Genomic DNA, 56,277 nt, shown 5'->3' with positions numbered 1-56,277 from the left:
CTGCCGTGACCGACCACTTCTACGCCTGCAGTTCATTCAGCGACGTCAAGACCTTGTCCGGCTTCACCAACGCTTATGCCTTCGAGTTCAACGATCCGAACGCACCCGGTGCCGCACCCGACCCGTACTTCGCGTGGAACGCCTTCCACTCGGCCGAACTGGCCTACATCTTCCAGGGCGAAACGCCTTCGCCGGTGTTCACCACCGCGCAGCAAACCCTGGCCGACCAGATGGTGAAGTACTGGGCCAATTTCGCGGCCAAGGGCGATCCCAACGGACTGGGCCTGCCGCACTGGAGCCGCTTCAACAAGCTCGGCGCACCGGTTCAAGACCTGGCACCAGGTGCGGTGACGACCATGCGCTTTGGGCAGTTCGAGCGTGATCACCAATGCGGCGTGTGGGCCACCGTGCATGCCTTGAGGAAGCTGAACGCGCTATAAACCGGGTGATGAGCACTTCATCACCCCCGGCCCTGCCCACACTGCAGGGCCTGCCGCCAGTCATCACGGCCGACACCCGGCTCGTGGTATTGGGGAGTTTTCCCAGCGTGGCCTCATTGGCCCATCAGCAGTATTACGCGCACCCGCGCAACCAGTTCTGGCCCATCCTCTCCAGCCTGTGGGGGCTGACAGGTGCCGACGACCTGCGCCATCAGCCCTATGAACGCCGATTGGACACGGCATGCGCCCATAGCCTGGGCATCTGGGATGTCTACGCCCATTGCCAGCGGGAGGGCAGCCTGGACAGTGCCATCGCGCAGGCGCAACTCAATGAACTGCACCGCTTGCGTGAATGGGCACCGGGCTTGCAGGCCATCGCGCACAATGGCGGCGAATCGGCCAGGCACATGCGCATCACGCAAGCCTTGGGACTGCCAGTCGTCAAGCTGCCATCGACCAGCCCGGCCAACGCCTCCTGGTCATTCGAGCGCAAGCTGGCTGCTTGGCGCGAGGTGTTTGAAGCGTTCGGCCTCCTTCAGGATTCAGCCCCGTGACCTCACCCATCCCAAACGACCCCAGCAACCTGCACCATCTGGTCCAGCAGTTCCCGCAACCAGGTCGGCTGGAGAGCATCATCCTGCGGCCCGAGCGGCGCGCGCCCACGGTGCAGGTTGACAGCGTTCAGGTGCTGATGAACCGAGGTCTGGAGGGCGACCGCGCCTCGGCGCGCAAACCATCGGCCGCTGGCGGTGGTGGCAAACGCCAGATCACCTTGATCCAGGCCGAGCACCTGCCTGTGATCGCAGCCTTCATGGGCATGCACCAGGTCGATCCCACACTGCTCAGGCGCAACCTGGTGGTCTCGGGCCTGAACCTGCTGGCCGCCCGTGCGCTGTTCAAAAATGAGCCGATGGTGCTGTGCATCGGTGAAGAGGTGGTGCTGGAGATCACCGGTCCGTGCGAGCCCTGCTCGCGCATGGAAGCGCTGCTCGGCCCCGGTGGCTACAACGCGATGCGGGGGCATGGCGGCATGAACGCGCGCGTGATCGCTGAAGGGGTGATGCGTGTAGGGGATTTCATCATCTGCCGAGCCGAACATGGCAGGATCTGAATCCACCAGTTCAACCCCGGGGAGGGGACCATGCCTTACGCAGCACAGATCGTGAAGTACCTGGATGGTGACCTTGAGCCCACAGCCAAGCACATTGCCAACAAGCCCGGCAACACCACGGCGTCGTGGGGGCCCTACTCGGGCAGCAGCACGCAATCTCCGGGCGGCGCCCTGAGCGGCGTCGGGGCAGATTTTCGCCTGGTCATCGTGGGCCATGGCGACCCGCAATCCACCTCCATCGGCAACAACAACCTGAGCGCCAAGAAGCTGGCTGAAGTGGTCAGCATCTGGTTGGGCGGCACGAAAATCAAGCGGATCAGCTTGCACATGTGCCATGGCGGAGGCAACCGAGGCAGCGCCACTGGCGCCGACGTCGAGCAATTCACTGTGAGGCCCCAGAACTCGTTCGCCGCCAAATTCGCCAGCTATTGCGGGCAACTCACCCAGGATGTGACTGCGCGCACCGATTCCGTGGCGGGCACCTTCACCGAAAATGCAAACGGTGGCACCACCAGCTTCAAGCGGACCGTTGGCGGCAGACACAAGGCCCTGGGCGACAAGCTGGTGTTCACCACCAACCCGCAAAGCACGCTGAACGAACCGAAGGACGCGACCCGACAATTTGTGTGGGTCGATGTCGACTAGGTTTGACTCGCCAGCCTCAAGCTTTGGTGATCCGCAAGCCCGCGTCCACCAACAGCACCTCGCCCGTGGTCTTGGCCGCGCCCGCGCCCAACCACCAGGCGGCATCGGCCACGTCCTCGGGGCTGAGCACACTTTCCAGCGCGGCGCGGGCCTTGTAGCCCTGCACCGAGGCGGCATAGCGCTCTTCTCCCAGCCCGTTTTGCAGCCAGGGCGTTTCGACCAGGCCCGGCGCAACGCCATTGACCCTGATCTCAGGGCCCAAGGCCCGCGCCAGACCCACCGTCATCGCATTCAACGCCCCCTTGGACGCCATGTAGGCGATGGACGAGCCCACGCCCATCATCGAAGCCACCGACGAGATGTTCACAATGCCCGCGCCCGGGTTCTTCTTCAACAAAGGCGCCAGGGCCCGGATCATTTGGTAGGCGCCGACCACATTGACGCTGTAGATGCGGTGAAAGTCTTCCGCCTCCAGCCCGTCCAGGTCTTTCAACCCCACGAACTTGGTGGTGCCCGCGTTGTTGACCAGCACATCGGCGCGGCCAAAGCGGGCTTCAACCTCGGCGGCCAGGCGCACGCAATCTTCATTGAGCGCCACATCCGCCTTGACGACCAGCACCTCGGCACCCAGGGCGCGGCACTCTGCCGCCACGGCTTCAGCCGGTGCCGGATCGCGCGAAAAATTTACGACCACGTCCCAGCCATGTTGTGCGTACAAGCGCACGGTGGACGCGCCAATGCCGGACGACGAACCGGTCACGACACAGACTTTTTTGCTCAAGGTGATCTCTCCTGAAGGCCGCCAGGTGCGGCCAGGAAAGATCTTATGCCAGCCGATCAGCGGTCGGAAACCGCCCGACCAATGACCCGGACAGCCGGAGCCAAGCGCACTTGCAGCGCATGGACCAGTCCGTGCCAGCCACCGCGCCGCGCTTGCTGCGACAAGGCCCGGGCTTTCTCGCCCCAGGTGTGGGAGTTGGACACCTCGATGCCCGTCATGGCCCCAGTCCACTCGCAACTCTGGACGGTATGCCAATCGCGGCCCAATCGCACCACGCCGTCCTTGTCCATCAACACCACCATCGATCCCTCGATCAAGGGCGCCGTCAATCGGGCAAAAGCATGGGTGCGGATCAAGTCACGGGCCTGATCGTCCGACAGGCCTTTCAGCAAATCGCCCAGCAGGCGTGCCAACTCGGAGGTGTCGCTGAAAGCGGGATTTTGCGGCGCCAGGTGGGCAATGCTGCCGTTGTGCATCAGCATCAGGCCGGGCCTGACGGTGTAGGGGTGTGCCATGTCGTGGTTCACGTCGCCATACGTGGCTTTGCGCAGGTGAATGCAGGCCTCCACGTGGGTGGGCAAACGGCGGTTGTATTCCACCAACTCGTCAAACGCCAAACCACGCGCCCAAACCACCTCGTCGTTTTGCACGAAGAAACCACCCCAGCCATGGAAATTGCGTTCCCAGGCGTTCTTCAAAAAATCAGCGCAAATCGTGCGCCCGGCGGGCTTCTTGATGATGAGGCACATGGGTGTTCAAAGACAGGTCGGCCAAGCTTCTGCAACTATGGAACGAAATGGGCTGGCGGACACCGTAAAGTACGCGACTTTTCTCGCCTTAATCAGAACATTTTGACGCAACCACATGCCACGAACGCATCGCCAGCAGGGTTTGGCCAACTCTGGTACCTTCGCGTCCAACACGATTCAGGAGACCGAGCGTGACCAGCTTTGATGAACGCTTGCGTACGCTCTCGCCCGAGCGCTTGAAAGGCATCCGCCGAGGCATCGAAAAGGAAAGCCTGCGCGTGCACCCCGATGGGCACCTGGCCTTGACCCCCCACCCGGCCGCCCTGGGTTCGGCCCTCGCCAGCCCCAGCATCACCACCGACTTCAGTGAATCCCAGATCGAACTGGTCACGGGCGCCCACCGCAGTGTGTCGGCGGCCATCGCCGAGTTGACCCAAATCCACCAATTTGTGTACCGCTCACTGGCACAAAGCGGCGACGAACAGTTGTGGGTCAGCAGCATGCCCAGCATCCTGCCCACCGACCAAGGCATCCCCATCGGCCGGTACGGCACGTCGAACGTGGGCCAGGCCAAAAGTGTGTACCGCATTGGGCTGGCTAACCGCTATGGCCCGCGCATGCAGACCATCTCCGGCATCCACTACAACTGGTCGCTGCCGGGCATGTCCAACGAAGATTACTTCGCGCTGATCCGCAATTTCCGGCGCCAGTCGTTTTTGCTGCTGCTGCTGTTCGGGGCCTCGCCCGCCGTGTGCCCAAGCTTTGTGGCCGGCCAACAGCACGGCTTGGACACCCTGAGCGACCGCACGCTTTACCTGCCCTATGCAACCTCGCTGCGCATGGGCCGACTGGGCTACCAGAGCGATGCGCAATCGTCACTCTCGGTCAGCTACAACGGCCTGGAAGGCTATGGCACCTCGCTGCAGGATGCCCTCACGCGCAGCTACCCGCCCTATGAAGCCATTGGCATCCAAGGCCCGCAAGGCGACTACCGCCAACTCTCCACCACCTTGCTGCAGATCGAGAACGAGTTCTACGGCACCATTCGGCCCAAGCGCGTGATTTTCCCGGGCGAACGCCCACTGCACGCCTTGCGCGAACGCGGGGTGGAATACGTGGAGGTGCGCTGCATGGACCTCAACCCTTTTCTGTCCGTTGGCATCGACGACAACACGGCGCGCTTTCTGGACACCTTCCTGCTGCACTGCCTGCTGCTGGACAGCCCGCCGGACACGCCCGCCGAGATCGCCGAGCTGGCGCGCAACCAGCACCGCACCGCCTCACGCGGCCGCGAACCTGGCTTGATGCTGGAACGCCAAGGCCGCGAGGTGCTGCTGACCGACTGGGCCCGCGAGATCATCGGCCAATGTGAACCCATCGCGCAGGCGCTGGACGCGGCCCAGGGAGGCTCTGATCACCTGAAGGCCTGGCAAACCGCGCTGGATGGACTGAACCACCCCCACACCCTGCCTTCTGCCCGCGTGCTGGCCGCCTTGACGCAGCAGCATGACAAGGTCTACGTGGATTTTGTGCGCGCCCAATCAGCGCAGACCCAGCGGACTTTGCTCGACGCCCCCTGGGACGCAGAGCAGCAGGCGCATTTCGAACAGATGGCGCGCGAGTCGATTCAAGAGCAGGCACGCATCGAAGCGGCGGACACCATGCCCTTCGAAATCTACCGGCGCGAGTACCTGGCCACCAGGCGGCTCGGCACGGTGCGCAAAGACTGAGGCGCCTTCAATTGGACGAGCCGCCGCGTGCCGCCGCCGCGCGCAGCTTGTCCTTCTTGCTGGGGCGCTTGCCTTTGATGCCGCCGTTGAGGTCGGCCACCGGCAATGCCACCACATCAACCGGCTCAAAGCCAGGGATTTGCTCGCGGGGCAGCCGGAGTCCCTGGCGCTTTTCGATCAGCCTGAAATGCGCTTCGGCATCGGCCGTGACAAAACTGATGGCCACGCCACTTTGACCCGCCCGGCCCGTGCGGCCAATGCGGTGCGTGTAATCGACGGCCGAGCGCGGCAGGTCGTAATTCACCACGGCCGGCAAGCGTGCGACGTCAATGCCCCGGGCCGCCACGTCGGTGGCCACGACCACCTGCAGGCGCGAAGCCTTGAAGTCCGACAAGACCTGGGTGCGCGCGCCCTGGCTCAGCTCGCCATGGAAGGCCTGCGCTTGAATGCCCGCCAGCCCCAGCTTGTGGGACACGAGCTCGGTGGCGTACTTGGTGGCCACGAACACCAGCACCCGTGTCCACCCCTGCTCTTTGATCAGGTGACGCAGCAAGGGCGTGCGTTTGGCGGTGTCGACCTCGATTGCCCGCTGCAGGATGTCCGGCTTTTCTTCGGGTTCGGCCTCCACCTCAATGCGGACCGGGTCGCGCAGCAACTGATCCGCCAGGCTCTGCACCGCCGCAGGAAAAGTGGCTGAGAAAAACAGGTTCTGGCGCCGAGCGGGCAACTCGTCCAGCACGCTGGCCAACTCGTCGGCAAAGCCCAGGTCCAGCAGGCGGTCGGCCTCGTCCAGAACCAGGGTTTGGACATCGCCCAGCTTCAGCGCGTTGTGCTCGATCAAATCGAGCAAACGTCCAGGCGTGGCCACCACAATGTCGGCGCCACCGCGCAAGCCCATCATTTGCGGGTTGATGGACACGCCGCCGAACAGCACGGCCACCTTCAAAGGTTCGGGCAGGTACTGGGCCAGGTGGCGGAAGGTGTCGCCCACCTGGGCGGCCAATTCGCGGGTCGGCACCAGGATCAGGGCATGCGCCCGGCGAGGCCGGTCGCGGCGAGTGTCCGCCAGCCGCTGCAGGATGGGCAAGGCAAATGCCGCCGTCTTGCCAGAACCGGTTTGCGCGCAGCCCAGCACATCCACACCCCGCAGGGCGACGGGGATGGCCTCGGCCTGGATGGCCGTGGGCTCAAGATAAGCCCGTTCGCGGGTGGCGCGAACCAGGGCTGGGGACAAACCTAGAGACTCGAATGACATGGATGGCCGTGCTGATTGCTGGATAAGCCGAGGTTACCCGAGCAAAGCGGCCACCCAGCCACTGTTTCACTGAGGTGCGGGCTTGTGCATGCGCTGGTGATGCCGCTGGCCCTGTGACATGTCTTCTCCCTGAACCCCCAGTTTCTCGGGGTGGGGACAACCCCGAGATTCAAGGGTTACCACCCGAGGCACGTTCACCGTTCCGCGAGACATTCGTCACACAGATCGCCCAATCAATAACGAGCTAAGGAACAAGGCCATGACATCGATTTTCTCCATGCGCGCTGTGTGCGCGGCCGTTGCCGTCGCTGGCGCCGCCATCATCGCCGCCCCCGCTGTCCAAGCTGCCACCACCACGGGCTCCAAGACCAAATACCCGCTGGTGCTCGTGCATGGTTTCATCGGCTTTGACAACATCCTGGGCATTCAGTACTTCTACAACATCCCCAACAGCCTGCGCAAGGACGGCGCCACCGTTTACGTGGCCTCGGTGAACCCTTCGCAAACCACCGAATTCCGGGGTGAAGAGCTGGTGAGGCAGCTCCAGCAATGGGCCGCCGCCGATGGCGTCAAGAAGTTCAACCTGATTGGCCACAGCCATGGCGGCCCCACCGTTCGCTATGCAGCGGGCACGGTGCCTTCCATGGTGGCCAGTGTGACCACGGTCGCCGGCACCCACTTTGGCAGCAAGGTCGCTGACGACATCCTGGCCGGCACCACGCCTGACGGCACTTTTGACAAGGTCGCCACCGGCGGCCTGCAACTGATCGGCTGGCTGACCGGCAACGGCACCTACAAGCAGGCCGACCTGCTGACCGCCCTCGGTGCCCTGAGCGCGCCTGGTGCTGCAGCTTTCAACACCAAGTTCCCCGCAGGTGCCCCCACCAGCGATTGCGGTCAAGGTCCTGAAGTGGCCAGCGTCAATGGCAACAGCATCCGTTGGTACTCGATCTCCGGCACGGCCGTCAAGACGAATGGCTGGGACATCTCTGACGCCATCCTGGCCTACACCGGCGACTACTTCAAAGGCGAGCCCAACGACGGCCTGGTCAGCCAATGCTCCAGCCATTGGGGCAAGGTCATCAAGGACGACTACCACTGGAATCACCTGGATGAAGTCAACCAGGTCCTGGGCACCATCGGCAAGGGCGATCCTGATCCCGTGGCCTTCTACAAGCAGCAAGCCAGCCGCCTGAAGGCCCTGGCCCTGTAAATTTCCCGGATTCGCGCAGGGGCCAATTTCAGTCGAAGTTGGCCCTTTTTCAATTCAGCGGGAAGAAGCCATGCAAATGCGAAAAACTTGGATCGTCGGCGTGGCCGCGACTTTGGTGGTTGGTGGGGCCTGGCTGCTGTGGCAGCAAGGGGCGGTGACGCCACCAAACGGCTCCTCACCTTTGCACACTGAAAGTGAGAGCACTTGGCGAATCGCCGATGCCGGTCGCGCCTTGGGCCTGGTGGCCGCCAAATCCACGCCAACGGCACGCTCTCCTGATGAGGTGCGCAAGCGTCTTTTCAAGGACGGTTCGTTCGCGGGCACCGAGGCCGCCGGCAATTGGTGCATCGCTGACAAAAAGCTCAAACCTTGTGGCGAGCTGCGCAGCCGTTTCGAGTACTACGTGCTGGGCTTGGGTGAGGTCACCATCGAAGAGATCCGCGGCCTCATCCAGGATGAAGCCCAACGCGAGAACGGTGCGCAACTGGCTGGCGAGATCATGGCCATCTGGGACAAATACTGGCAAGTTCGCACCTATGAGTGGCGCAATAAGTTTGTCCAGAGCGACCGCGCCACCTGGATGCCGGTATTTGAAGAGCAGCGTTCCGTTCGGCGCCAGGTCCTGGGCGCGCCCTGGGCTGAGGCTTTCTTCAAGGACGATGAAAAACACTTCGAGAATTACTACGCGCAGTTGGAATCAGGACAAGCGCCGCCACCGGATCCGGGTGAGCCCGTGCCCCAGATGGCGCCAGGCAAGGACCCTACGGCCGTGCATGCGGAAAGGGTGGCCCGTTACGGAGAAGCCGCAGCCGATCGATTGGCCAAGGCCGACGAGGAGTGGGCGCAATGGGAGGCCCGCCTGAGCGGTGCCCAGCGCGAGTGGGAGCGCTTGCAAAAGGCATCCAACCTGTCGGACGCGCAACGCAAGGCGGAGATCGTCAGCTACGTGAAGTCCAACTTCACGCCCGACGAGCAACTGCGCGTCCAGGCCCTGCTGCGCATCTGACGGGTTCACGGCCGACGTGGACGACCCCGCGTTTGCCACAAGGGCTTCTTGCCCTTGAGGTGGCGCTCGATGCCATCGTTGAGGCGGCCGCGCAGGTCGACCACGCGGTCCAGGTGGCCGTAAACGTTGGGAAAGCGCAGGTCCAGCCACAGCCACAAGGTGCATGAGCGCAGGGCTTGCTCCATGCGCTCCAGGCGGCTGTGCTCATCCACGTCTTCCAAAAACCAGGGGCTGCCGGCTTCGCCGGTGAGTGCGTGGTAATGCGTCCAGTTCAGGAACTCCTGCACCTGCGATTCGGTGCGGGTGTCCACCGGCGCCTGCGCGTAGATGAAGCGTTCGCGCAATGACAGCTTGCCAGCACTGCGGTCCAGTTGCTCGGCCAGGTCCAGCATCTGCTCCAGCTCAGCCACGGCGAAGTGGGCATCGTCAAGCTCCAACTGCTCCATGAAGATGCCGAGCACGTCGCGCAGGCGGTCCTTCTTCAGTCGCGTGGCAATGGTCTCCACATGCCACCAGTTGGGTGCCACGGGGGCCTTGAAATCAATCGGCGCCTTGGGCTGCTTGGGCAGCAGGTCGCGCAGCATGCGCAAGGCGGTGGGTTCGGCTTCCTTGAGCACGCCGACAAAGCCCTCGTCGTGCATGCCGAAACGCCCGGCCCGGCCTGCAATCTGGTGGACCTCGGACACGGTGAGTGGCCGGTCGGTCTGGCCGTCGTACTTGACCATGGTGCTGAACAGCACGCGCCGGATCGGCAGATTCAGCCCCATGCCGATGGCATCGGTGGCGACCAGCACATGCGATTCACCCTGCGCAAAACGCTCGGCCTCGCGGCGGCGCACCTCTGGGGGCAAAGCGCCGTAGATCACCGACACGGCCTTGCCATTGGCGGCGATCTGGTCGCGCAGCATCAGCACTTCGCGGCGGCTGAAGGCCACCACGGCGTCGCCCTTTTTCAGCGCACTGAGCGGCACGGGCGCGGGCATCAACTGCACGTGCTGCTTGCGCTCGAAGTGCTTGACCTCGCAGTCCTCACCGCACAGGCGCAGCAGGTTCTGAATGGCGGGCACGGCATAAGCCGAACAAATGATGATGACCTCATCGGCCGGAACAGCCACGATGGCCTGGGTCCAGGCCCAGCCCCGGAAGGCGTCGAAGATCATCTGGGCCTCGTCGATGACGGCGACCTCGATGAGTTCGGTGGTGCCCACCATTTCAATGGTGCTGGACACGACTGCTGCACCGTCGGCCGGCACGCTTTCTTCACCCGTCAGCAGCGAGCAGGCCACGCCACGCCCTTGCAAGCGATCGCGGCCTTCCAGGGCCAGCAAGCGCAGGGGCGCGAGGTAAGCACCCTTGCTGGCCTTGGCCAGGCGCTCGAAGGCGGCGTGGGTCTTGCCGCTGTTGGGCGGGCCCACGTACAGGGTCACCTTGCGCTGCAGATGGCGGGCTTTCTGGAAGGTGTCGGGGTAGCCATCGAAGGCCAGTTGGTCGTTCAGGTCGTCCAGGGTGTCGAGCTCGGCCTCGTGGTGCTCCCAGCGCTCCAGGGCGCGTGTGCAGGCCGCCTTGAGGCCATCGAAGGGCTGGGGCGTGCCGCATTCGGCTTGCAAGCGCGGCAGCAGCGAGGCCATCTGGCGCGGGTTGCTCACCTTGGCCCGGGCCAGCAGCGCTTGCAGGTGGGCCAGCAGTTCGTCCGCATGCGCGTAGGCAGGTGGCGCGCCCAGGCACTTGATCAGCGTGGGCTTGTCGCCCGTTCGGTAAAAGTCCCAGATCGGCTCGGCATCGATCGGCACCTTGAAGGACACCACCACTTTCCAGCCTTGCTCGGGCACGGGCAAAGTCTGGCTGATCAAACGGTCCCAATCCTGGCCGCGCCGAAACAGCCCGAGCGACTCCAGCGCCGTGCCCCGGTCCTGCATGACCGTGCGCACTTCACGACCGCCACCGATGGCGTCCAGGTGGCGCAAGGCGTGGTCCATCAACTCGGGCGCGATCCAGCGGCTGGGCCGGGCACCGGCGACGGCTTTTTGCAGCAGGATCATGCCGCAGCCATCCAGGTAGTCCTCGAAATCCGGCGTGTTCTCAGGGATGAAATCAGCGGGTTTGACCACCTGCGGCAGGTTGAAGGCGGCCTGCCGGATGCGTCCGACCTGTTCAGCGTTCAGGTGCGGCGGCACGCGGCTGGCGTGGCGGGGAATGGGCAGGCTGCGGGGATCGGGAGCGGTGGCGGACATGGAGGCGGTGCGTGTCCCCGACAAGGGGGAAAGAGGAGGGCGAGAAGGCCGGGGGAAGCGGGTATTGTCCGCTCAGGCGGGAACCAGCGCTTTCAGGCGTGGCAAAGCCTTGAGTGCGTTGGCGGTGGTGAGGTCGCGCGTCTGGTCCAGCGACCAGCCGCGCAAGGTGGCCAGGGTCTGCGCGATGCGGGGCAATTCGGCGGGCTCGTTGCGGCTGGTGAGGCCTTGGGCGCGGTCTTTTTCGAGCACATACAGCCAATGCGGCGGGATGTCAGGCGCATCGGTTTCCAGCACGATGGCTTCGGCGGGCAGATCGGTGGCGAGGCGCCGGATCTGCAAGGCGCGGTCAAAGGTCATGGCGCCGCCGAAACCCAGCTTGAAGCCCAGGTCGATGAAGGCCTGCGCTTGTTGAGCACTGCCGTTGAAAGCGTGCGCGATGCCGCCAACCACGGCCTGGCCTTGCGCCTTTTGCCGCCGCAAGTGCTTCAGCAAATCGTCGGCGCTTCGGCGCACGTGCACGATCACGGGCAATTCGAACTCGAAGGCCAGCGCCAGTTGTGCGGCATAGACGCTGTCCTGCAAGGCATTGCTGGCCTCGTCCTTCAGGCTGTCAACGAAGTGGTCCAGGCCGATCTCGCCGATGGCCACCAGGCGCGGGTCGGCGTGGTGCCGTTGCAAGGCCGCGCGCAATTGGTCGAGGGCATCGTCACCGGCTTGTTTGGCGAACAAGGGGTGAATGCCCAAGGCATAGGTGCCATCGCATTGCAAGGCGGCCTGGCGGGCGGCCTCGAAGGTGCTTGGCATGACGGCCGGCACCACGATCATCCCGACACCCGCCTGAGACGCACGTTCGATCACGGCCTGTCGGTCGGTGTCGAACTCGGGGGCGTCAAGGTGGCAATGGGTGTCGATCCACATGAGCTAAGGCTTGGTCGCAGGCTCCATCTTCAAGGCACCTTCCTTGAACGCCCGGGAGGCCGTCTGATAGTAGGCAATCGCCTCGTTCATCAGTCGCTCATTGACCTCAGCGGGCGTGGTGGCCAAGGTGACCGGGTCCACCATGTAAGCCAGCACTTTGCGCTTGGGCAGCAACACGGTCAACACATCGCCGCGCAGGTAGCCCAGCTCCTGGTAGTTGCTGATGAAGGCCCGGTTGGGATTTTCATTTTCGGCCTCGAAGAAGGGGCGGCCAAAAAAGTGGTCGTCGCCGCTCTTGCCCATCATTTCAACGATGGTGGGGGCCAGGTCAAGTTGGCTCACCGTGGGCTTGTACACCCCCGGCGGCACCATGCCCGGTGCGTAAAAAATCAGCGGAATGTGATACCCATCCACGGGCAGTTTGCTCTTGCCCGCCACCGAGGCGCAGTGGTCGGCGATGATGATGAACAGCGTGTCATTGAACCAGGGCTGGCTGCGCGCATCGTCGATGAATTTGCCAATGGCGTAGTCGGTGTACTTGACCGCGCCATCGCGCCCGCCCGGCGACTTGATGTCAATGCGGCCGTCCGGGTAGGTGTAGGGCCGGTGGTTGGACGTGGTCATGATGTGGGCGAAGAAGGGCTTGTCGCTGGCCGATTCGGCGGTCAAGGTCTTGATCGCGTGGTTGAAAAGCACTTCGTCGGCCACGCCCCATACATTCTCGAACACCACGGCGGCCTTGGGGATGTCAGTGCGGTCGACGACACGGTAACCGTTGGCGTCGAAATAGGCGTTCATGTTGTCGAAGTAGCCATAGCCGCCGTAGAAGAAGAACGACTCCACACCCTGCGGCTTGAGTATCTCGCCCAAGGTGGCCAGGTGTTCGTTGTTGGGTCGGCGCACGATGGCCTGGCCCGGCACGGGCGGTGTGCCCAGCGACAGTGATTCCAGCCCCCGCACGGTACGGGTACCGGTGGCGTACATGTGCTCGAACATCATCCCTTCGCGCGCCATGGCGTCCAGCCGGGGCATGAGGTGCTTGGTCGATCCATAGGTGTCCATGAACGCGGCAGACAAGCTTTCGACCGAGATCAGCACCACGTTCCTCGGTCGGCGTGTGAAGGGCAAGGGGTCGTCGGCCGGGTCTTCGCCCGCTGGCGGGTGGATGGCCTCGCTCAAGGGCTGACGCTCCACGTCCATGGACTTGAGGATGGCATCGGCCTGGCTCTGCGGCATGGTGCGGTAGAACTTGTCGTAGTCCAGCTCATTGCGGCGCATGGCGGCGGCCAGGGTGAACAGGCCATTGCCCGACAGTTCATCGGCATAGGCATTGCCCAAGCCCTGCATTTGATCCACGTTGGTCAGCAGCAGGCTGGCGGTCGGCAAAGCGACGGCGGCGACCCACATCGCCGCGCGTTGTCGTCCCGAAAGCGACTGTTCGTTCAACTTCTTCAAAGGGTGCCGCAGGAAGAAGGTCAGCAGGCCCGCCAGTGAAGCCAAACCCAGCATGATCGCGGGGATGGGGTAGGACTGGCGGATGTTGCCGATGACTTCCTGGGTGTAGATCAGGTAGTCCACCGCGATGAAGTTGAAGCGCGTGGAGAACTCGATCCAGAAGGTCACCTCGGAGGCGGCCCCGAACAACATCAACAGCACGGCGAACCACAACCAGCCGGTGCGCAACACCCGGTGCCAGGCCTGATGCCGCCACAGGTTGGGCAGCAACGCTTCGTAAGCGAACACCGGCGCCACGGCGATGGCGGCCACCGCCAGGTCAAACATCAGGCCCTTGGCAAAAATGCCGGGCCACAGCGCCAAAGGCACGGAAGCCGTGCCCACCAACACCGCCAAGCCCAGGCGCAGCGCCGTGAACACCCCCACCCAGACCAGCACGACGAGCAAAGGCAATCTGGCAGGCGCCAGCACGGAAGACCGGGGGTGAGTCATGTGGAAAACTTCTTTGAGAGAGACACGCGTTACAACAGGCAGCAGGCAGGGTCAGGCCGCCAAACGGCCTTGCACCAGCCGCAAGTAGCGGTCGCAGCGGTGCGCCAGGCTGTCGTCGTGGGTGACCATGACAAAGGCCGTGCCTTGCTCCTTGGCCACTTGCAACATCAGGTCGAAGACGCCATCGGCGGTGCCACGGTCCAGGTTGCCGGTGGGTTCGTCGGCCAGCACGCAGGCAGGTTGGCTGACCAAGGCACGCGCCACGGCCACACGTTGGCGCTCGCCGCCCGACAACTCTGACGGGCGATGCTCAGCACGCAAAGACAAGCCCACCCGGGCAAGCATGGCCATGGCCTGCTTGCGTGCCTCGGGCACCGACAAGCGCCGGATCAACAGCGGCATGGCCACGTTGTCCACGGCCGAGAACTCGGGCAGCAGGTGGTGGAACTGGTAGATGAAACCCAGGTGCAGATTGCGCCAACCACCCTGTTGCGCGGCGTTGAGCTGAGAGAAGTCGCGACCCAACAGTTGCACGCGCCCCGAGGTGGGCGCTTCAAGCCCGCCCAGCAAATGCAGCAGCGTGCTTTTGCCAGAACCTGAGGCGCCCACGATGGACAGAATCTCGCCACGCGAAATGGTCAAGTCCACCCCCTGCAGCACAGTCACGTCCAGCGGGCCTTCGGTGAAGCGTTTGGTCAGGCCCTGCGCCTGCAGGATCAAATCTGGCGACGACATGGGCTCATTCATAACGCAAAGCCTCGGCGGGCTGAACTCGGCTGGCGCGCCAGCTGGGGTAGATGGTGGCCAGGAAGGACAGCACCAGCGAGATCACGGCGACGGGCACGATGTCGGCCGATTGCGGATCGCTGGGCATGCGGCTGATCAGGTAGATGCTGCTGGGCAGAAAATGCACGCCCAGCAGGTGCTCGATGAACTGCACGATGGCGCCCACATTGAAAGCCACCAGCAGGCCCAGGCCCAAGCCGCTCAGCGTGCCCAAGATGCCCGACAGGGCGCCCTGCACCATGAAGATGCCCATGATGGAACCCGGCGTGGCGCCCAGGGTGCGCAAGATGGCGATGTCGGCCTGTTTGTCGGTCACCGTCATCACCAGGGTCGAGACCAGGTTGAAGGCGGCCACAGCCACGATCAGGGTCAGGATGATGAACATCATGCGTTTTTCGACCTGCACGGCCTCAAACCAGTTGCGGTTGGTGCGCGTCCAGTCGTTGACCACGACATCGCTGCCCAGCGACACGGCCAACTCGCCCGCCACCAGGCGCGCATCCTGCGCATCCTTCAGCTTGAGCTGCACGGCCGTGAGCCCGCCTGTGCGGAACAACTTCGCGGCATCGTCGGCATGCATCAGCACCAGGCCATTGTCGTATTCATAGTGGCCCGCGCTGAAAGTGCCCACCACGGTGAACTGTTTGATGCGGGGCACCACACCGGCCGGTGTGACCTGGCCACTGGGCGCCACCAAGGTGATGGGATCGCCCACCTGCACGCCCATGCCATTGGCCAATTCGGCCCCGATCACCACGCCCCAGCCGCCCGGGGTCAGCAGTTGCATGGTGGATTTCAGTTGCGCCGCCAACGGCGTCACCGTGACTTCCTCGTCAGGCACGATGCCCCGCACCATGGTGCCCCGCATGTTCTCGCCCCGCGCGATCAGCGCCTGGGCCGGCACGAAAGGCGCCGCGCCGATCACCTTCGGATTCTGGCGGGCCTTGGCGGCCAGCGCTTTCCAGTCGTCCAGCGAACCGCCATGCGCGTCGTAGATCTCGACGTGGGCGATCACGGACAGCATGCGGTCGCGCACTTCTTTCTGGAAACCGTTCATCACCGACAAGACGATGATGAGCGCGGCCACCCCCAGGGCAATGCCCAGGACGGACACACCCGAGATGAAAGAGATAAAGCCATTGCGGCGGGCACCTCGGCCGGCGCGGGTGTAGCGCCAACCAACTCGCCATTCATAGGGAAGGTTCATGGTGCGCGAAGTGTACTCACTTGATAATCCCCGGATGCCCGCCTCGATTCCCACCCAGCATTTGATCCTGCCTTTCGCGGCCAGCCTGTCCGAACTTGGCCAGCAGGCCCTGCCTCGGCTGGACGACGCCCAGCAATTGCCCCATTTGCACCAACTCCTCGCGCGCCTGAGCCCTTCCCGGCGCTTGGATGGCGACGAATACGCCTTGTCCATGCCCCATGAACGCGTCCTGGCATCAAGCCTGGGTTGGCAAGAACTGGCCGACGGCACCCAGCCCTGGGCAGCGTGGCAAGCGCAAGCCACCGGCATCGACACCAACGACAAAGCCTGGGGCCTGTTGAGCCCCTGCCACTGGCTGATGGGCCGCGAAACCCTGACCCTGCTCGACCCCGACGAGCTGCGCCTGAGCGAAGTGGAGGCCCGCGCCTTCCTGGAGGTGTTGCGCCCCTGGTTCGAAGAAGAAGGCTGGACCCTGGTCTATGCCACCCCGACGCGGTGGTACGCCGCCCACCCCTCGCTGGTCAGCCTGCCCACGGCCTCGCTGGACCGGGTCATTGGCCGCAATCCCGATGTATGGATGCCCGACCACCCCCAAGCTCGTTTGATCAAGCGCCTGCAAAACGAGGTGCAAATGTTGATGTACGAGCACCCCCTGAATGCGCCGCGCGAAGCGGCTGGCCAATTGACCGTCAACTCCTTCTGGTTGAGCGGCACGGGGCAATTGCCCAATCAGGCCGCGCCCGCCCTGCCGGAAGGCTCGCAACTGGTGACGGCTTTGCGCGCGCCGCTGCTGGCCAGCAACCTGGTCGACTGGATCGCGGCCTGGCAAACGCTGGACAACACCGTGTTGAAGGCTGCGTGTGCCGCTTTGGACGCTGGCCAGGCCGTGGACCTGACCCTGTGCGGCGAACGCAGCGCCACCACCCTCAGCCAGCCGCCGCGCCCTTCGTTCTCTCAGCGCCTGATCGGCCACGCTCAGCGCTGGTTGGGCCGCCCCGCCACCTTGCCTTCTGCCCTGCTCGCCACGCTTTGAACCGGCCTCCACCCTCCCCATGAAAATCACCGCCAGAGACGTCCCTGCCCGCACCACCTGGGCCTTGGAACAAGCCGGCGTGCATCCGCTGTTGGCGCGTTTGTTCGCCTCGCGCGGCGTGCGCCACGTTGACGAATTGGACGATGCCCCCGCCAAATTGCTGCCCCCCAGCGAACTCAAAGGCGCGCTGGAAGCGGCCCGCCTGCTGGCCGACGCCATTGAGCAAGGCTTGCACATCTGCATCGTGGCCGACTACGACTGCGATGGCGCCACCGCCTGCGCCGTGGGCCTGCGGGGCCTGAAGATGCTGGGTGCCCGGCCTGAGTTGGTCAGCTTCGTGGTGCCAGACCGTGCCCTGCATGGCTATGGACTGACGCCCCCAATCGTGGACATGGTGCACGCCAAGCAAGCCAAAGTGCTGATGACCGTGGACAACGGCATGGCCAGCCACGAAGCCGTGGACCGCGCCCACGCCTTGGGCATCCAAGTGGTCATCACCGACCACCACTTGCCCGTGGTCAACGCCGACGGGCAGGTCAGCCTGCCGCTGGCCGACGTGATCGTGAACCCCAACCAGCCCGACTGCCCCTTTGCCAGCAAGGCTTTGGTGGGCGTGGGCGTGATGTTCTACGTGCTGCTGGCCCTGCGCGCCGAGCGCCGCCAGCGCGGGGCGTTTGACGCCGCCAGCCAACCCCGCATCGACAGCCTGCTGGACTTGGTGGCCCTGGGCACCGTGGCCGACGTGGGCCGCCTGGACGCCAACAACCGGCGCCTCGTCAGCCTGGGCCTCAAGCGCATCCGATCAGGCCGCATGCAGCCGGGCATCGCGGCACTGTTCGTGGCGGCCGGGCGCGATCCCGCCAAAGCCTCCAGCCAGGACTTCGGTTTCGCGCTGGGCCCCCGCGTGAACGCTGCGGGCCGCTTGGCCGAGATGGGCCTGGGCATCGAATGCCTGTTGACCGACGATGTGGGCCGAGCGCAAGAACTGGCGCAGCAACTGGACGCCATCAACCGCGAACGCCGCGAGCTGGAAACCGGCATGCGCGAGCAGGCCGAAGCGCTGCTCGAATCACTGATGCCCGAGGACGAACCGCCTCCGGCCATCGCCATCTTCGATCCAGAGTTCCACGAAGGCGTGGTGGGCATCGTCGCCTCGCGCCTGAAAGACCGCCAGCATCGGCCCACCTTTGTATTTGCCTTGGGCCAGGACGGCTTGCTCAAAGGCTCCGGTCGGTCGATCCCCGGCTTTCACCTGCGCGATGCGCTCGATTTGGTCAGCAAACGCCACCCGGGCTTGTTGAAGAAGTTCGGCGGCCACGCCATGGCGGCCGGCTGCACCATCCTCGAAGAAGACTTTGACACCTTCGAGCAGGCCATCATGCTGGTGGCCCACGAAGGCCTGGACCCCAGCCTGCTGGCGCGCCAGATCAGCAGCGACGGCCCTTTGGACACGCAGTGGTTCACACCCGAAACAGCCTCAGCGCTGGAGCAAACTGTGTGGGGGCCGGGCTTTGACGCGCCCGTGTTCAGCGACTCGGTCGAAGTGCTCAACCAACGCCTGGTCGGCACACGGCACATGAAGCTGAGCTTGCGGGTGCAAGGCCAGGTGCGCGACGGCATCTGGTTCGGGCGCACGGAACCCTTGCCCGACAAGGCGCATTTGGCGTTTCGCATCGGCCTGGACGAATACCAGGGACGCCAACGCGTTCAGATCATGGTGGAAGGTTTGGCCGACGCTTGAAGGCGAGCCACGATCAGGCGCGGTAGGCGTTCACGGCCATCTGGCCGGATTTGGGCGCCAGCGCCGAATAGGTTGCCGAGGCCTCTTGAGGCAACAGCATGTTCAAGGTGCGCTCAATGGAATGAGCCGCCCGCCTGACGGTCGATTGCTGCCCCATGACGCGTGCTTGCGCCAGGAGCAGTTGTTGACGCAGTGTCGGCGTCAGTGAATCAGGCCCCGCATGGCGAAAAGCCGCCATGGCGTCAGCCAGTGAACGGTGCAGGCCTTGGCTGCAAGACTCGATCGCCTGGGTATCTTGCGACACCAAAGCCTCGTCCAGCACCCCCAATTGCGCCTCAATGGCGGCAATGTGGGGTGTCAGATCCAGCACAGGCGGATGAACGGCGGCCATGATCGATGAGCCTCGATCACTGCTGGCGTTCGAGCACTTCGCGCGAGTTCGCGATCAACTTGTCCGCGATCGCCTCAGGGTTCACTTTGTAGGACCCGTTGTCGATCGATTGCTTCACTTGCGAAACTTTGTTGGCATCGAAAGTGGGATCCGCCCCCGATAAGAGGTTGGATGCCGTGTTGGACAGGGTTACCTTGGCGCTCTCGCTCACGCCGCCATCCAGGCTGGCCGTTTTACCGGTCGTCTTGGTGCCAGCGGTGGCTTCTGTCTTGGCGCTGGCGCCGCTGACAGCTTTGTCTGAAGGGTTGCCGATTTTCATGATGTACTCCTTGCTCTCGGTGTGAACCGAGTGGTCACATCCGGGATATCGACCCGGCCGCCACCGACTTTAACGCCAAAGGCCAAAACCCCCGCAATCCAGGGGGGTGAGGCTGCAAATTGCCCGAATTTCACAACAAGATCTCCACCTGCCGGGCCCCCACGGGCTCCCCGCAGACCACGCGGCCCCCATCAAGCCGGATCTTGGCGCATTGCCCTTCGTCACCCGCCGTCAGCGCGGTGCCTTCGGATCCGACCGAAAATCCACTGCCCTTGACCGTCAAACGCACCGGATCACCAGCGGCGAACCAGCGGCGGGCCTTGATGTCTTCCTGACGCAGGCTTTGTCCGGCTGAAAGCTGGCGCACCGCGGTGCGGCCCACGACATCTTCAGCGCGCAGCACGGCAGGCGAAGCATGCGAGGCCAGATCGACTTCCGCCATGCGCAAATCTTCCACCGTCAAAGAAGCCCCGGGGCGCACGGTGCCCACGGCCACCAAAGCCTGCCCCCACACCTTCACGGACACAGGCCAGTACACATTCCAGCGCACCGCACCCTGCTCGCAGCGCAAGCCGACGCGGGTGTTGCCCCACAGGCGCATGCCGGCAGGCACATAGGCCTTGACCTTGTCGCAAGGCGCCAGCTTGAGGCGCGGATCCAACTGGCCCAAAACGACTTCAACGCGCCAGGGCGCGCTTTTCTTGGAACTGTCGGCTTGAGGCAAGGCCTGGTCGTGCAACAAGGTCTGCACGTACGCCTGCAGCACACCCGACTCACCCACCGGCGACGCCTGCGCGTGGGCCGAGGGCGACAGCAGCACCGCACCACCACACAACAGCAACCACACCAGGGCGCTCAACAAGGCGGCCCAAATTTGAAACGGCTCGAAACCCAGGTCATGCAGCAAGCCTGGCACAGGGGCCGACGGGCTGGTCGATGAGGGATGGGAAGGGTTCGTGTCCATGCCTGTCACTGTACGAAGCCCCAACCCTCGAAGAAGCCTGAAATGAGGCCCGAAAGGCCGCCTATTCCGGCTCATGTTTCAGCGCCACAAGTTCACCATCCCCTACAAGCTGCGCCAAATCCCGTTGTTCTTGGCGAAGCACTCACAGGCCGGAGGGCTTGCCATGCTGAACAGATTGACCGACACCCTTAACTTCCAGGCTGATGCCCTGTCGCTGCGATCAGAGCGCCAGCGCCTGATCGCCAGCAACATCGCGAATGCCGACACCCCGAACTACCAGGCGCGGGATTTCGACTTCGCCAGTGCGCTGCGCAATGCCACCGGGCAGGCCTCACAGGGTCAGTCCTCACTGGCGCCGGGCAAGCTTCAACTGGCCACCGGCAGCGCCGGACACCTGGGCCGGGGCGGTGTGCCCGCTGGCAGCAAACAGCAGGCCGACATGAACTACGCCACGCCCGCACAAACCAACCTGGACAGCAACACCGTCGACATGGACCGCGAGCGCGCCAGCTTTGCCGACAACACGGTTCGCTATGAAGCCACCCTGCGCTTCATCAACGGTCAGGTCAAAACGCTCAACACGGCCATCACTGGCCAGTGACCGGAGTAAACCGCCATGTCCATGTTCAGCATCTTCAACGTCTCCGGCAGCGCGGTCAGCGCGCAGTCGCAGCGCCTCAACGTCGTGGCCTCCAACCTGGCCAACGCCGACACGGTGGCTGGCCCTGACCGCGCGCCCTACAAGGCCCGCCAGGTCGTGTTCACCACCACGCCAATGGGCGAGGTGGGTACCGCCGGCGTCACGGTCAGCAACATCACCGAAGACAACACCCCGGGCCGCCGCGTGCTCGATCCCAAACACCCGCAGGCCGACGCCGAGGGCTACGTGACCTACAGCAACGTGAACGCGGTGGAAGAGATGGTCAACATGATCTCGGCCTCGCGCTCGTACCAAAACAACATCGAAGTGATGAACACCGCCAAAAGCCTGCTGCTGAAAACGCTGCAACTCGGTCAAGGCACCTGATTTACCTGAGGACATGACATGAGCACAGTATCGTCAACCGGCAACTCCGTTCTCGACAAGATCAATGGCGCCAAGGCCGCCGCCAGCGACAAGACCACGGAAGCCTCGGATCGCTTCCTGAAGTTGCTGGTCACCCAGATGCAGAACCAGGACCCGCTCAACCCGATGGACAACGCGCAGGTCACCAGCCAGATGGCGCAGATCAGCACGGTGACAGGCATTGAAAAACTCAACACCACCATGGGTGGCGTGAACGACGGCTTCAACCAGATGCAGTTGCTGCAAGGCGCCAGCCTGGTGGGGCACCAGGTGCTCGTCGAAGGCAACCAACTCGTCGCGGGCACGGTCAAGGCCGACGATGGCACCAGCAGCACCGTCGCCGCGGGCGCTTTCGACCTGAGCGGCAGTGCCGCCAACGTGAACGTCGAGGTGATCAACGCCGCAGGCCAGGTGGTCGACACCATCAGCAAGGGCTCACAGACTGCCGGTCTGCACAGCTTCCAGTGGACCGTGCCCAGCACCATGTCCAGCGAAGGCCTGACCTTCAAGGTGGCAGCCAAGAACGGCAGCACTGATGTCAGCCACACCAGCCTCATGAACGACCAGGTCGATGCCATCAGCAACAGCAACGGCACCTTGAACCTGGAGCTGCGCAACAGCGGCAGCACGGCCTACAGCAAGATCAAAGTCGTCGTTTAATTTTTCAAGCAGTACCCTGAAAGGACAACACCATGGGCTTCCAACAAGGTCTCTCCGGTCTGAATGTATCGGCGCGCAATCTGGAGGTGATTGGCAACAACGTGGCCAACACCAGCACCTACGGTGCCAAGGCTTCGCGAGCCGAGTTCTCTGACATGTACGCCGCAGCATTGAACGGCTCAGGCACCAGCGCAGTGGGCATTGGCGCCACCGTGGCCGCCGTGGCGCAGCAATTCACGCAGGGCAACATCAGCACCACCGACAACCCCATGGACCTGGCCATCAATGGCAATGGTTTCTTCCAGGTGCAAGACGGTCGCAACCAGACCTTCTTCACCCGCAACGGGCAGTTCAAGATCGACCGCGATGGCTTCATCGTCAACAACGCCAGCCACAAGCTGCTGGGCTACCAGGCCGACCTGACGGGCAACATCACCAACACCAGTGACTTGGTGCCCATCCAGTTGACCACCGGCGGCATTGCCCCCAAGCAGACCGACAAGACCAACATCGAGATGAACTTCAAGTCGACCGACTCGATCAAGAGTGTGCCGATCAGTTTCGCCGACAACACCACCTACAACTTCACCACGTCGCAGACCATGTTCGACGTGAAGGGCCAGTCGGTGGGCATGGCCTACTACTTCCAGAAGGTGGGCGACAACAGCTGGGACATGTACGTCACGGCCAACGGCACCTCCGTTCAGACCGATGGTTCAGGGGCGCCCGCCAAGGCCGCCACGCTGACTTTCCCGACCTCGGGCGGCACACCGACCGACCTGGCCAACAGCAATCCGGTCGCAGGCGACCCGGGCACGATCACCACCTACGACGCCAGCGGCAACCCGGTGGCCACTTCATCGACGGGCAGCTTCACCCTGCCCGACATCCCGAAGGTCAACGTGACCAATGCCAGCGCTGTGCCCCCCATCGCACAGACCGAGATCATCAGCGGTGTCACCATGGACCTGGCCAAGGCCACGGAATACGGCGGCAACTTCGCCGTGACCAACCTGTCGCAGACCGGCTATGCGCCCGGCGACTTGTCCAGCATCACGGTAGACAGCACAGGGGTGATCCTGGCGCGCTATTCGAATGGCCAGTCCAAACCGGCCGGTCAACTGGTGACCGCCAGCTTCCGAAATCCACAAGGCCTGCAACCGCAAGGGAGCAACGAATGGTCCGCCACCTACGCCTCCAACGCGCCCGTCACGGGCGCACCGGGCACGGGCAATCTGGGCTTGCTGCAATCGGGCGCGCTGGAGGAATCCAACGTGGACCTGACCGGCGAGCTGGTCAACATGATGGTGGCGCAGCGCATGTACCAGGCCAACGCGCAGACCATCAAGACTGAAGACCAGGTCCTGCAGACGCTGGTGAACCTGCGTTGATGCACCGCCCCGCCAGCAGTAACCGGAGCACACCATGGATCGGATGATTTATGTCGGCATGGCCGGCGCCAAGATGGACATGCAGCGCCAGGATGTGCTGGCCAACAACCTGGCCAACATCAGCACCACCGGCTTTCGGGCCGAGCTGCAAGCCATCCGCGCCGTGCCGGTGCGCGGCGATGGCGCCACCACGCGCGTTTATTCGTTGGAGACCACGGTGGGCTACGACGACTCGCAAGGCCCCATCACGACCACGGGGCGTCCGCTGGACGTGGCCCTGCAAGGCAAATCCATGCTGGCCGTGAGCGCGCTGGATGGCACCGAGGCCTACACGCGCTTCGGTTCGCTGACGGTGAACAACGAAGGCGTTCTGATGACCCAGAGCGGCCTGCCCGTGCTGGGCGACGGCGGCCCGATCACCATCCCGCAGAACGCCCAGGCCAGCATCGCGCCCGATGGCACGGTCAGCGCCAAGGAAGCCAGCGGCAAGATCACCGGCATCGGCAAGCTCAAACTGGTCACCCCGGAAATCAAATTGACACGGGGCGAGGATGGCCTGTTCCGCGACGCGGACGGGGCCGAACTGCCAGTCGATGCCAATGCCCGCGTGCAAGACGGGGCCCTGGAGGGCTCGAACGTCAACCCCATCGAGACCATGATCAGCATGATCGCGGCCGCCCGCCAGTTCGAAGCTCAGATGAAGTTGATCCAGACCTCCGAAAGCAACGAAAAAGCGGCATCCCAATTGTTGTCGGGCAACGCCTGATCTGTTTACCTGGCTTGACGCCTGAGGAGTAGCACCATGATGCGATCACTGTGGATCTCGAAATCGGGGATGGAAGCCCAGCAAACCCAGCTGGACCACATCTCTCACAACCTGGCCAACAGCGGCACCAATGGCTACAAGCGTTCGCACGCGGTGTTTGAAGACCTGATGTACCAGAACCTGCGCCAAAGCGGGGCCAACAGCTCGGAGCAGACGCAATTGCCCACCGGCCTGCAAGTGGGCCTGGGCGTGCGCCCGGTGGCCACCTCGCGCCAGTTCTCGCAAGGCAGCCTGCAACAAACCACCAATTACCTGGACGTGGCCATCAAAGGCAACGGCTTCTTCCCCGTGAGCATGCCGGACGGCACCACGGGCTACACCCGCGATGGCTCCTTCCAGTTGGACAACCAGGGGCAACTGGTCACCAACAACGGCTACCAGATCCAGCCGGGCATCACAGTACCGGCTAATGCCACCGCCGTGACCATCGGGGCCGATGGCACGGTCACCGCCGCCATCTCCGGGCAGAACACCGTGCAGAACCTGGGCCAGATCCAGCTCACCAACTTCATCAACCCGGCCGGCCTGGAGCCGCGTGGCGAGAACCTCTACACCGAGACGCCCGCCTCCGGCACGCCGCAGACCGCCAACCCAGGCACCGACAGCACCGGCCTGCTGGCCCAGGGTTTCGTGGAAACCTCCAACGTCAACGTGGTTGAAGAACTCGTCACGATGATCCAGACCCAACGCGCCTACGAACTCAATTCCAAGGCCATTCAGACTTCGGACCAGATGCTGCAACGTCTGGCGCAACTGTGATGAACGCCATTCGCCGCCGCGCCAGCCTGGCGCTCATCGCCGCCGCGTGCAGCCTGCTGGGCGCCTGTTCGGTCCTGCCCACCACGGCCAAGGTCGATGTGCTGGAGCCGACCCAGGCGCGCCCCGCCGTCCCGGTGGTGCCCGTGATTGCCAATGGCTCGCTGTTCCAGAGCGCCGGCTACCGGCCCTTGTTCGAAACCCACCGCGCGCGCCTGATCGGCGACATCGTGAACGTCACGATCGTCGAGAAGATCTCTGCCAAGCAGGAATCGACCAGCAGCATCGAGAAAACGGGCGACACATCGGCCTCCGTGTCGGCCGTGCCTCTGCTGAGGGCGGAACAGCTGGCCAAGCTGCGCTTGAGCGCCAGTGGCACTTCGTCAAACACCTTTGATGGCAAGGGCACCACCGAGAGTTCCCACAACTTCGTGGGCACCATCACGGCCACGGTGATCGAGGTGCTGCCCAACGGCCACCTGATCATCTCGGGCGAGAAGCAGATCGGCGTGAACAAAAACGTGGAATTGTTGCGTTTTTCAGGCCAGGTTGACCCCACGACCATCCAGCCTGGCAACACGGTCGCCTCCACCCAGGTGGCCAACGTTCGCATCGAGCAACGAGGCCGTGGCGCCCAGGCCGACGCGCAGGGAATAGGCTGGCTTGCACACTTCTTTTTGAGCATTCTGCCGATCTAAAGAACTCCAAAATGAGGCCGAACCTTCCGGGAATCTGGCCTCATGAATACTTCAGAACGACTCCTCAAACTGCTGATTGGCCTGGCCTTCCTGGCCGCCTCCGCAGCCGTGTGGTGGCCCGTTGAGGCCCAAGCGGCCCGGCTGAAGGAAATCGCCAGCGTCCAGGGCGTGCGCGCCAACCAGTTGATGGGCTACGGCCTGGTGGTGGGCCTGGACGGCACCGGCGACCAGACCACCCAGACCCCCTTCACGGCCCAAAGCCTGAACTCCATGCTGCAGCAGATGGGCATCACCGTGCCCGCTGGCGTGGCCATGCAGGTCAAGAACGTGGCCGCCGTGCTGGTCACCGCCACCCTGCCCCCCTTTGCCCAACCCGGCCAGGCCATTGACGTCAATGTGTCTTCGCTGGGCAATGCCAAATCGTTGCGCGGCGGCACCCTGGTCACCACGCCTTTGAAGGGCGCCGACGGCCAAATCTACGGCCTGGCCCAGGGCAACCTCATCATCGCCGGGGCCGGTGCCTCGCAAGGCGGCGCCAAGGTCCAGGTCAACCACCTGAGCGCCGGCCGCATCCCCAACGGTGCCACGGTTGAGCGCAGTGTGCCCACGCCCTGGTTACAAAGCAGCGTCGTCCAGCTGGACGTGCAGGCCGACGACTTCAACACCGCCCGCGACATCGCTGGCGCCATCAACAAGGCCAAGGGTGCCGGCACCGCCGAGGCCATCAATGGCCGCACCGTCAGCGTGAAGCTGCCCGCCCAATCCGGCGAGCGCGTGGCCTTCATGGCCGACATCGAGAACTTGTCCATCGACCGCGCCACGCCTTCGGCCCGCATCGTCATCAACGCCCGCACCGGCTCGGTGGTCGTGAACCAGGCCGTCACCATCGGCCCCTGCGCCATCGCCCACGGCAACCTGTCGGTCACCATCAGTTCCACCCCGGTCATCAGCCAGCCCAATGCACTGTCGCAGGGCCAGACGGTGGTCACCGAAAAGGCCGACATTAAGATCAACCAAGAACCTGGCGCGCTGATCCAGCTGCCAGCCGGAACCAAATTGACCGATGTGGTCAAGGCGCTCAACACCTTGGGCGCCAACCCGCAGGACCTGCTGGCCATCCTGCAAGCCATGAAGGCGGCCGGCGCGCTCCAAGCAGAGCTGGAGGTCATCTGATGAGCCTGACACCATTCCCCTCGTCCTCCGGCAACAGCCTGAGCCTGGACACGCGCTCGCTCGACAAGCTGAAATACGCTTCGGGCACGGACCAGAAAAGCGCGATCAAGGACACCGCCAAGCAGCTGGAAAGCCTGTTCATGCAGGAGCTCATGAAAAGCATGCGCTCCACCACCATGAACAGCGGCATGCTGGAGAACTCCGGCACCGAGATGGGCACCAACATGCTCGACAGCCAGCGGGCCCAGCAGATGAGCGGCCTGCCCGGCGGCCTGAGCGACATGATCATCAAGCAGTTGCAACGCCAACTGGGGGGCGCCGAGGCCTCGGCCGACACCCCCATCAGCCCCTTCAAGGGCCTGGGCGACCTGAGCATCGGCAAGCTCTCGCTGCCGACCAACAGCAGCGCCACTGCCGCCATCGCACCCGCCTCGGCCGCTGGCAGTGCCTCGGCCGCCAGCACCCGCAAGCTGAGCAACTCCGAGCAGTTTGTGCGCCAGCACCAGGCAGACGCCAAGGCCGCAGAAGCCGCCACCGGCATCCCCGCCAACCACATCCTGGGCCAAGCCGCGCTGGAATCCGGCTGGGGCAAGCACCAACCCAAGATGGCCGACGGTAGCTCCAGCCACAACTTGTTCGGCATCAAGGCCAATTCGAGCTGGACCGGCAAGGTGGCCGAGGTCACCACCACCGAATACATCGGCGGCGTGGCCCGCAAAGTCACGGCCAAATTCCGTGCTTATGACTCTTATGAAGACGCCTTCAAGGACCACGCCAAACTGCTGAGCAAGAGCCCCCGCTACAGTCAGACCGTGGCCCAGGCCGACACCGCGCAAGGCTTCGCACGCGGACTGCAGAAAGCCGGCTACGCCACGGACCCCGCTTATGCCGACAAGCTCACCAAGGTCATCAACACCACGCTGCGCCTGCAACGTTCGGTGACCTGACCCGCTGACGGAGAAGTAGCACCATGGGTTCAGGACTGCTCACCCTCGGCACCCGCGCCATGTTCGCCAACCAGGCGAAGCTGGACACGATTGCCCACAACATCAGCAACGCCAGCACCGAAGGCTACTCGCGCCAGGAAGTGCAGCTGTCCACCGAAGGCGGTCGCTACACGGGTGCAGGCTTCTATGGGCGCGGCGTCAAGATCGACACGGTCACCCGCGCCTCCGACTCTCTGCTGGCGCGTGACTACAACAACAACCTGTCCATCGCCTCAGCCGACCAAATGCGGCTGGACAAGCTCACCCAGTTGGAGAAGGCCCTGGCCACCGGCGCGTCGGGCATTGGCTACGCCGCCGGTCAGATGCTGAACTCCTTCGTCGATGTGGCCAACCAGCCGCAAGACCTGTCGGCGCGCCAGGTGGTCTTGTCCAAGGCCGCCGAGTTGGCCAGCCGCATGAGCACCGCTGGCACCCAGTTGAACGACCTGCAAGGCGGCACGCTGTCCGACATGAAGGCAACCGTGGCCGAGATCAACTCGCTGGCCGCGCGCATCGCCGACATGAACCAGAAGATCGCCTCGGTCACGGGCGTGGGCCACGAGCCCAATGACCTGATCGACCAGCGCGACTTGCTGGTCAAGAACCTGTCCGAGAAGATCCAGGTCTCCACGGTGCCCGCCGACGATGGTTCCATCAGCGTCTTCATCGGCGGCGGCCAGCAACTGGTGCTCAGCAATCAGGCCTCCACCCTGGGCGTGCAAGCCGACCAGTACGACGCCACCCAAGGCCGCATCACCATCGGCACGGGCAACAACCAACGCACGCTGGACGAAAGCCTGCTCACCGGCGGCAGCCTCGCCGGCCTGCTGAAAGTGCAGAACGAAGACATCCCTGCCGCGCGGAACCTGCTGGGGCAGATGGCCTCGGCCTTGAGCTGGCGCGTCAACCAGCAGCAATCGTTTGGTCTGGACCTGGGCACGCCGGCCTCAGCCGGCGCGGCCATCTTCAGCGTGGGCACGCCACAAGTGCTGCCCTCCAACAAAAACACGTCATCCACCGCCTTCCCGCCGGTCACCATGACGGTGATCGATGCCCGGGAGCTGCAGGCCAGCGACTACAGCTTGGTTGAAGACCCCGCCACCCCGGGCAGCTACAGACTGACCCGCCTCAGCGACAACACTTTCACCTCGGTGGCCGATGGCGACGTGGTCGATGGTTTCAGAATCAACATCGACGCGGCCACCATCGCCAGCGGCGACAAGTTCATGCTGCGCCCCGTGGGCAATGCCGCCCTCAGCATGAAGCGGGTGTTGGACAAACCCACTGGCATCGCCGCCGCCTCACCCGTGAATGGCACCCTGGGCACCGCCAACACGGGCACCGCCACGGTGGCTTCGCTCAGCATCGTGGCCACCCCGTCCACCCCCTACGACGCGGTCACCGTGGCCTTCACCGGGGCCTCGGGCACAGGTCAGGACTATGAAATCCGCGACTCCGGCGGCGGGGTGCTGGTGTCTGGCACCTGGCAACCCGGCTCGCCCATTGAGTACAACGGCTTTGAGCTGAACCTCAATGGCGTGCCCAAGGATGGCGACACCATCACCGTCGCGCCAACCCTGTACCCATCCTCCAACAACGGCAATGCACTGTCCCTGCTGGCCTTGCGCGATGAAGACATCGTGGGCCGCATCAACCAGGGTGCTGGCGGCACTGCGCCTGGAGCCACCATCACCAACGCGTACTCACAGGTCATCGGCAGCATTGGGGTCCGCGTGCAAGATGCCATGACATCGGCCACCATTTCGGCCACACTGGCAGCCAACTCGCAAGAGTTGTTGACCAACAAGACAGGCGTCAACCTCGACGAGGAAGCCGCCCGACTCATCCAGTTCCAGCAGGGCTACCAGGCCGCGGCCAAGATCCTGCAAGTGGCGCAGTCGGTATTCGACACGCTGCTCAGCATCAGCCGATAAGGAGTCTCGTCATGCGCATCAGCACTGCCTACAGCTTTGATTCGTCGATCGACAACCTGCAAAAGCGCCAAAGCGAAATGTCGCAATCGCAGATGCAGCTCACGTCGGGCAAAAAGGTCAACTTCGCCAGCGACGACCCCATCGCCGCAGCCCGCGCAGAGCGTGCCCTGGCCAGCATCGCGCGCGAAGACGCCAACCAGCGTTCGCTGGATGCCAGCCGCAACGTCATGCAACTGAGTGAGTCAGCCATTGGCGACGCCGTCAGCCTTTTGCAAACCGCGCGCGAATCCATGGTGGCGGCCGGCAATGGCAGCTACACCGACAAGGAGCGTGAGGCCCTTGCCCTCAAGCTCAAGGACATCCGCGCCCAGATGCTCACCATCGCCAACCGCTCCGACGGCAGCGGTGGCTTCGTGTTTGGCGGCCAAGGCTCGGCGACGCCCCCTTTTCTGGACACCACCAGTGGCGTGCAATTCGTCGGCCAAGGCGGCCAGGTGCAGGCTGCCGCTGGCGAAACGCTCAACCTCACGGTGGATGGCGACCAGACCTGGCTGAAAGCCAAGTCGGGCAATGGCGTCTACGAAACCAACCCCGCCAGCACCAACACCGGCGCAGGGTGGATCACCGCCGGTTCGGTGACCTCGCCCAGCGCCCTGCCCTACCCGGCCGCGCCTGGCGGCACGCCTCCCCAATACGCCGTCACCTTCACTGTCAACGCGAGCGTGACCACCTACAGCGTCACCAAGGACGGGGGCGGCACCACCTTGACCGATGTGCCCTACGCCAGCGGCAAGGCCATCGTGATCGACGGCATGTCCTTCGCCGTCAACGGCCAGCCCGCCAACGCCGACAACTTCACCATCGACCAGTCCACCAACGACCTGAGCGTTTTTGATGCCCTTGATTCGGCCATCAACTCGCTCACCACCAGCAACCAGGGCAGCGGCCGGATCATGCAAGCTGTGAACCGGGGTTTAAGCAACCTGGACAGCGTCCTGGGCAACGTCAGCGCCGCGCGCTCGGCCGTTGGTGAAAGCCTGAACCGCATGGACAGCATCGAGGGGCGCATCAGCGCCTCCAAGTTGGCCGCTGAAACCGAACGCTCCAACGCCGAAGACCTGGACATGGTCTCAGCCATCTCCAAGTTCCAGAACCAGCAAACGGGTTACGACGCCGCCCTGAAAAGTTATGCGATGGTGCAAAAATTGTCGCTGTTCCAGTACATCAATGGCTGACCCACAAGGGACTCACTGCCCATGACAGACCACCCTATCCTCGGCCAGATCGCCCTGGCCTACTGCCCGGTCATCGACCGCAACCGCAGCGTCACCGCCACGCGTTTGACCGTGTTCCCCGTCAACCAGGGCGGCGAACTCGACTCGGCGTCCCTGCTGGCCGCGGTCGGTGAAGCCTGGCCTGTCGGCGGCCCACAGATCTGGCTGAACGTGCTCAGCGAAAGCCTGCTGCACGACCTCATCGCTGCACAACCGGCCACGCACATCCTGGTGGAGATCCCCTCCTTCATGGCCTGCGAGGCCGACAACGTGGGCCCCATCTGCACCTTGCACGCCAACGGCAACTTGTTGCTGCTCAAGGGCCGCCCCTTGCGTGAGTTACCACGCGAAGTGCTGCCCTGCTTCAAGTACTCCATCATCGACTACGACGACGACCGCCGCGTCGATCCGCACACCGGCATCAGCAACGCCAGCCCCGAAGGCGTGATCCGCACCATCGGGCATGTGCAATCGGGCATCCGCACCGTCGAGGCCATGGAAAACGCCTTCCGCCGTGGCGCCACCGCCGTGCTGGGCTGGCCCATCGACGACGCCATCGAGGTCTCCACCCGCCCCACCGACCAACCCGCCCTGCAGGTCATCGTGCTGCTCATCGACCAGGTCCACAAACAGGCCGACATCGAAGACCTGGAAAGAACCCTCAAGCGCGACCCGCCCCTGGCCTACAAGCTGATGCGCTTCATCAACTCGCCCGCCTTTGGCTTGTCGGTCGAGATCAGCTCCTTCCGCCACGCCATCATGATCCTGGGCTACCAGCGCCTCAAACGCTGGCTGGCCTTGCTGCTGGCCACCGCCAGCAAAGACCCCAACATGCGGCCGGTGATGTTCGCCGCCGTGCGCCGTGGCCTGCTGATGGAAGAACTGTCACGCGGCCATGGCGACGACGAACTTCGCAACGAGTTGTTCATCTGCGGCGTTTTCTCTCTGTTGGACCGCATGTTCCGCCAGCCTTTCAGTGAACTGCTCAAGACCATCCCGGTGCCTGAGCGCGTGTACCAAGTGCTGGTTGATGGCACGGGCCCCTACGCGCCCTACGTCAACCTGGTCAAGGCCATGGAAGGCCAGACCCTGGGCGAGATCCGCGAAGGCGCCGACGCCCTGATGATGAGCTTTAGCGACATCAACAGCGCCATGCTGCGCGCCATGAGCGCAGGCTCACAGCTCGACTGATTCTGAACAGCCCGCATCCTTCGGGCCAGGGGCTCGTAAGATGCGGGATGAGCTCATCGGACACCCCCTACGCCAACCTCACCCCCGACGCGGTCCTGCACGCCCTGCAAGCCGTCGGCGTCTTCAGCGACGGCCGCCTGCTGCAGCTCAACTCCTACGAGAACCGCGTCTTTCAGATCGGCCTGGAAGACGCTGGCTACGTCATCGCCAAGTTCTACCGCGCAGGCCGCTGGACCGACGCCCAGATCCTGGAAGAGCACGCCTTCGCGCAAGAGCTGATGGACGCCGAGGTGCCCGCCGTGGCGCCCCTGCCGCTGATGGCCGACCTGGAGGTCGACCCTGCCGTGCGTTGCATCGGGCAGCCCGCCACCCTGGGCTTGCTGGGCGACATCCGATTGGCCGTCACCCCGCGCAAAGGGGGCCGCTCACCCGAGTTGGAAGACCCCGCCGTTCTTGAGCGCTTGGGCCGCTTCCTGGCCCGCCTGCACACTGTGGGCGCCGCCAAAAAGTTCAAGCACCGCACCACCTTGAGCGTGGACACCACCGGCCGCGCCGCACGTGACTGGCTGGTCCAGAACCAGGTGGTCACCGACGACCAACGCGCCGTGTGGCTGTCGGTGGCCGACCAGGCGCTGGATCTGGCCCAGGCCGCCTTTGACCGCATCGATGGCTTGCGCTTGCGCCGCCTGCATGGCGACTGCCACGTCGGCAATGTGCTGTGGACACCCGAGGGCCCGCACTTCGTGGACCTGGACGATGCCTGCATGGGCCCCGCCGTGCAAGACCTGTGGATGCTGCTCAGCGGCGACCACCAGGAACGCCAGCTGCAACTGCATTCACTGCTGTCAGGCTACGAGTCATTCGCCGATTTCGACTGGCGCGAACTGACGCTGATCGAGCCCTTGCGCACCCTGCGCATCATCCACCACAGCGCCTGGCTGGCCCGGCGTTGGGCCGATCCGGCCTTCCCGGCGGCCTTCGCGTGGTTTGGCACCTCGGCTTACTGGAGCGAGCAATCGCAACTCTTGCGCCAGCAGATCGAACTGATGCAGGACAGCCAGCAAGGCCGTCCCATGGTGAACGAGGACGACTGGTGAGCGTTCCTGCCGTCGGTCAGCTGGCCAACACCGTGCGATTGCGGCCTGCGCGCTTGGCGCGGTAGAGGGCTTGGTCGGCACGCTCGATGGTGTCGGCCACCTCTTCGTCAAAGCGTTGCTCGGCCAAACCGGCTGAAAAACGGATGTGCAACTCCGGATGCTCGGGGCACATCAGCTTGCTGTTCACCACCTCGCGGACCCGCTCCATCATCGCGTCCGCCTGGCCCACGCGGCACTCGGTCAACATCAGCAAAAACTCCTCGCCACCCCAACGGGCGATGACGTCGGACTCGCGCAGCTCATGCTGCACGCTGTGGGCAAAGTTGCGCAGCACCTCGTCGCCCGCGCCATGTCCATGCGTGTCGTTCACGCGCTTGAAATGGTCGATGTCCAGGATGCCGATGCAGAATACGCGCCCGCCCCGGTCGCTGAATTTTTTCTGCAAGGCCAACGTTTCCACCATGTGACGGCGGTTGAACAAGCCGGTCAATTCGTCGCGCGTGGCCAGGGTCTGGATGCGCTCCACCGCGATGGCCAGCTCATTCTTACGCTCCCGCAGGCGGGATCGCAGATCGCTGAGTTGGCCCGCCAGCAGCGAGATCGTGGGCAAGGTGGTGCAGGCGAACAGGAAGTGGATCAATTCCTGACGAACGGGGTAACGCCCAGGTTCGAAAGCGTTCATGGCCAGCATGGTCAGGCCCTGTGCCACGAGGGCGAAAAATGCCGCCGACCGGGCTTGCGACGCCGTCAGGTTGAACAAGCCAAAGACCAGCACCAGCGCCAGCAGCATCAAACTGGCGCCGCGGGATTCTTCCAGGATGGCATAGGCGCCCACCACACAGGTGATGGCCACCATGATCTGAGGCAAGGTCAGCGACGGGTCGGCAAAGCGCAGGTTGAACCCACTGCGCAACAAGGTGTAGAACAACAGGCAACTGCCCATCATGTAGGAACCCAGCGCCCAGCCCGCGGTCTCGTTCACAGTCCCCACGCTGACCGAGTAGGCCAGCACCACCGTGCAGATCACAAAGTTCGCCGCCGCCACCATGTAACGCTGGATGCGCAGGCGCTGCTTCGGGTCGCTGGAGAACACCAGGCGCATCAAGGTCTGCAGGAAACCGGAGGTCTCTTCGCCGTCGTTCTTGGTGAACTGCGACAAGGTCACGCCAATCACGGCGAGCAACATGAAGCGCAACAACTCCTGGGCCATGTCATAGGTGTGAGGATGGGCATGCAGCAGCCAGGCCATGGCGGCGCCCATGACTGCGATCACGTAGGCGCTGAGCAGGCGCACCTGCAAAGGGCGCAGGTAGCGGAATCCGTAAAGCAACAAGGGCACCAGAATCAACAACAACACATCGCGGGCAGGCCCACCCATGGTGTAAACCCAAGAGGCGTAGGTCACCGCCATCACCATCTGCGGCATGGTCAGCGAAGCATCCCGAAAGCGCAGGTTCATGTTGCTGCGCAGCAGGGCATAGAACACCACCACGTTCACGGCAATGGCGCCGCTGATGGCCAGCACCGGGCCCGTCGGCAAGTAACCATGGCTCGCCACCCAGTTCATCAACAGGCACACCAGCAGGTAAACAAGGCCCCCACCCAGGCAACGCAGGATGCGCACGCGCTGCTTCCAATGGTTGCCGAGCAGCCAGACGCCCCAGGTGCCCGTGTTGATCGTCACGCGACCATGGTGGGCAGCGGGGGACATGGCGATGGAGGGTGAGGTCGGGTCCATTCGGGTGATTTCGTCACATGAACGCCCCACTTGAGTACCCCTGTCGCCAACTAGCCCTTAGCATCGGCACATCGCACACTTTCAGCCCACATCGCCACCATGACCAACGGACTTTTCACCAGCCTCGCCATCCAACCCGACCCCAGCGAGGCCAATCCGCTGGTGATCTACCACGACAAGTGCGCCGACGGCTTCGCCGCCGCCCTGGCCGCCTGGCTGTTCTTTGAAGGACGGGGCGAATACCTGGGCCTGGCGCACGGCAAGGTTCAGCAGGTGTCTGAGTTGCCCGTCCTGACGGGACGCCCGGTCTACATCCTGGACTTTTCGTTTTCGGCCGAGATCCTGCAGGGCATCGACGATGTCGCGTCCAAACTGGTCATGCTGGACCACCACAAAAGCGCCGCCGACAAGCTGGGCACGTTCCAATGCCGCTGCGGCATCGTTCACTTCGACATGACACAGTCGGGCGCCAAACTCGCCTGGCAGTTCTTCCAGCGCAACCAACCCATCCCCGACCTGGTCCGATTCGTGGAAGACCGCGACATCTGGACCTGGCAATACCCGGAGAGCGCCGCCTTCCTGGCCGCGCTCGACATGGAGCCCTTTGAATTCCCACGCTGGGCCGAGATCGCGGCCTTCAGCCCCGCGCAAAGCGCCACCTTCCGAGAGCGTGGCGGCGCCATGAACAAGAAGTTCATGAGCCTGTGCCATGACATTGCCCGCAATGCCATGCCGGTGAACTTCAATGGCGAAAGCGGCTTGATGGTCAACTGCCCTGGCGTGTTCAGCAGCGAAGTGGGCGACCTGCTCGCTACTCAATGCGGCACCTATGCCTTGCTGTGGAATTACAGCAAGGATGGCATCGTCAAGGTCAGCCTGCGCGGGGTGCGCCCCTACAACGTCATCCCGCTGGCCGAGTCGATGGGCGGTGGCGGACACGCCCAGGCCTGTGGCTTCAAGATGGGCGTTGACCGCCTGCCCGAGTTGCTGACCGGGACGTTTCAGACCCAGCCCTGAGGGCCGGATCTGGCCTGGAAATCACTGGCATTGGCCGAAGCCGTCGATGGTGCCGCTGCAGTGAACAAAGTTGTTCTGCACGCCCATGCCCTCGCCCGTGCGGCCATACAGCACCAGCATCTTGAAGCCAGAGGTGGTCACCGCGGTGCCATTGCCAGGATTGGCCAAGGGGATGGCGACCGACCGGGCCGCCGCCGAAAAACCGACCTCGCCAATCTGGGCAGGCGACTGGTCTCCACATTGACGGTCAGAGCAGAAAGAGGCTGAATCCAGGCCGGTGTAGCCGCGGGCAAAGGTCCAGCTGGCATTGAAGGTGGTCGATTCCCCCGTGGCCAGGGCAAGTGTGCGCAGGCTGCTCACGGTGCTGTCGGTCAGGATCGGCCACGGGAAGTTCTCGATCCGGTCAGACAGCGGCGGCACGCCCATCATGTCGACCTCGAATTCGCTGCGGCCATCCAGCACCATCGCGCTTGAGCAGTTGGCATCGGTGTAAAGCGCGACCTTCACGGTGCGGCCACCACGGTAGAAGTTGGTGATGGCGGCATCGCCCCCCGTGCCGGAGGGCAGCTGGATTTGGGTATCGTCGCTGCCCCGAAGCTGGCCGCCTGCATCCGTCGGATCGCTCAGCAAGCTGCTGAAAGAATCGCGCCAGACCGACAGGCGCTGTGGCGAACCGCTGTAGCGCTTGTAGTAAGCCAGCAGCACTTCAGCACCGTTCGCATCCTTCTGAGTAACCTTGGCGCATTGCAGGCCACTGATGGCCTGGATGTCGAACTGGAAAGCGCGCGAGTGCTCGGTGTAGGCCAAGGCCCCCGTGCTGTCAAAGGTTTGGGTGCGCTGCAAAGCCGCATTGGCGTGGATGCCAATCGGGTTCACATCGCCCTTGAACTTCCAGGTCTGCCCTTCGCGAACCACCGCCATCTCTTCGCCAATGGACTGCAGGCTGCCATCCTGGAGCTTCAGCACAAATGACACGCGGCAAACGGGATCGGTGCCCGACAAGTCGCAACGCCCCAGAGTCGGGCTCACGAACAAGACACCAAAACCAGGCCCTTCATCGCTGGCGCCAATGAAATCGCACATCAGCGTGCCAACATCGCTGGGACCCTGCGCAGGACTGGGCCCATCAAAACTCATGCTGGCTGTGCTGGCCAGCAGCCCTGGCAAATTGGCGCGACAGGCTGTGTCGTTCGCCATGGCCAACGACATGTTCTGGAACAGGGTCTCGATGCCCGTCAGCGAGACATTGGCCGCCTGGCTGTCCACCGTCAGGGTGCCTTGCGCGGCTTGCCCGGACTCCAGGTAAAGATTGCCCGTGCCCAAGCGCGGCGTGATCTGCACGAAGGGGGCATTGGCCTCGCCGGTCGTGACGCCCACAGAGTCCAGCACTCGGTCGTAACCGGTGCGCGTGCCTGCGCTCAAATCGCCACTGATGAAATCGAAGTTGGACGGCACGCCAGCGTCCGCCAGAATGCCCGCCAGACCTGTGCGCAAGGTGGTCTGGGCCGCAGCAATGCTGGTGGCATCCAGTGAGGTGCCAGGGCCGTCCATCAGGTCTTCCGGCGAGTCACCGGTGGCCAGCAGCACGGCGGCGGTGGTCAAGGGCGTCACATTGGCCACGCCCGCCCCTTGCGACACCGAATAAACACACCGGTAGTTCTCGCCCACATGGCCACAGGCCTCGATTCGGTAAGGGCCCGTGCCCGTCAGCGTCACGCCAGTGAAAGCACCTGCGGCGTCCACGCTCACCCCAGAGCTGACCACATTGCCCTCCGAGTCCAGGATTCGCACCAAGGCGTCGGCCATGGGCGCACCCACGGCCACCGTGCCCGACAAGGTGTTGCTGGCGGATGAGCCCCCTGAGGCCCCAGCCGAGTCCGATGAACCACCGCCCCCGCACGCCGTCAACAGGCCCAATCCCGCGAACGAGACACCCATCAGCAGGCGCTGACGACTTTGCTTCAAAACTGAGTTGACCATGGGGCTTCCTTATCCACTGAACGCTCGCGCATGGCAGAGCCTTAGGGATATCGGTCACGCCCCCGGAAAGGTGAAGCCTTTAAGTACCAGGGCGTGCAACTTCAGCACGGAAAGCGCAACTACCAGCTTGGATCAGGCGTTGCCCAGCGCCCGGTTCAAGCGCAAGGCCAGCAAGGTGCACAGCGCGCCGGACAGCAGGTACAGGCTGAGGTAACCCAGTCCGAAATGGGCCGACAAGCCCAAGGCCACCAGCGGCGCGAAAGCAGCGCCCACCAGCCAGGCAAAGTCGGCGGTCAAGGCCGCACCGGCGTAGCGGTACTTGGCCGAGAAGTTGGATGTCACCGCACCGGCCGACTGGCCATAAGACAAGCCCAGCAAGGCAAAACCCATCAGGATGAACAGATTCTGGGCGGCGGGGCCGCCGCTCATCAACGTGGGGGCAAAACCGCTCAGCACCGCGATGGAACTGGCCGCCAGGCCCAAGGTTTGACGACGACCAATGCGGTCGGCAATCAAGCCGGACACGATCATGCCCAAGACCGCAATCCCGGCGCCAATGATCTGGACGACCAGCACATCGTTGACGGACTGCGTGTTGCCCAGGGCGATCCACGACAGCGGGAACACCGTCACCAGGTGGAACAAGGCATAACTGGCCAAACCGGCGAAGGCGCCAATGAAAATGTTGTGGCCTTGCGTGCGCAGCAACTCCAGCACGCGGGTGGGCTCCAGTTCACGCTCTTCGAGCAACTGGGTGTACTCCTCGGTCACCACCAGGCGCAAACGGGCGAACAGCGCCACCACGTTGATGGCAAACGCGACGTAGAAAGGATAGCGCCAGCCCCAGTCCAGGAAGTCGGCGGACGACAGGTTAGCGTGCAGGAACAGGAACAGGCCACTGGCAATCGCAAAACCGATGGGCGCACCCAACTGGCCCAGCATGGCGTACCAGCCACGGCGGTTTTCCGGGGCGTTCAGGGCCAGCAGGGACGGCAGGCCATCCCACGAACCGCCCAGGGCGATGCCCTGCAAGAAGCGGAAGATTGAAAGCAGCACGATCGACTGGAACCCCAGCACGGCGTACCCCGGCAGGAACGCCATGCCGGCGGTCGAGATGCCCAGCAGGAACAAGGCCGCCGTCAGCTTGGTACCGCGACCCCAGCGACGCTGAATGCCCATGAACAAGGCCGTGCCGAACGGACGCGCGATGAAGGCGAACGAAAAGATGACAAAGGCCCACAAGATGCCCGACAGGCGATCGCTGGACGGGAAAAACACAGCGGGGAACACCAGCACCGAGGCTATGCCGTAAACAAAGAAGTCGAAATATTCAGAAGCCCGGCCGATGACCACGCCAATGGCAATTTCACCCGGCGCAATGGCGGAGTGGCCGGGGGCAACGCCACCCTGCTGGGGCTGCAACGAAGGCTCGTGGTAGGTCTGATCGATGCTGGACATCATGCGTACTCGTGATTCGAATGTAGTTTTTCAAGCGGACGCCCAAGGTTCTCACCTCTGAGGGATTGCCGCCATAGGACAAAACGCCCAATACCCAATGCAAGTCAATAGGGATAGATTCTGCCTCTTCTGCGGTCACGCGCTCAAATTCGTCTGGCAATGCTTTCCCTCAAGAACCTTCGCGGACCCCTCCTGCTCCTCGCCACCGCCTTCCTCGGCGGGTGCAAAGCGGTGGTGATGAACCCTTCAGGCGACGTGGCCGCGCAGCAGCGCGACCTCATCGTGGTCTCAACGGTGCTCATGTTGCTGATCATCGTGCCGGTGATCGTCCTGACGCTGTGGTTCGCCTGGAAATACCGGCAATCCAACACCCAAGCGGAATACGCGCCCAACTGGGACCACTCCACTCATCTGGAGCTGGTGATCTGGGCCGCCCCCTTGCTGATCATCATCGCGCTGGGTGCCGTCACCTGGATCAGCACCCACACGCTCGACCCCTACCGCCCGCTTCAGCGCATTGGCGCCGGACGTGAAATCCCCGCCGACACCAAGCCCTTGGTCGTCGAAGTGGTGGCCCTGGACTGGAAATGGCTGTTCTTCTACCCCGAGCAAGGCATTGCCACAGTGAACGAGCTGGCCGCCCCGGTCGACCGCCCCATCCAGTTCAAGATCACCGCGTCCACCGTGATGAACTCCTTCTTCATCCCCGCGCTGGCCGGTCAGATCTACGCCATGCCCGGCATGGAAACCAAGTTGCACGCCGTCATCAACAAGCCCGGTGAATACCAAGGCATTTCGGCCAACTACAGCGGCGCAGGCTTCTCGGGCATGCACTTCAAGTTCCATGGCCTGAGCCAGGGTGACTTCGACAAGTGGGTGCAAGCCGCCAAGACCAAGGGCAGCGAGCTGAGCCGCGAGAAGTACCTGGCCCTCGAGAAACCCAGCGAGCGCGAACCTGTGCGCCTGTACGCCAACGTGGTCCCCGGCCTCTACGACGCCATCCTGAACCGCTGCGTCGAAAGCAACCGCATGTGCATGAAGGACATCATGGCCATTGACGCCCGTGGTGGCCAAGGCAAACCTGGCACCTTCAACGTGGTGTCATCCAGCCAGTCCAACCGCACCTATGTTGGCGCCATGTGCACGACCACCAACCTGACCGGCGCCGTGCCTGCGCCCGTCACCCAGCCGCTGTAACGCTGTCAGCAAGCGCGCGCCCCCTCACCTTTGCCACCCGGACCCACGATGTTCGACCAACTCGACTTAACGAAGCTCATCTTCGGCCGCCTCAGCTGGGAGGCGATCCCCCTCCACGACCCCATCCTGCTCGTGACCTTCGCTGCCGTCGTGCTTGGCGGACTGTCAATGGTGGGTGCGATCACCTACTTCAAGCTGTGGGGCTACCTCTGGAAGGAGTGGTTCACCAGCATTGACCACAAAAAGATCGGGATCATGTACATCATCCTGGGCTTGGTCATGCTGCTGCGCGGCTTTGCCGACGCGCTGATGATGCGGGCCCAGCAGGCCATGGCCTTCGGCGACAACGCCGGCTTCCTGCCCCCGCACCACTACGACCAGATCTTCACCGCCCACGGCGTGATCATGATCTTCTTCGTGGCCATGCCCCTGGTCACGGGCTTGATGAACTTCGTGGTGCCGCTGCAAATCGGTGCCCGCGACGTGGCCTTCCCCTTCCTGAACAACTTCAGCTTCTGGATGACCGCCAGTGGCGCCGCCCTGGTCATGGCCTCGCTGTTCGTGGGCGAGTTCGCCAAGACCGGCTGGCTGGCCTACCCACCGCTGTCAGGCATCCTGCACAGCCCTGACGTGGGGGTCGATTACTACATCTGGTCCTTGCAGATAGCGGGGGTCGGAACCTTGCTATCGGGCATCAACCTGCTGGCCACCATCATCAAGATGCGCGCGCCCGGCATGACCCTGATGAAGATGCCCGTCTTCACCTGGACCTCGCTGTGCACCAACGTGCTGATCGTGGCCGCCTTCCCGGTGCTGACCGCCGTGCTGGGCCTGCTGTCCCTGGACCGCTACGTGGGCACCAACTTCTTCACGAACGATTTCGGCGGCAACGCCATGATGTACGTCAACCTGATCTGGATCTGGGGCCACCCCGAGGTCTACATCCTGATCCTGCCGCTGTTTGGTGTGTTTTCTGAAGTGGTGTCCACCTTCAGCGGCAAGAAGCTGTTCGGCTACGCCTCCATGGTTTATGCCACGGTCGTGATCACGATCCTGTCCTACCTGGTTTGGCTGCACCACTTCTTCACCATGGGTTCGGGCGCCAGCGTCAACAGCTTCTTCGGCATCACCACGATGATCATCTCGATCCCGACCGGGGCCAAGATCTTCAACTGGCTGTTCACGATGTACAAGGGCCGCATCCGCTTTGAAGTGCCGATGCTCTGGACCATGGGCTTCATGATCACATTCGTGATCGGCGGCATGACAGGCGTGATGCTGGCCGTGCCCCCGGCCGACTTCGTGCTGCACAACAGCCTGTTCCTGATCGCCCACTTCCACAACGTGATCATCGGTGGCGTGCTGTTTGGCCTGATGGCGGGCATCACCTACTGGTTCCCCAAGGCCTTTGGCTACAAGCTTGATCCGTTCTGGGGCAAGTGCTCGTTCTGGTTTTGGCTGATTGGCTTCTGGGTGGCCTTCACGCCGTTGTACATCCTCGGCTTCATGGGCGTCACCCGCCGCACCAGCCACTTCCAGGACATGTCCCTGCAGATCTGGTTCCAGATCGCGGCCTTCGGTGCGGTCTTGATCGCCTTCGGCATCGCCTGCTTCCTGATCCAGTTGGTCGTGAGCTTCCGCAAGCGCGAATCGCTGCGCGACCACACGGGCGACCCGTGGCAGGGCCGCACGCTGGAATGGTCAACCTCGTCGCCACCGCCCGCCTACAACTTCGCCTTCACGCCCCGCATCCATGACAACGATGCCTGGTGGGACATGAAGCAGCGCGGCTACGAGCGGCCCTTGAGCGGCTTCCTGCCGATCCACATGCCCAAGAACACGGGCGCGGGCATCATCCTGGCCGGCCTGAGCACCGCCTTCGGCTTCACGATGATCTGGCAGATGTGGCTACCAGCTGCCCTGTCCTTCATCACCCTCATCGTCGTGGCCATTGCCCACACCTTCAACTACAAGCGCGACTACTACATCCCTGCTGATGAAGTCATTCGCACCGAGGCCGAACGCACGCACCTGCTGACCAGCCATGTCTAATACCGCCACCCTTTCCCCCAACGCCCGGGAGCCCATCAGCTTCCACGTGGCCGAAGAGCACCATGCCGAGAACGGCACGCTGATCGGCTTCTGGCTGTACCTGATGAGCGACTGCCTCATCTTTGCCTGCCTGTTCGCCGTTCACGGCGTGCTGGGTCGCAACTACGCGGCGGGCCCTTCGGGGGCCGACCTGTTCGACCTGCCGCTGGTGGCACTCAACACCTCCATGCTGTTGCTGTCGTCCATCACCTATGGCTTCGCGATGCTGGAAATGCAGAAGAAGCACGTGCGCGCCACCTTGGTGTGGCTGGCCATCACCGGCCTGTTCGGCGTGGCATTCATTGGCCTGGAACTGTACGAGTTCGCGCACCTGATCCATGAAGGCGCGACGCCTCAACGCAGCGCCTTCCTGTCGTCTTTCTTCACCCTGGTGGGCACCCACGGCCTGCACGTGACCTTCGGCATCATCTGGCTCGTCACCTTGATGGCTCAGGTCTCCAAACACGGCCTGACCATTGAGAACAAGCGCCGCCTGATGTGCCTGTCCATGTTCTGGCACTTTCTGGACGTGGTCTGGATCGGCGTCTTCACCTTCGTGTACCTGATGGGAGTGCTGCCATGAGCGCGCATACCGAAAACGCTGGGCATGGCGCCCACCACCCTGCTCACGACGACCATGGGCACCACGGCCACGACGATGGCGCCAGCCACGGCTCGCTGAAGGAATACACCATCGGCTTCGTGCTGTCGGTCATCCTGACGGCCATCCCGTTCTGGCTCGTCATGGGCAAGGTGTTCGACAAGTCGAGCACCACGGCCTTGGTCGTGCTGGGCTTCGCGGCGGTGCAGATCGTCGTGCACATGATCTACTTCCTGCACATGAACACCCGCTCTGAAGGCGGCTGGAGCATGCTGGCCCTGATCTTCACGCTGGTGCTGGTCGTGATCACCTTGAGTGGCTCGCTGTGGGTGATGTTCCACATGAACGCCAACATGATGCCCATGTCGGTCCACGAGATGAAGAACATGCCTTGAGGCCAGTGGGCCACCAAGCGATGGGTGCCGATAACACTCAGCAGCGTGGCCCGCGCTCAAGGGCTTTGCTGACCGCGTTGGCGGTCATCGCCACCCTGGTGTTCACCGGCTTTGCCGCGCTGGGCACCTGGCAGGTCAAGCGCCTGTTCTGGAAGCTTGACCTGATCGAACGGGTCGATCAGCGTGTGAACGCACCGGCGGCGCCCGCACCCGGCCCAGCCCAGTGGCCCCAATTGCAGACCGCCACCGACGAGTATCGGCCTGTGCAAGCCAGCGGCACCTTTGAGCATGAGCACGAGACCCTGGTACAAGCCGTCACGGCTTGGGGCAGCGGCTTCTGGGTCTTGACCCCACTTCGGTTGGCCGATGGCACCGTGCTGTTGATCAACCGGGGCTTTGTCCCTCCTGAAAAGCAGACACGCGTCAGCCGACAAGCCACCGAACCCAAGGCAGAAACCACCATCACCGGCTTGCTGCGCATGAGTGAGCCTGGTGGCGCCTTCCTTCGCAAAAATGACCCATCGGCCCAACGCTGGTACTCGCGCGATGTGCGGGCCATCAGCGCCGCCCACGGCTTGCGCCGGGTCGCGCCTTACTTCGTGGATGCGAAGGCAGACCCAGCCCAGGAGTGGCCCGTGGGCGGGCTCACCGTGATCGCCTTCCCGAACAACCACCTCGTGTACGCCATCACCTGGTACGCCCTGGCCTTGATGGTTCTGGGCGCAGCCTGGTATGTCAGGCGCGACGCGCAAAGACAGCGCCAAACCGATCAGAATGCGGGCTAGTTCGACCACGAAAGCACCGATGTCACCCCAGACCGCCCCCTCAGTGATCGAGGACAGCCTGCCCCCCGCCGCAGCCAAGGTCCAGGGCGTCAACCATGCCACCGGCCTGAAGAACATGCAGCTGTTGATTCAGCTGCGCTGGATCGCGGTCGTCGGGCAGATCATCACCATCGCAGTAGCGCATTTCGCCTATGGCATCCAGCTGCCGCTCAACCACCTGCTGACCGTGCTGGCCTGCCTGATGGCCTTCAACGTGGCCAGCCAATTGCATTGGCGCGCTCACCGAGAGGTCACCAATGGCGAGTTGTTTTTCGCGCTGCTGGTGGATGTCAGCATGCTGACTTTTCAGCTCTACCTCAGCGGAGGCGCCACCAACCCCTTCGCATTCCTCTACCTGCTGCAGGTCACGCTGGCCGCCTTGTTGCTGGAGGCCTGGTCCACCTGGACCATTTTCGCCATCACCGCCACCTGCTTTGCCGGCCTGGCCTTGTTTGGCGTGCCTTTGTCCTTCCCATCGGACCAGGGCCGGGGGCTGCTCAACCCTTACATGCAGGGCATGCTGATCTGCTTCGCACTCAACGCGGCACTGCTGGTAATCTTCATCACCCGCATCAGCTTCAACCTGCGCAAACGCGATGCGCGCCTGGCCAACCTGCGGCAACGCGCGGCCGAAGAGGAGCACATCGTGCGCATGGGCCTGCTGGCCTCCGGCGCCGCGCATGAACTGGGTACCCCACTGGCCACGCTGGCCGTCATCCTGGGTGACTGGGCACGCCTGCCCTCCTTCACCTCCGACCCCGAGTTGCTGCAAGAAGTCGACGAGATGCAAGCCCAGGTCCATCGCTGCAAAGCCATCGTGAGCGGCATCCTGCTGTCGGCAGGCGAGGCGCGGGGCGAGTCGTCCGAAGAGACCACCGTGTGCACCTTCATGGACGAACTGGTCGAGGAATGGCGCGCCACGCGTCCGTCCGCCACCTTTGTGTACGACAACCGCTTTGGCCTGGATCTGAGCATGGTGTCCGACTCGGCCCTCAAGCAAACCATCTGCAATGTGCTGGACAATGCACTGGAGGCCTCTTCGCACCTGAGGCTGGAAGTCGCCCGCGATGCGGACACGCTGACGGTCACCGTCACCGACCATGGGTCGGGTTTTGGCGCGGCCATGCTGGCCAACTTTGGCAAGCCTTATCAGTCGAGCAAAGGGCGGCCTGGTCGAGGGCTGGGCTTGTTCCTGGCAGTGAACGTGGCACGCACGCTGGGCGGCAGCCTCACTGCCCGCAACCGTGCCGGGGGTGGCGCGGTCGTGACACTCACCCTGCCCCTTTCCGCCATCACTTTTGAGGAAGACGACACCCATGGAAGAAGCCGCTGAGCGAGTGCTGATCATCGTTGAAGACGACGCGGCGTTTGCCCGAACGCTCGGCCGCTCATTCGAGCGCCGTGGCTATGCGGTCATGCTCGCGGCCAGCCTCGAGGGCGTGAGCGAGGTGCTGCAACAGCGCTCGCCCGGTTATGCCGTCGTGGACCTGAAGCTGAACAGCGAAGCGTCGGGCTTGGCCTGCGTGCAAAAGCTCAACGCGCACGACCCCGACATGCTGATCGTGGTGCTGACAGGTTTTGCCAGCATCGCCACCGCCGTTGAGGCCATCAAGCTCGGCGCCTGCCATTACCTGGCCAAGCCGTCCAACACCGACGACATCGAAGCCGCCTTTGGCCGCGCCGAAGGCGACACCGAAGTCGGGTTGACCAACCGCTCCACCTCAATCAAGACCTTGGAATGGGAGCGCATCCACGAGATCCTGGCGGAGACCGGCTTCAACATTTCAGAGACGGCTCGCCGCCTGGGCATGCACCGGCGAACCTTGGCGCGCAAGCTGGGCAAGCAGCAGGTCAAGTAAGGTCAGGAAAGAAACCCCGGAGGCCCCCACGCATGCAACGACGCCACTTCATCCAGACCGCCGCCGCCCTTGCCGCGGCCGGTATCTCGATGCCGAACCTCATGGCCGCCGAGCAGATCGGCGCCTTGGGCAAACTGGGCAAACCGCAGCCTTTCAGCTACGCGTGGCTCAAAGGACAAGCCAGCATGCTGGCAGGGCAGGCCTGGCGTGCACCCGCCACCCGTGTACCCAATGAGCTGACCCAACTGGATTGGGACCAGTACCAGTCCATCGGTTACCACGATCAACATGCGCTGTGGGCTGCGCAAAAGCGGCGCTTCGAAGTCAAGTTCTTCCACCTGGGCCGCGGCTTCACCGCCCCCGTGCACATGCACGAAGTGGTCGATGGCCAGGCGCAAGAACTGGCCTACGACCCCAGCATGTTCGACTACGGCAAGAGCGGCGTGCGTGGCTCGCGCCTGCCCAAGGACCTGGGCTTCGCGGGCTTTCGGGTCAACTTCCACACCGACTGGAAACGTGACGTGGCAGCCTTCCTGGGGGCCAGCTACTTTCGCGCCGTTGGGGGCGAAGCGCAGTATGGGCTGTCCACCCGCGGCCTGGCCATTGATTGCGGCGCCGAGCGGCCTGAAGAGTTCCCCGTGTTCACCTCGTATTGGTTGGAGCGCCCTTCACCCACCTCGTCGGTACTCACGGTCTACGGGCTGTTGGATTCGCCAAGCGTGGCCGGCGCCTACCGCTTCGACATCCACCCCGGCGAGATGATGGTGATGGACGTGGATGCGGCCTTGTACCCCCGCAAAACGATCGAGCGCCTGGGCATCGCGCCCCTGACCAGCATGTTCCAGCATGGCGAGAACGACCACCGCATGGCCAACGACTGGCGCGCCGAGATCCACGACTCCGACGGTCTGGCCATGTGGACTGGCCAGGGCGAATGGATCTGGCGCCCAATCACCAACCCGCCAGGGCTGCGCTTCAGTTCTTACGCCGACGACAACCCGCGCGGCTTTGGCCTGCTGCAACGCGACCGCCAGTTCGACCACTACCAAGATGACGGCGTGTTCTACGAACGCCGCCCCAGTTTGTGGGTGGAGCCCAAGGCCGGTTGGGGCAAGGGCGCCGTGCAACTGGTGGAGCTGCCCACCGACGACGAGACCAACGACAACATCGTCGCCTTCTGGAACCCTGAATCCAAATTGCAAGCAGGGCAAGAACGCCTGTTCAGCTATCGCTTGCATTGGGGTGCCAAGCCGCCTGCACAACCCACAGCGGCGCAGGTGGTGGCCACGCGCACCGGCATCGGCGGCGTGGTCGGCCAAAAGCGGAAGTATTTTTCATGGCGCTTCGTGGTGGATTTTGCCGGTGGCGACCTGCCCATGCTGCGTGAAGGCGCGAAGGTGGAGCCGGTGATCACCGTGTCACGCGGCCAGGTGGAGATCACCTCGGCCCGGCCCTTGGCCTCGGTCAACGGCTACCGTGCCATGTTTGACCTGCGCCCCCTTGATGACAGCACAGCTCCGGTGGAGCTTCGCCTTTACCTGAGCTACAACGGCCAGCCGATGAGCGAGACCTGGCTATACCAATGGACGCCACCGCCGACGGCTCAGCGCCGGGGGTGATTCATCACAAGGCGACGGTGCGACCCACGTACAAGATGGGGCCGGTGGGCCGGTTGATGGGCGAACCTTTCTCAGGCTCCAGGGTGATCTCGAACAATTGCTGCGCGCCCACGCCAGGCAGGCGCGACACGGGCAATTCCAGCGGATGCCCCGCCCGCACCAGGCCCAGCGATGTGGGGCCTGCCGCGCCTTGGGGCTTGGTCCAGAACTGCAGGGCACGGCCCGCCGGGACCACGCCCGTGTCGCCCATCGGCAGCAAGCGCACGGTGCCGCCAGCCTGCACCTCGACCACCCAGCCCGTGCTCTGATCCTTCGGGCTTTGCAGCACGGCCAGGTACCTGGCGCCCACCACGGCCTGACCTGGCACCACAGCGCCACGATCCACCAGCAACACCGCCATGACCAGGCAAACGGCCAGCGCCAAGCCGCTGACGCCTTGCCACAAGCCCAAACGTTGCCACCATGGGCTGCGGGGCACCGTGCTGTCAACCCGGGCGGGTCGAGGCAAGGCGGCGGCCATGGCGCTCAACGTGGTGTCGATGCGCTGCCAAAGTTGTGCCCGTGGCGCCGCAGGGCTGGCCTGGGCGCTCAAGCTCAGCAGTTGGTCCTGCCAGCCATAGACTTCGGCCTGCAGTCGGGGATCTTGGGCCAAGGCTTCGCGGAATGCCCCTTGGTCTTCTTCGCTCAGCGTGCCGAGTACGTACTCACCCGTCGCGGCCACCCGGCTTTCTGAATCTTGAAGGTTGATCACGCCATGCACTCCTTCAGGCTGTTCAGGCTGCGGCGAATCCAGGATTTCACCGTGCCCAAGGGCGTTTGCAGGCGCTCTGCAATCTGCTCATGCGTGTAGCCGTCTACAAAAGCGTGCACCACACAAGCCCTTTTCGCCTCGTCCAGGCGCTGTAAGCAGCGCTCTAGGCTGTCACTGTCCAGGCCCCGGTCGCTGGCCGTGTCTTGCCCCGCTTGCTGCTGGTCCGACAACTCGGCCAGATCAACCGGGTCAAGCACCTGCATGCGGCCCGGATGGCGGACCTCTTTGAGCGCGCGGTGGCGCACCACGGTGTAGAGCCAACCTCGCGCCGAACCCAACTCAGGCCGGTAGGTGGAAGCGTCTTGCCAGACTTGCAAGAAGGCATCGTGCAGCACGTCCTCGGCCAACTCGCGATCTCGAACGATGCGCAAGGCCACCCCGAGCAACCAGCGCGCCTCGCGCTCGTACAAGGCGCGCATGGCAAATCGCTCGCCACGCGCGCAAGCGAGCAAGGCGGCTTCGTAGTCAAAGGGCGGGGTGTCGGCGATCAGCATGCCTTCACTTTACATGCTGCTTCGACACGCCTGCTTTTGGCCTCAAATGGCTTTCCAGAAGATGTAGTCAGCCTGGTACTTGACCACTTCCTTGCGGCCCACCGCCGTGCCATCGCAGAGGCTGGCTGGCGCCACACCACCTTGCGTGGCCACGCGCTGAATGTAGGTGACGCCGCTCATGGCGCCTGCCCCCATCGCAGGGTTAGCCTTCACGAGTTGCGAGGGTATGTTGCCCGCGCCTGCAGGAGCGACCGCCAACTGCGTGCCCGTGATCTTGGAGCCGTCCAGCGCAGCCCAGGTGGCTGGCGGGCCAAAGTACGTGCCCAGCTTGCTGTCACCGCGGCTCATCAGGTCCGCTTGCGGGCCCACGAACACCCAGGCAAAAGCACCCGGCGCATCGGCCTTGGCACGGCACTCATAGGTGATTTGGCCCACGCCCACGCTTTGCAAGGCCACCTGGTTGCCAGCGGGCACTTTGACGGCGTCAGGCAGGCCATCCTGGCTGAAGGGTTTGTCCATGGCCATGGGCGACATGCTGGAGCAAGCAGACAACAGCGCGACGCAGGTGATGGCCAGGGCAGTGGTGGAACGGGTGTGCATGAGAAAGCTCCTTCAATCGATCGTGGGGTTTGACGTGTGTGTGGCCGAGGCTCACAACATGTACTAGCCACCAAAGAAGCTCTTGGATGCAGTCGGCTGCGAATAAATAATAAAGCAGGCTGGGTGTCTAAGCTTGAAGCACCCGGCCCGCCTGCAACTGGGGCGGGCGCTGCCATTCTGGTGGCATCCACAGATGCCGCAGTCTCTGCCACAGCGGCCCTGGCGATTTCATGTCATGCCACAAGGCCAACACCTCGTGAACCGTGAGCCACAGCGGGTTGGAAGAATCAGGGTGATTGAGCGAGCCAAACTCGGGCGGCTCGTTGGGCACTTCTTCGGCAAAAGTGCCGAACATCCGATCGAAAACAATGAAGATCCCGCCATAGTTGCGATCGATGTAGCAGGCGTTGCGCGCGTGGTGCGCACGGTGATGCGAGGGCGTGTTGAAGATGAACTCGATGACCGGGTGCATTTTGGGCACCCACTGTGTGTGCAGAAAGTATTGGTAAATCAGGTTCACCGCCATCACGAACATCATCCAGCCGGGGTCAAAACCGATCAGGATCAATGGCAGGTAAGTGACCCACGAAGCCCCCACGAACAGCGTCAACGCGCTGCGGCGCATCGCTGTGGTCAGGTTCATGAACTCCGAACTGTGGTGCAGCGCATGCGCCGTCCAAAAAAGACGCACGCGGTGGTTCAGGCGATGGTTGATGTAAATGCACAAGTCACCCAAGACCGCCAGCAGCAACACAGTCCACAGGTTGACCGGGATGGTCGCGAACCGTTGCTCGTAGCACCAACTGGTGATCCCTGCCACGAACAGGCCGTACATCGCGGCTTCAACCACCATGGCCACGCCGCCCAGCAAGGCATTGCCACAAGCATCCGAGGCGCGAAATATTTGCCGCCCCCGGTAATGCCAAAGCTCCAGCAGCAGCGCCAGCAAGCCCACCGGGGCCATGATCACCGTGATCAAATGTTTGGCTTCGACGCCCGTCATGCCCGCTCCCCATGCCTGGCGGGGCACGGCCTTATGAATTTTGGTAAGGCGTCAGGCTAACATGGGTCATTCGACGAATGAATACCGGTTAACGATTGGTGGCAGAACTCCCCAGTGAACACGTTGCTCGCACCAGCAAGGCGTCGCAGAAACACAAACTCAGCGACACATTCAGCCGATGTGTCGCGCACCACGACATGACGTGATAACGTGTCGCCTAATCACAAAAATGGCGACACGATCTAGGCTCATGTCGCAGCCAACATGATGCAACCCTGGCGAGCCGACACGCCCTACAACCACCTGCCGCCACTGCCCCCTGCGCACGAGCTTGAAAGCAAAGCCGTGCTCAAAGCGTGCATCACTGCGCGTGTGGCACTGGCCGAGCTGAAACAGGCCGCCGAGCTGATCCCGAACCAGACGATGCTGATCAACACGATCCCGATGCTGGAAGCCAAGGACAGCTCCGAGATTGAGAACATCGTCACCACTACTGACCAGCTGTTCCAGCACGCTCAAGGCGACGGCTCCGCGGACCATGCCACCAAAGAAGCGCTGCGCTACCGCTCAGCCCTGCAACGCGGGTACCTTTCGCTGAAAGACCGTCCGTTGTGCACCGCCAGCGCCGTGGAGATCGGCCGCACCCTCAAGGGCGCCGACATGGACATACGGCGCACCCCCGGCACCCAACTGGCCAATGACCGCACAGGCGAGGTGATCTACACCCCGCCCGAGGGCGAAGCACGCCTGCGAGACATGCTGGCCAACTGGGAACGCTTTTTGCACAACCAGACCGAACTGGATCCCCTGGTTCGCATGGCCGTGGGCCACTACCAGTTCGAGGCGATCCATCCCTTCATTGACGGCAACGGTCGCACTGGCCGGGTGGTGAACATCCTGTACCTGATCCAAGAGGATCTGCTCAGCTTGCCCATCCTTTACCTGAGCCGCCACATCATTGTCCACAAAGCAGACTACTACCGGCTGCTGCTGGATGTCACCCAGCACGAGGCATGGGAGCCCTGGGTGCTCTTCATACTCAAGGCGGTGGAAGAAACTTCACGCTGGACCACGGCTAAGATCGCCGCCATCCGCAACCTGGCTGATCACACCACCGAACACGTGCGCACCAGCCTGCCCAAGATCTACAGCCGCGAGTTGGTCGACGTGATTTTTGAGCACCCCTATTGCCGCATTGCCAACCTGGTGGAGAAAGACATCGCCCAGCGGCAAGCGGCATCCCGGTACCTGAAAGACTTGGTGAAGCTGGGTGTGCTGCGCGAACTACAGGTCGGCAAAGAAAAGCTCTTCATCCATCCCAAGCTGATGCAATTGCTAGCCCGGGACAGCAATGCCTACGCGCCTTACGCGTGAGAGCTGTGCCATGAGCACTGCCAAAGAGACAGAAAACGTCAACAGCGGTTCGACATGTCAAGCCGCAAGAGTCGGCGGGAAGGCAGTCTGAGCCTTGATGAAATTGGTAGGCCGTGTTGGACTTGAACCAACGACCAAAGGATTATGAGTCCTCTGCTCTAACCAACTGAGCTAACGGCCCCCGGCCCACAACTGCAAGGGAGCGGCGATTGTAGGGCACACCTTTTGCCACTCTTCCATGACCCCAACCCTCTTTGAAGGAGACGATCATGGCCAAAAGCAGCATTTTCGGCACGCACCAAGCCCCTCGACATGCCCCCGGACACGACGCCGACGCGCTCGGCCCGAGCGACAGCTCCGACAGCGGCTCCGACATCCAGGGCGAACTGCACCTGGAAACCGACGATTTCGAGACCCTGTCGGCCGCCATTTCCGGCGCAGGCAACACTGCCTTGACTTCCGACACGGACGCCGGAGGCACTGGCGAGCGGGGCTCGGCCGTGCCCGAGCACATCCGCGAAGGTGGCGACATTTCGCCAGACCGCGTGATCTTGTCGGGCGAAGAGGCTCTGGAAACCAACCCCGACCTGGTGTCGATCGACGACCCTGAGGGCGTGGACCTGGAAAACCTGGTCGCCGACGAAGAGTATTCCGAGGAAAACGAAGAAGAGCAGGATGAGGATGAAGACGAGGCGGGCGGCAAGCAGGCCTCCCTCGCGCTCACTTCTGGCTCAGCGCGTTCGACACCATCCGCGAAGTGATGTCCACGATCTCGATCATGCGGTCGTACGCCATGCGCGTCGGCCCGATCACGCCCAGCGTGCCCACGACCTGGCCGTTGATCTCGTAAGGCGCCGACACCACCGACAGTTCCTCGAACGGCACCACCATGCTTTCGCCGCCAATGTAGATGCGCACGCCCTCGGCCCGGCTCGAGCCTTCCAGCAGGCGCATCAATTGCGTCTTTTGCTCGAACAGGTCGAACAGGCGCCGCAGCGAGCCCAGGTCGTTCGAGAAATCCTGCACCGTCAACAGGTTGCGCTCGCCCGAGACCACCACTTGATCGGTGTTGGCGTCCATCGCATCGCTGCCCACCTGCACCGCCGCTTGCATCAGGCTGGCGATGTCGCCGCGCAGTTGGTCCACTTCCGACTTCAAGCGGTTGCGCATCTCATCGATCGACAAACCGGAGTAGTGGGTGTTGAGGATGTTGCTGGCCTCGACCAACTCCGACTGGGTGTAATCCTGCGCGGTGAACAGCACTCGGTTTTGCACATCGCCATCGGGCGCCACGAGGATCACCAGCACGCGCTTGTCGCCCAGGCGCAAGAACTCAACGTGCCGGAAAACCGAGGCCTTGCGGGGCGAGGTGACCACGCCCACAAACTGCGACAGGCTGGACAGCATTTGCGCCGCGTTGGCGATCACGCGCTGGGGTTGGTCGGGCTGGAGTTGCTCGCGCGTTTCGGCGCTGAAGTCGTAGGGGCGCGCCGTGAGCATGGTGTCCACGAACAGGCGGTAACCCCGCGCGGTGGGCACCCGCCCGGCCGAGGTGTGGGGGCTGACGATCAGGCCCAGCTCTTCCAGGTCGGCCATCACGTTTCGGATGGTGGCAGCCGACAAGTCGAGGCCAGCCGCCCGCGACAAGGTGCGCGATCCCACGGGTTGCCCGTCGGCGATGTAACGCTCGACCAGGGCTTTCAACAGTATCTTGGCACGGTCATCCAGCATGGATTTGATTCTAGGCTCTGGCGCGCACAAGCCGTCACAAATCAGGGCGACGGGGACAAAACCACCCCTCGTTCAGGGCGGTCCCGTGTGGTGTAATTCCTCTCATGCCCAGCCCCCTGCCTTGCCGTTTTCGCCACGCCGCCTTGGTCGGTAAATACCAGGCCAGCGGCATCCGCCCAGTGCTGGAAGACGTGGCCGCCATCCTGGTCAAAGTCGGCCTTGAGGTCTCGCTGGAGATGGAAACCGCGCTCAACACCGGCATCACCGACTACGGCTCGCTCAGCCTCAAACAGATCGGCAAGCAGTGCGACGTGGCCGTGGTGGTGGGGGGTGACGGCACCATGCTGGCCATCGCCCGCGAGTTGTCGCGCTTTGACATCCCGCTGATCGGCATCAACCAGGGGCGCCTGGGTTTCATCACCGACATCCAGCACAAGGACATGGACACGGCCCTGCCGCAGATCCTGACCGGCCACTACGAAGAAGAGCACCGCGCCATGCTGGCCGGCGCCGTGCTGCGCCCGAACCGCGACGGTGGGCTGGAAACCATCTATGAAGGCTTTGCCATCAACGAAGTGGTGGTCAGCCGCGGGGCCACCGCCAGCATGGTTGAACTGCGCGCCGAGGTCGACGGCCAGTTCGTGGCCAACTACCGCGCCGACGGCTTGATCGTGGCCTCGCCCACGGGCTCGTCGGCCTACGCACTGTCGGCCGGTGGTCCGTTGCTGCACCCGGCCCTGGGCGGGTGGGTGATGGTGCCGATTGCCTCGCACACCTTGTCAAACCGGCCCATCGTGATCCCCGACACCGGGGTCATCACCATCGAGATCGTGGCCGCCAAGGACGCCAGCATGAACTTCGACATGCAAAGCCTGGCCAGCCTGCTGCACGGCGACCGCATCACCGTGCGCCGCTCGGCCCACCGGGTGCGCTTTTTGCACCCCACGGGCTGGAACTATTACGCCACCCTGCGCCGCAAACTGCGTTGGAACGAAGGAGTTGCTTGATGCTGCGCCGCCTGACCCTCCGCGATTTCGTCATCGTCACAGCCCTGGAAGTCGACCTGCGCGCTGGCTTCACGGCACTGACCGGCGAAACAGGCGCGGGCAAGTCCATCCTGATCGACGCCTTGCAGTTGGCCCTGGGCAGCCGGGGTGACGCGGGCGTGGTGCGCGAAGGCGCCTCGCGCGCCGACATCACCGCCGAATTCGAGCCCCACGCCGCTTTGGCCGAGCGTCTGGCGCCCTGGCTTCATGAGGCCGGCTTTGATTCGGCCGATGCTGGCGCACCCTTGCTGCTGCGCCGCGTCGTCGATGCCCAGGGCAAAAGCCGCGCGTGGATCAACGGCAGCCCGGCCACCGTCACGCAATTGCGCGAGCTGGGCGAAAACCTGGTTGATATCCACGGTCAACATGCTTGGCAAAGCCTGACCCGCGCCGATTCGGTTCGCGCTTTGGTCGACACGCAAGCCGGCGTGGACACCGCAGCCCTTCAGCAAGCCTGGACAGCGCGCCGCGAAGCCCAACGCCGTCTGGACGATGCCAAGAGCCGCCAGGCCGACCTGGACCGCGAACGCGAACGCCTGCAATGGCAGATCGCCGAGCTGGACAAGCTCAAACCGCAAGCTGGCGAGTGGGACGAGCTCAACACCGAGCACCAGCGACTGGGCCATGGGCAGGCCATTCTCGATGCCGCCCAGGTGGCCTTGAGCGCCATCTCCGAAGATGACACCAACGCCAGCTCGCTCACCTCGCGCGCCATCGATGCGCTCGACAGCGTGGCCCAGGTCGACCCCAACCTGGCCAGCGCGCTGGACGTGCTGCGCAGCGCCCAGGCACAGCTGGAAGACGCTGCCCACAGCCTGAACGGCGCCCTGCGCCACACCGAACTCGACCCGGGTCGACTGGGCGAGCTGGACAGCCGCATCGCCAGCTGGATGAGCCTGGCCCGGCGCTTCCGGCGCCTG

Annotated in this window: 54 protein-coding genes and 1 tRNA gene (2 of these 55 running past the window's edge); 35 read left to right on the top strand and 20 right to left on the bottom strand. The window is 63.5% G+C overall.

What is annotated here, in order from left to right; all coding sequences use genetic code 11:
• The 4 genes in view from PSV38_RS15605 to PSV38_RS15590 are tightly spaced (at most 30 nt apart) and all read left to right on the top strand, a layout consistent with a single transcriptional unit that may run on beyond the window.
• Window positions 1–440, top strand: the end of a protein-coding gene (locus PSV38_RS15605) for a carboxylesterase/lipase family protein (protein WP_300548974.1). It extends 1,165 nt beyond the left edge of the window; only the last 440 of its 1,605 coding nucleotides appear in the window; the start codon falls outside the window, past its left edge; the stop codon is at window positions 438–440.
• A gap of 8 nt (window positions 441–448) precedes the next feature.
• A complete protein-coding gene (locus PSV38_RS15600; protein WP_300548972.1) occupies window positions 449–994 on the top strand; it encodes a DNA-deoxyinosine glycosylase in 546 nt (181 codons plus the stop codon).
• Window positions 991–1,551, top strand: coding sequence for an MOSC domain-containing protein (locus PSV38_RS15595; protein ID WP_300548971.1), 561 nt, complete (start codon window positions 991–993; stop codon window positions 1,549–1,551). Before PSV38_RS15600 ends, PSV38_RS15595 begins: the two co-directional genes overlap by 4 nt.
• Window positions 1,552–1,581: 30 nt before the next feature.
• Window positions 1,582–2,196 carry a hypothetical protein gene (locus tag PSV38_RS15590; protein ID WP_300548970.1) on the top strand — a complete coding sequence of 205 codons (615 nt, stop codon included), beginning with the start codon at window positions 1,582–1,584 and terminating at the stop codon, window positions 2,194–2,196.
• 16 nt (window positions 2,197–2,212) lie between these two features.
• Here the strand turns inward: PSV38_RS15590 and PSV38_RS15585 are convergent, their stop codons facing one another.
• Together PSV38_RS15585 and PSV38_RS15580 are read right to left on the bottom strand one after the other, a co-directional pair.
• A complete protein-coding gene (locus PSV38_RS15585) occupies window positions 2,213–2,977 on the bottom strand; it encodes an SDR family oxidoreductase (RefSeq protein ID WP_300548968.1) in 765 nt (254 codons plus the stop codon).
• 56 nt (window positions 2,978–3,033) lie between these two features.
• Window positions 3,034–3,726: a hypothetical protein gene (locus PSV38_RS15580; protein WP_300548966.1), complete on the bottom strand. Its 693-nt coding sequence runs from the start codon at window positions 3,724–3,726 to the stop codon at window positions 3,034–3,036.
• 191 nt (window positions 3,727–3,917) lie between these two features.
• Between PSV38_RS15580 and gshA the strand changes: the two genes are divergently transcribed.
• Window positions 3,918–5,456 carry a glutamate--cysteine ligase gene (gshA, locus tag PSV38_RS15575; RefSeq protein ID WP_300548965.1) on the top strand — a complete coding sequence of 513 codons (1,539 nt, stop codon included), beginning with the start codon at window positions 3,918–3,920 and terminating at the stop codon, window positions 5,454–5,456.
• Window positions 5,457–5,463: 7 nt separating this feature from the next.
• Here the strand turns inward: gshA and PSV38_RS15570 are convergent, their stop codons facing one another.
• Window positions 5,464–6,711 (bottom strand): DEAD/DEAH box helicase, encoded by a 1,248-nt coding sequence (locus tag PSV38_RS15570; protein ID WP_300548963.1) that lies wholly within the window; start codon window positions 6,709–6,711, stop codon window positions 5,464–5,466.
• Window positions 6,712–6,970: 259 nt separating this feature from the next.
• Between PSV38_RS15570 and PSV38_RS15565 the strand changes: the two genes are divergently transcribed.
• Together PSV38_RS15565 and PSV38_RS15560 are read left to right on the top strand one after the other, a co-directional pair.
• Window positions 6,971–7,924, top strand: a complete 954-nt coding sequence (locus PSV38_RS15565) for a triacylglycerol lipase (RefSeq protein WP_300548962.1) — start codon at window positions 6,971–6,973, stop codon at window positions 7,922–7,924.
• A gap of 76 nt (window positions 7,925–8,000) precedes the next feature.
• Window positions 8,001–8,930: a lipase secretion chaperone gene (locus PSV38_RS15560; RefSeq protein WP_300548960.1), complete on the top strand. Its 930-nt coding sequence runs from the start codon at window positions 8,001–8,003 to the stop codon at window positions 8,928–8,930.
• Between the two features lie 5 nt (window positions 8,931–8,935).
• On the opposite strand, the gene PSV38_RS15555 is transcribed toward PSV38_RS15560, so the two are convergent.
• The 5 genes from PSV38_RS15555 to PSV38_RS15535 all read right to left on the bottom strand — a co-directional run bounded on the left by PSV38_RS15555 (window position 8,936) and on the right by PSV38_RS15535 (window position 16,019).
• Window positions 8,936–11,161, bottom strand: a complete 2,226-nt coding sequence (locus PSV38_RS15555; protein WP_300548958.1) for a helicase-related protein — start codon at window positions 11,159–11,161, stop codon at window positions 8,936–8,938.
• A 72-nt stretch (window positions 11,162–11,233) separates the two neighbouring features.
• Window positions 11,234–12,079, bottom strand: a complete 846-nt coding sequence (locus tag PSV38_RS15550; RefSeq protein WP_300548957.1) for a TatD family hydrolase — start codon at window positions 12,077–12,079, stop codon at window positions 11,234–11,236.
• 3 nt (window positions 12,080–12,082) lie between these two features.
• Entirely contained in the window at window positions 12,083–14,026 is a 1,944-nt protein-coding gene (locus PSV38_RS15545) for an alkaline phosphatase family protein (protein WP_300548955.1), read from the bottom strand.
• 51 nt (window positions 14,027–14,077) lie between these two features.
• On the bottom strand, window positions 14,078–14,773 hold the full coding sequence (gene lolD, locus PSV38_RS15540) for a lipoprotein-releasing ABC transporter ATP-binding protein LolD (protein WP_300548953.1): 696 nt from the start codon (window positions 14,771–14,773) through the stop codon (window positions 14,078–14,080).
• Complete coding sequence (locus tag PSV38_RS15535; protein ID WP_300548951.1) at window positions 14,766–16,019, bottom strand: lipoprotein-releasing ABC transporter permease subunit; 1,254 nt, start codon at window positions 16,017–16,019, stop codon at window positions 14,766–14,768. Before PSV38_RS15535 ends, lolD begins: the two co-directional genes overlap by 8 nt.
• 34 nt (window positions 16,020–16,053) lie before the next feature.
• On the opposite strand from PSV38_RS15535, the gene PSV38_RS15530 reads away from it, so the two are divergent.
• Complete coding sequence (locus PSV38_RS15530; RefSeq protein ID WP_300548949.1) at window positions 16,054–17,052, top strand: hypothetical protein; 999 nt, start codon at window positions 16,054–16,056, stop codon at window positions 17,050–17,052.
• A 19-nt stretch (window positions 17,053–17,071) separates the two neighbouring features.
• On the top strand, window positions 17,072–18,793 hold the full coding sequence (gene recJ, locus PSV38_RS15525) for a single-stranded-DNA-specific exonuclease RecJ (protein WP_300548947.1): 1,722 nt from the start codon (window positions 17,072–17,074) through the stop codon (window positions 18,791–18,793).
• 13 nt (window positions 18,794–18,806) lie between these two features.
• On the opposite strand, the gene PSV38_RS15520 is transcribed toward recJ, so the two are convergent.
• The 3 genes from PSV38_RS15520 to flgA all read right to left on the bottom strand — a co-directional run bounded on the left by PSV38_RS15520 (window position 18,807) and on the right by flgA (window position 20,467).
• A complete protein-coding gene (locus tag PSV38_RS15520; RefSeq protein WP_300548945.1) occupies window positions 18,807–19,184 on the bottom strand; it encodes a hypothetical protein in 378 nt (125 codons plus the stop codon).
• A 16-nt stretch (window positions 19,185–19,200) separates the two neighbouring features.
• Entirely contained in the window at window positions 19,201–19,503 is a 303-nt protein-coding gene (gene flgM, locus PSV38_RS15515) for a flagellar biosynthesis anti-sigma factor FlgM (protein ID WP_300548944.1), read from the bottom strand.
• A 130-nt stretch (window positions 19,504–19,633) separates the two neighbouring features.
• Window positions 19,634–20,467, bottom strand: coding sequence for a flagellar basal body P-ring formation chaperone FlgA (gene flgA / locus PSV38_RS15510; protein WP_300548942.1), 834 nt, complete (start codon window positions 20,465–20,467; stop codon window positions 19,634–19,636).
• Window positions 20,468–20,630: 163 nt separating this feature from the next.
• Between flgA and flgB the strand changes: the two genes are divergently transcribed.
• The 13 genes from flgB to PSV38_RS15445 are packed head-to-tail and all read left to right on the top strand — an operon-like array spanning window position 20,631 to window position 33,519.
• A complete protein-coding gene (gene flgB, locus PSV38_RS15505; protein WP_300548940.1) occupies window positions 20,631–21,068 on the top strand; it encodes a flagellar basal body rod protein FlgB in 438 nt (145 codons plus the stop codon).
• A 15-nt stretch (window positions 21,069–21,083) separates the two neighbouring features.
• A complete protein-coding gene (gene flgC, locus PSV38_RS15500; protein ID WP_300548938.1) occupies window positions 21,084–21,494 on the top strand; it encodes a flagellar basal body rod protein FlgC in 411 nt (136 codons plus the stop codon).
• A gap of 18 nt (window positions 21,495–21,512) precedes the next feature.
• Complete coding sequence (locus PSV38_RS15495) at window positions 21,513–22,193, top strand: flagellar hook capping FlgD N-terminal domain-containing protein (RefSeq protein ID WP_300548937.1); 681 nt, start codon at window positions 21,513–21,515, stop codon at window positions 22,191–22,193.
• A gap of 32 nt (window positions 22,194–22,225) precedes the next feature.
• Window positions 22,226–23,584, top strand: a complete 1,359-nt coding sequence (flgE, locus tag PSV38_RS15490) for a flagellar hook protein FlgE (protein WP_300548935.1) — start codon at window positions 22,226–22,228, stop codon at window positions 23,582–23,584.
• A 34-nt stretch (window positions 23,585–23,618) separates the two neighbouring features.
• A complete protein-coding gene (gene flgF / locus PSV38_RS15485) occupies window positions 23,619–24,350 on the top strand; it encodes a flagellar basal-body rod protein FlgF (RefSeq protein WP_300548933.1) in 732 nt (243 codons plus the stop codon).
• 36 nt (window positions 24,351–24,386) lie between these two features.
• On the top strand, window positions 24,387–25,169 hold the full coding sequence (flgG, locus tag PSV38_RS15480) for a flagellar basal-body rod protein FlgG (protein WP_300548931.1): 783 nt from the start codon (window positions 24,387–24,389) through the stop codon (window positions 25,167–25,169).
• Window positions 25,169–25,864 (top strand): flagellar basal body L-ring protein FlgH, encoded by a 696-nt coding sequence (locus PSV38_RS15475; RefSeq protein ID WP_300548929.1) that lies wholly within the window; start codon window positions 25,169–25,171, stop codon window positions 25,862–25,864. The genes flgG and PSV38_RS15475 overlap by 1 nt, the downstream gene beginning before the upstream one ends.
• A 42-nt stretch (window positions 25,865–25,906) precedes the next feature.
• Window positions 25,907–27,037, top strand: a complete 1,131-nt coding sequence (locus PSV38_RS15470) for a flagellar basal body P-ring protein FlgI (RefSeq protein ID WP_300548927.1) — start codon at window positions 25,907–25,909, stop codon at window positions 27,035–27,037.
• Window positions 27,037–27,984 (top strand): flagellar assembly peptidoglycan hydrolase FlgJ, encoded by a 948-nt coding sequence (gene flgJ / locus PSV38_RS15465; RefSeq protein ID WP_300548925.1) that lies wholly within the window; start codon window positions 27,037–27,039, stop codon window positions 27,982–27,984. Before PSV38_RS15470 ends, flgJ begins: the two co-directional genes overlap by 1 nt.
• Before the next feature lie 23 nt (window positions 27,985–28,007).
• Entirely contained in the window at window positions 28,008–29,957 is a 1,950-nt protein-coding gene (gene flgK / locus PSV38_RS15460; RefSeq protein ID WP_300548923.1) for a flagellar hook-associated protein FlgK, read from the top strand.
• Window positions 29,958–29,968: 11 nt separating this feature from the next.
• A complete protein-coding gene (flgL, locus tag PSV38_RS15455) occupies window positions 29,969–31,192 on the top strand; it encodes a flagellar hook-associated protein FlgL (protein WP_300548921.1) in 1,224 nt (407 codons plus the stop codon).
• 21 nt (window positions 31,193–31,213) lie between these two features.
• Complete coding sequence (locus tag PSV38_RS15450) at window positions 31,214–32,422, top strand: HDOD domain-containing protein (RefSeq protein WP_300548920.1); 1,209 nt, start codon at window positions 31,214–31,216, stop codon at window positions 32,420–32,422.
• Window positions 32,423–32,469: 47 nt separating this feature from the next.
• Entirely contained in the window at window positions 32,470–33,519 is a 1,050-nt protein-coding gene (locus PSV38_RS15445; RefSeq protein ID WP_300548919.1) for a serine/threonine protein kinase, read from the top strand.
• Window positions 33,520–33,535: 16 nt separating this feature from the next.
• On the opposite strand, the gene PSV38_RS15440 is transcribed toward PSV38_RS15445, so the two are convergent.
• A complete protein-coding gene (locus tag PSV38_RS15440; RefSeq protein WP_300548917.1) occupies window positions 33,536–35,257 on the bottom strand; it encodes a diguanylate cyclase in 1,722 nt (573 codons plus the stop codon).
• A gap of 99 nt (window positions 35,258–35,356) precedes the next feature.
• Here PSV38_RS15440 and PSV38_RS15435 point away from each other — a divergent pair, with 99 nt between their 5' ends.
• The gene (locus PSV38_RS15435; RefSeq protein ID WP_300548915.1) at window positions 35,357–36,274 is read left to right on the top strand and encodes a DHHA1 domain-containing protein; all 918 of its coding nucleotides are present in this window, start codon (window positions 35,357–35,359) and stop codon (window positions 36,272–36,274) included.
• A gap of 21 nt (window positions 36,275–36,295) precedes the next feature.
• On the opposite strand, the gene PSV38_RS15430 is transcribed toward PSV38_RS15435, so the two are convergent.
• Together PSV38_RS15430 and PSV38_RS15425 are read right to left on the bottom strand one after the other, a co-directional pair.
• On the bottom strand, window positions 36,296–38,254 hold the full coding sequence (locus PSV38_RS15430) for a carboxypeptidase-like regulatory domain-containing protein (protein ID WP_300548913.1): 1,959 nt from the start codon (window positions 38,252–38,254) through the stop codon (window positions 36,296–36,298).
• A gap of 132 nt (window positions 38,255–38,386) precedes the next feature.
• Window positions 38,387–39,715 (bottom strand): MFS transporter, encoded by a 1,329-nt coding sequence (locus tag PSV38_RS15425; RefSeq protein ID WP_300548912.1) that lies wholly within the window; start codon window positions 39,713–39,715, stop codon window positions 38,387–38,389.
• A gap of 156 nt (window positions 39,716–39,871) precedes the next feature.
• Between PSV38_RS15425 and cyoA the strand changes: the two genes are divergently transcribed.
• The 8 genes from cyoA to PSV38_RS15385 are packed head-to-tail and all read left to right on the top strand — an operon-like array spanning window position 39,872 to window position 48,298.
• Complete coding sequence (cyoA, locus tag PSV38_RS15420) at window positions 39,872–40,909, top strand: ubiquinol oxidase subunit II (RefSeq protein ID WP_300548911.1); 1,038 nt, start codon at window positions 39,872–39,874, stop codon at window positions 40,907–40,909.
• Window positions 40,910–40,957: 48 nt separating this feature from the next.
• Window positions 40,958–42,961, top strand: a complete 2,004-nt coding sequence (gene cyoB, locus PSV38_RS15415; RefSeq protein WP_300548910.1) for a cytochrome o ubiquinol oxidase subunit I — start codon at window positions 40,958–40,960, stop codon at window positions 42,959–42,961.
• On the top strand, window positions 42,954–43,583 hold the full coding sequence (gene cyoC, locus PSV38_RS15410) for a cytochrome o ubiquinol oxidase subunit III (protein ID WP_300548908.1): 630 nt from the start codon (window positions 42,954–42,956) through the stop codon (window positions 43,581–43,583). Before cyoB ends, cyoC begins: the two co-directional genes overlap by 8 nt.
• Entirely contained in the window at window positions 43,580–43,996 is a 417-nt protein-coding gene (gene cyoD, locus PSV38_RS15405; protein WP_300548906.1) for a cytochrome o ubiquinol oxidase subunit IV, read from the top strand. The genes cyoC and cyoD overlap by 4 nt, the downstream gene beginning before the upstream one ends.
• A 20-nt stretch (window positions 43,997–44,016) precedes the next feature.
• Window positions 44,017–44,781, top strand: a complete 765-nt coding sequence (locus PSV38_RS15400; protein WP_300548905.1) for an SURF1 family protein — start codon at window positions 44,017–44,019, stop codon at window positions 44,779–44,781.
• A 19-nt stretch (window positions 44,782–44,800) separates the two neighbouring features.
• Window positions 44,801–46,153, top strand: a complete 1,353-nt coding sequence (locus PSV38_RS15395) for an ATP-binding protein (RefSeq protein WP_300548903.1) — start codon at window positions 44,801–44,803, stop codon at window positions 46,151–46,153.
• Window positions 46,137–46,679 carry a response regulator transcription factor gene (locus tag PSV38_RS15390; RefSeq protein ID WP_300548901.1) on the top strand — a complete coding sequence of 181 codons (543 nt, stop codon included), beginning with the start codon at window positions 46,137–46,139 and terminating at the stop codon, window positions 46,677–46,679. The genes PSV38_RS15395 and PSV38_RS15390 overlap by 17 nt, the downstream gene beginning before the upstream one ends.
• Before the next feature lie 32 nt (window positions 46,680–46,711).
• Window positions 46,712–48,298, top strand: coding sequence for a glucan biosynthesis protein (locus PSV38_RS15385; protein WP_300548900.1), 1,587 nt, complete (start codon window positions 46,712–46,714; stop codon window positions 48,296–48,298).
• Window positions 48,299–48,302: 4 nt separating this feature from the next.
• Here PSV38_RS15385 and PSV38_RS15380 read toward each other — a convergent pair whose 3' ends face one another.
• The 4 genes from PSV38_RS15380 to PSV38_RS15365 all read right to left on the bottom strand — a co-directional run bounded on the left by PSV38_RS15380 (window position 48,303) and on the right by PSV38_RS15365 (window position 51,206).
• Entirely contained in the window at window positions 48,303–49,049 is a 747-nt protein-coding gene (locus PSV38_RS15380; RefSeq protein ID WP_300548899.1) for an anti-sigma factor, read from the bottom strand.
• Window positions 49,046–49,603, bottom strand: coding sequence for a sigma-70 family RNA polymerase sigma factor (locus PSV38_RS15375; protein ID WP_300548898.1), 558 nt, complete (start codon window positions 49,601–49,603; stop codon window positions 49,046–49,048). Before PSV38_RS15375 ends, PSV38_RS15380 begins: the two co-directional genes overlap by 4 nt.
• Before the next feature lie 42 nt (window positions 49,604–49,645).
• Window positions 49,646–50,203 (bottom strand): DUF3455 domain-containing protein, encoded by a 558-nt coding sequence (locus tag PSV38_RS15370; protein ID WP_300548897.1) that lies wholly within the window; start codon window positions 50,201–50,203, stop codon window positions 49,646–49,648.
• A gap of 127 nt (window positions 50,204–50,330) precedes the next feature.
• Entirely contained in the window at window positions 50,331–51,206 is an 876-nt protein-coding gene (locus PSV38_RS15365) for a sterol desaturase family protein (RefSeq protein ID WP_300548896.1), read from the bottom strand.
• Between the two features lie 267 nt (window positions 51,207–51,473).
• Here PSV38_RS15365 and fic point away from each other — a divergent pair, with 267 nt between their 5' ends.
• Window positions 51,474–52,580, top strand: a complete 1,107-nt coding sequence (gene fic, locus PSV38_RS15360) for a protein adenylyltransferase Fic (RefSeq protein ID WP_300548895.1) — start codon at window positions 51,474–51,476, stop codon at window positions 52,578–52,580.
• Between the two features lie 104 nt (window positions 52,581–52,684).
• Here the strand turns inward: fic and PSV38_RS15355 are convergent.
• Window positions 52,685–52,761 (bottom strand) — tRNA-Ile (locus PSV38_RS15355).
• Window positions 52,762–52,849: 88 nt separating this feature from the next.
• On the opposite strand from PSV38_RS15355, the gene PSV38_RS15350 reads away from it, so the two are divergent.
• Window positions 52,850–53,341, top strand: a complete 492-nt coding sequence (locus PSV38_RS15350) for a hypothetical protein (protein WP_300548894.1) — start codon at window positions 52,850–52,852, stop codon at window positions 53,339–53,341.
• Here PSV38_RS15350 and hrcA read toward each other — a convergent pair.
• Window positions 53,301–54,311, bottom strand: coding sequence for a heat-inducible transcriptional repressor HrcA (gene hrcA, locus PSV38_RS15345; protein ID WP_300548893.1), 1,011 nt, complete (start codon window positions 54,309–54,311; stop codon window positions 53,301–53,303). The genes PSV38_RS15350 and hrcA overlap by 41 nt on opposite strands.
• 116 nt (window positions 54,312–54,427) lie before the next feature.
• Between hrcA and PSV38_RS15340 the strand changes: the two genes are divergently transcribed.
• Together PSV38_RS15340 and recN are read left to right on the top strand one after the other, a co-directional pair.
• Window positions 54,428–55,318: an NAD kinase gene (locus tag PSV38_RS15340; RefSeq protein ID WP_300549068.1), complete on the top strand. Its 891-nt coding sequence runs from the start codon at window positions 54,428–54,430 to the stop codon at window positions 55,316–55,318.
• Window positions 55,318–56,277 carry the 5' portion of a DNA repair protein RecN gene (recN, locus tag PSV38_RS15335; RefSeq protein ID WP_300548892.1) on the top strand. Its footprint extends 768 nt past the window's final position, so the window shows 960 of its 1,728 coding nt (coding positions 1–960); its start codon is at window positions 55,318–55,320; the stop codon falls past the right edge of the window. The genes PSV38_RS15340 and recN overlap by 1 nt, the downstream gene beginning before the upstream one ends.

It is taken from the genome of Aquabacterium sp., assembly GCF_029946005.1.
Lineage (GTDB): Bacteria > Pseudomonadota > Gammaproteobacteria > Burkholderiales > Burkholderiaceae_C > Aquabacterium.
This window is presented reverse-complemented; position numbering and strand designations above follow the sequence as displayed.

Excerpts from the sequence above, each read along its gene's own strand:
- PSV38_RS15580 (WP_300548966.1), bottom strand. The coding sequence starts at position 3,726 with ATGTGCCTCATCATCAAGAAGCCCGCCGGGCGCACGATTTGCGCTGAT.
- PSV38_RS15370 (WP_300548897.1), bottom strand. The coding sequence starts at position 50,203 with ATGCACACCCGTTCCACCACTGCCCTGGCCATCACCTGCGTCGCGCTG.
- PSV38_RS15545 (WP_300548955.1), bottom strand. The coding sequence starts at position 14,026 with ATGACTCACCCCCGGTCTTCCGTGCTGGCGCCTGCCAGATTGCCTTTG.
- flgC (WP_300548938.1), top strand. The coding sequence starts at position 21,084 with ATGTCCATGTTCAGCATCTTCAACGTCTCCGGCAGCGCGGTCAGCGCG.
- PSV38_RS15365 (WP_300548896.1), bottom strand. The coding sequence starts at position 51,206 with ATGACGGGCGTCGAAGCCAAACATTTGATCACGGTGATCATGGCCCCG.
- flgE (WP_300548935.1), top strand. The coding sequence starts at position 22,226 with ATGGGCTTCCAACAAGGTCTCTCCGGTCTGAATGTATCGGCGCGCAAT.
- PSV38_RS15390 (WP_300548901.1), top strand. The coding sequence starts at position 46,137 with ATGGAAGAAGCCGCTGAGCGAGTGCTGATCATCGTTGAAGACGACGCG.
- PSV38_RS15555 (WP_300548958.1), bottom strand. The coding sequence starts at position 11,161 with ATGTCCGCCACCGCTCCCGATCCCCGCAGCCTGCCCATTCCCCGCCAC.
- PSV38_RS15560 (WP_300548960.1), top strand. The coding sequence starts at position 8,001 with ATGCGAAAAACTTGGATCGTCGGCGTGGCCGCGACTTTGGTGGTTGGT.
- PSV38_RS15445 (WP_300548919.1), top strand. The coding sequence starts at position 32,470 with ATGAGCTCATCGGACACCCCCTACGCCAACCTCACCCCCGACGCGGTC.
- PSV38_RS15550 (WP_300548957.1), bottom strand. The coding sequence starts at position 12,079 with ATGTGGATCGACACCCATTGCCACCTTGACGCCCCCGAGTTCGACACC.
- PSV38_RS15400 (WP_300548905.1), top strand. The coding sequence starts at position 44,017 with ATGGGTGCCGATAACACTCAGCAGCGTGGCCCGCGCTCAAGGGCTTTG.
- flgJ (WP_300548925.1), top strand. The coding sequence starts at position 27,037 with ATGAGCCTGACACCATTCCCCTCGTCCTCCGGCAACAGCCTGAGCCTG.
- PSV38_RS15440 (WP_300548917.1), bottom strand. The coding sequence starts at position 35,257 with ATGGACCCGACCTCACCCTCCATCGCCATGTCCCCCGCTGCCCACCAT.
- flgF (WP_300548933.1), top strand. The coding sequence starts at position 23,619 with ATGGATCGGATGATTTATGTCGGCATGGCCGGCGCCAAGATGGACATG.
- flgA (WP_300548942.1), bottom strand. The coding sequence starts at position 20,467 with ATGGACACGAACCCTTCCCATCCCTCATCGACCAGCCCGTCGGCCCCT.
- lolD (WP_300548953.1), bottom strand. The coding sequence starts at position 14,773 with ATGAATGAGCCCATGTCGTCGCCAGATTTGATCCTGCAGGCGCAGGGC.
- PSV38_RS15450 (WP_300548920.1), top strand. The coding sequence starts at position 31,214 with ATGACAGACCACCCTATCCTCGGCCAGATCGCCCTGGCCTACTGCCCG.
- fic (WP_300548895.1), top strand. The coding sequence starts at position 51,474 with ATGCAACCCTGGCGAGCCGACACGCCCTACAACCACCTGCCGCCACTG.
- flgG (WP_300548931.1), top strand. The coding sequence starts at position 24,387 with ATGATGCGATCACTGTGGATCTCGAAATCGGGGATGGAAGCCCAGCAA.
- hrcA (WP_300548893.1), bottom strand. The coding sequence starts at position 54,311 with ATGCTGGATGACCGTGCCAAGATACTGTTGAAAGCCCTGGTCGAGCGT.
- cyoD (WP_300548906.1), top strand. The coding sequence starts at position 43,580 with ATGAGCGCGCATACCGAAAACGCTGGGCATGGCGCCCACCACCCTGCT.
- cyoA (WP_300548911.1), top strand. The coding sequence starts at position 39,872 with ATGCTTTCCCTCAAGAACCTTCGCGGACCCCTCCTGCTCCTCGCCACC.
- PSV38_RS15435 (WP_300548915.1), top strand. The coding sequence starts at position 35,357 with ATGACCAACGGACTTTTCACCAGCCTCGCCATCCAACCCGACCCCAGC.
- PSV38_RS15600 (WP_300548972.1), top strand. The coding sequence starts at position 449 with ATGAGCACTTCATCACCCCCGGCCCTGCCCACACTGCAGGGCCTGCCG.
- PSV38_RS15590 (WP_300548970.1), top strand. The coding sequence starts at position 1,582 with ATGCCTTACGCAGCACAGATCGTGAAGTACCTGGATGGTGACCTTGAG.
- PSV38_RS15425 (WP_300548912.1), bottom strand. The coding sequence starts at position 39,715 with ATGATGTCCAGCATCGATCAGACCTACCACGAGCCTTCGTTGCAGCCC.
- PSV38_RS15395 (WP_300548903.1), top strand. The coding sequence starts at position 44,801 with ATGTCACCCCAGACCGCCCCCTCAGTGATCGAGGACAGCCTGCCCCCC.
- PSV38_RS15350 (WP_300548894.1), top strand. The coding sequence starts at position 52,850 with ATGGCCAAAAGCAGCATTTTCGGCACGCACCAAGCCCCTCGACATGCC.
- flgM (WP_300548944.1), bottom strand. The coding sequence starts at position 19,503 with ATGAAAATCGGCAACCCTTCAGACAAAGCTGTCAGCGGCGCCAGCGCC.
- recJ (WP_300548947.1), top strand. The coding sequence starts at position 17,072 with ATGAAAATCACCGCCAGAGACGTCCCTGCCCGCACCACCTGGGCCTTG.
- PSV38_RS15470 (WP_300548927.1), top strand. The coding sequence starts at position 25,907 with ATGAATACTTCAGAACGACTCCTCAAACTGCTGATTGGCCTGGCCTTC.
- flgL (WP_300548921.1), top strand. The coding sequence starts at position 29,969 with ATGCGCATCAGCACTGCCTACAGCTTTGATTCGTCGATCGACAACCTG.
- cyoC (WP_300548908.1), top strand. The coding sequence starts at position 42,954 with ATGTCTAATACCGCCACCCTTTCCCCCAACGCCCGGGAGCCCATCAGC.
- PSV38_RS15565 (WP_300548962.1), top strand. The coding sequence starts at position 6,971 with ATGACATCGATTTTCTCCATGCGCGCTGTGTGCGCGGCCGTTGCCGTC.
- PSV38_RS15375 (WP_300548898.1), bottom strand. The coding sequence starts at position 49,603 with ATGCTGATCGCCGACACCCCGCCCTTTGACTACGAAGCCGCCTTGCTC.
- PSV38_RS15530 (WP_300548949.1), top strand. The coding sequence starts at position 16,054 with ATGCCCGCCTCGATTCCCACCCAGCATTTGATCCTGCCTTTCGCGGCC.
- cyoB (WP_300548910.1), top strand. The coding sequence starts at position 40,958 with ATGTTCGACCAACTCGACTTAACGAAGCTCATCTTCGGCCGCCTCAGC.
- PSV38_RS15535 (WP_300548951.1), bottom strand. The coding sequence starts at position 16,019 with ATGAACCTTCCCTATGAATGGCGAGTTGGTTGGCGCTACACCCGCGCC.
- PSV38_RS15385 (WP_300548900.1), top strand. The coding sequence starts at position 46,712 with ATGCAACGACGCCACTTCATCCAGACCGCCGCCGCCCTTGCCGCGGCC.
- PSV38_RS15520 (WP_300548945.1), bottom strand. The coding sequence starts at position 19,184 with ATGGCCGCCGTTCATCCGCCTGTGCTGGATCTGACACCCCACATTGCC.
- PSV38_RS15570 (WP_300548963.1), bottom strand. The coding sequence starts at position 6,711 with ATGTCATTCGAGTCTCTAGGTTTGTCCCCAGCCCTGGTTCGCGCCACC.
- flgK (WP_300548923.1), top strand. The coding sequence starts at position 28,008 with ATGGGTTCAGGACTGCTCACCCTCGGCACCCGCGCCATGTTCGCCAAC.
- PSV38_RS15495 (WP_300548937.1), top strand. The coding sequence starts at position 21,513 with ATGAGCACAGTATCGTCAACCGGCAACTCCGTTCTCGACAAGATCAAT.
- PSV38_RS15430 (WP_300548913.1), bottom strand. The coding sequence starts at position 38,254 with ATGGTCAACTCAGTTTTGAAGCAAAGTCGTCAGCGCCTGCTGATGGGT.
- flgB (WP_300548940.1), top strand. The coding sequence starts at position 20,631 with ATGCTGAACAGATTGACCGACACCCTTAACTTCCAGGCTGATGCCCTG.
- PSV38_RS15475 (WP_300548929.1), top strand. The coding sequence starts at position 25,169 with ATGAACGCCATTCGCCGCCGCGCCAGCCTGGCGCTCATCGCCGCCGCG.